Annotated in this window: 47 protein-coding genes, 1 tRNA gene and 1 riboswitch; of the genes, 17 read left to right on the top strand and 31 right to left on the bottom strand. The window is 73.7% G+C overall.

Annotation, left to right across the window (positions count from 1 at the left end):
* Positions 1–77 precede the first annotated feature (77 nt).
* Positions 78–151 (bottom strand) — tRNA-Met (locus tag AOM02_RS08025).
* Positions 152–219: 68 nt separating this feature from the next.
* Between AOM02_RS08025 and AOM02_RS08020 the strand changes: the two genes are divergently transcribed.
* On the top strand, positions 220–1,002 hold the full coding sequence (locus tag AOM02_RS08020; protein WP_156156143.1) for a hypothetical protein: 783 nt from the start codon (positions 220–222) through the stop codon (positions 1,000–1,002).
* 72 nt (positions 1,003–1,074) lie between these two features.
* Here AOM02_RS08020 and AOM02_RS08015 read toward each other — a convergent pair whose 3' ends face one another.
* Positions 1,075–4,119, bottom strand: coding sequence for a UPF0182 family membrane protein (locus AOM02_RS08015; RefSeq protein WP_082104965.1), 3,045 nt, complete (start codon positions 4,117–4,119; stop codon positions 1,075–1,077).
* Positions 4,120–4,160: 41 nt separating this feature from the next.
* Entirely contained in the window at positions 4,161–5,249 is a 1,089-nt protein-coding gene (locus tag AOM02_RS08010) for a YlbL family protein (RefSeq protein WP_228373800.1), read from the bottom strand.
* Positions 5,250–5,378: 129 nt separating this feature from the next.
* On the opposite strand from AOM02_RS08010, the gene AOM02_RS08005 reads away from it, so the two are divergent.
* The 3 genes from AOM02_RS08005 (at position 5,379) to AOM02_RS08000 (ending at position 7,792) form a co-directional block, all read left to right on the top strand.
* Positions 5,379–6,716, top strand: a complete 1,338-nt coding sequence (locus AOM02_RS08005) for a zinc-dependent metalloprotease (RefSeq protein WP_228373046.1) — start codon at positions 5,379–5,381, stop codon at positions 6,714–6,716.
* 145 nt (positions 6,717–6,861) lie between these two features.
* Positions 6,862–7,020, top strand: coding sequence for a DUF5679 domain-containing protein (locus AOM02_RS14490; protein ID WP_169746536.1), 159 nt, complete (start codon positions 6,862–6,864; stop codon positions 7,018–7,020).
* 109 nt (positions 7,021–7,129) lie between these two features.
* Positions 7,130–7,792, top strand: a complete 663-nt coding sequence (locus AOM02_RS08000) for a hypothetical protein (RefSeq protein WP_062298573.1) — start codon at positions 7,130–7,132, stop codon at positions 7,790–7,792.
* A 1-nt stretch (position 7,793) separates the two neighbouring features.
* On the opposite strand, the gene AOM02_RS07995 is transcribed toward AOM02_RS08000, so the two are convergent.
* From AOM02_RS07995 to nudC, 3 genes are all read right to left on the bottom strand, one after another.
* Positions 7,794–9,776, bottom strand: coding sequence for an ATP-dependent DNA helicase UvrD2 (locus AOM02_RS07995; protein ID WP_062298679.1), 1,983 nt, complete (start codon positions 9,774–9,776; stop codon positions 7,794–7,796).
* A 57-nt stretch (positions 9,777–9,833) separates the two neighbouring features.
* Positions 9,834–10,232: a hypothetical protein gene (locus AOM02_RS07990; protein ID WP_062298571.1), complete on the bottom strand. Its 399-nt coding sequence runs from the start codon at positions 10,230–10,232 to the stop codon at positions 9,834–9,836.
* Between the two features lie 117 nt (positions 10,233–10,349).
* On the bottom strand, positions 10,350–11,276 hold the full coding sequence (gene nudC, locus AOM02_RS07985) for an NAD(+) diphosphatase (RefSeq protein ID WP_062298569.1): 927 nt from the start codon (positions 11,274–11,276) through the stop codon (positions 10,350–10,352).
* Between the two features lie 368 nt (positions 11,277–11,644).
* Here nudC and AOM02_RS07980 point away from each other — a divergent pair, with 368 nt between their 5' ends.
* Positions 11,645–12,565, top strand: a complete 921-nt coding sequence (locus tag AOM02_RS07980; RefSeq protein WP_062298567.1) for a phosphotransferase — start codon at positions 11,645–11,647, stop codon at positions 12,563–12,565.
* Between the two features lie 6 nt (positions 12,566–12,571).
* Here the strand turns inward: AOM02_RS07980 and AOM02_RS07975 are convergent, their stop codons facing one another.
* Genes AOM02_RS07975 through AOM02_RS07965 form a run of 3 tightly spaced genes read right to left on the bottom strand, consistent with a single transcriptional unit; the run spans position 12,572 to position 19,876 of the window.
* Complete coding sequence (locus AOM02_RS07975; protein WP_082104974.1) at positions 12,572–15,829, bottom strand: ATP-dependent helicase; 3,258 nt, start codon at positions 15,827–15,829, stop codon at positions 12,572–12,574.
* Positions 15,826–18,993, bottom strand: coding sequence for a UrvD/REP family ATP-dependent DNA helicase (locus AOM02_RS07970; RefSeq protein WP_062298562.1), 3,168 nt, complete (start codon positions 18,991–18,993; stop codon positions 15,826–15,828). The genes AOM02_RS07975 and AOM02_RS07970 overlap by 4 nt, the downstream gene beginning before the upstream one ends.
* Positions 18,994–19,042: 49 nt before the next feature.
* Positions 19,043–19,876 carry a DUF3152 domain-containing protein gene (locus tag AOM02_RS07965; protein ID WP_156156142.1) on the bottom strand — a complete coding sequence of 278 codons (834 nt, stop codon included), beginning with the start codon at positions 19,874–19,876 and terminating at the stop codon, positions 19,043–19,045.
* Between the two features lie 50 nt (positions 19,877–19,926).
* On the opposite strand from AOM02_RS07965, the gene AOM02_RS07960 reads away from it, so the two are divergent.
* Positions 19,927–20,145, top strand: a complete 219-nt coding sequence (locus AOM02_RS07960) for a DUF3107 domain-containing protein (protein ID WP_062298558.1) — start codon at positions 19,927–19,929, stop codon at positions 20,143–20,145.
* 56 nt (positions 20,146–20,201) lie between these two features.
* On the opposite strand, the gene AOM02_RS07955 is transcribed toward AOM02_RS07960, so the two are convergent.
* The 6 genes from AOM02_RS07955 to AOM02_RS07930 form a co-directional block, all read right to left on the bottom strand.
* Positions 20,202–21,260, bottom strand: a complete 1,059-nt coding sequence (locus AOM02_RS07955) for an ABC transporter permease (protein ID WP_062298555.1) — start codon at positions 21,258–21,260, stop codon at positions 20,202–20,204.
* Between the two features lies 1 nt (position 21,261).
* On the bottom strand, positions 21,262–22,245 hold the full coding sequence (locus tag AOM02_RS07950; RefSeq protein ID WP_062298553.1) for an ABC transporter permease: 984 nt from the start codon (positions 22,243–22,245) through the stop codon (positions 21,262–21,264).
* 1 nt (position 22,246) lies between these two features.
* Positions 22,247–23,056 carry an ABC transporter ATP-binding protein gene (locus AOM02_RS07945; protein ID WP_062298550.1) on the bottom strand — a complete coding sequence of 270 codons (810 nt, stop codon included), beginning with the start codon at positions 23,054–23,056 and terminating at the stop codon, positions 22,247–22,249.
* Positions 23,053–23,907 carry an ABC transporter ATP-binding protein gene (locus AOM02_RS07940; protein WP_062298548.1) on the bottom strand — a complete coding sequence of 285 codons (855 nt, stop codon included), beginning with the start codon at positions 23,905–23,907 and terminating at the stop codon, positions 23,053–23,055. Before AOM02_RS07940 ends, AOM02_RS07945 begins: the two co-directional genes overlap by 4 nt.
* Positions 23,908–23,986: 79 nt before the next feature.
* Positions 23,987–25,666 (bottom strand): ABC transporter substrate-binding protein, encoded by a 1,680-nt coding sequence (locus AOM02_RS07935; protein ID WP_369344556.1) that lies wholly within the window; start codon positions 25,664–25,666, stop codon positions 23,987–23,989.
* Between the two features lie 94 nt (positions 25,667–25,760).
* Positions 25,761–28,244 (bottom strand): beta-glucosidase family protein, encoded by a 2,484-nt coding sequence (locus AOM02_RS07930; protein ID WP_228373799.1) that lies wholly within the window; start codon positions 28,242–28,244, stop codon positions 25,761–25,763.
* A gap of 261 nt (positions 28,245–28,505) precedes the next feature.
* Here AOM02_RS07930 and AOM02_RS07925 point away from each other — a divergent pair, with 261 nt between their 5' ends.
* Both AOM02_RS07925 and AOM02_RS07920 read left to right on the top strand, forming a co-directional pair.
* The gene (locus tag AOM02_RS07925) at positions 28,506–29,150 is read left to right on the top strand and encodes a TetR/AcrR family transcriptional regulator (protein ID WP_062298545.1); all 645 of its coding nucleotides are present in this window, start codon (positions 28,506–28,508) and stop codon (positions 29,148–29,150) included.
* Between the two features lie 191 nt (positions 29,151–29,341).
* Positions 29,342–30,976 (top strand): DEAD/DEAH box helicase, encoded by a 1,635-nt coding sequence (locus tag AOM02_RS07920; RefSeq protein WP_082104963.1) that lies wholly within the window; start codon positions 29,342–29,344, stop codon positions 30,974–30,976.
* A gap of 62 nt (positions 30,977–31,038) precedes the next feature.
* Here AOM02_RS07920 and AOM02_RS07915 read toward each other — a convergent pair whose 3' ends face one another.
* Positions 31,039–31,266, bottom strand: a complete 228-nt coding sequence (locus AOM02_RS07915; RefSeq protein WP_062298540.1) for an RNA-binding S4 domain-containing protein — start codon at positions 31,264–31,266, stop codon at positions 31,039–31,041.
* A gap of 43 nt (positions 31,267–31,309) precedes the next feature.
* Positions 31,310–32,134: a PHP domain-containing protein gene (locus AOM02_RS07910; protein ID WP_062298538.1), complete on the bottom strand. Its 825-nt coding sequence runs from the start codon at positions 32,132–32,134 to the stop codon at positions 31,310–31,312.
* 92 nt (positions 32,135–32,226) lie between these two features.
* Here AOM02_RS07910 and AOM02_RS07905 point away from each other — a divergent pair, with 92 nt between their 5' ends.
* The 3 genes from AOM02_RS07905 to AOM02_RS07895 all read left to right on the top strand — a co-directional run bounded on the left by AOM02_RS07905 (position 32,227) and on the right by AOM02_RS07895 (position 35,312).
* Positions 32,227–32,616, top strand: coding sequence for a hypothetical protein (locus tag AOM02_RS07905; protein WP_062298535.1), 390 nt, complete (start codon positions 32,227–32,229; stop codon positions 32,614–32,616).
* 75 nt (positions 32,617–32,691) lie between these two features.
* A complete protein-coding gene (locus AOM02_RS07900; RefSeq protein ID WP_062298533.1) occupies positions 32,692–34,062 on the top strand; it encodes an aminopeptidase P family protein in 1,371 nt (456 codons plus the stop codon).
* A gap of 272 nt (positions 34,063–34,334) precedes the next feature.
* Positions 34,335–35,312: an LLM class flavin-dependent oxidoreductase gene (locus AOM02_RS07895; protein WP_062298531.1), complete on the top strand. Its 978-nt coding sequence runs from the start codon at positions 34,335–34,337 to the stop codon at positions 35,310–35,312.
* 118 nt (positions 35,313–35,430) lie between these two features.
* Here AOM02_RS07895 and AOM02_RS07890 read toward each other — a convergent pair whose 3' ends face one another.
* Positions 35,431–36,831, bottom strand: a complete 1,401-nt coding sequence (locus tag AOM02_RS07890; protein WP_062298528.1) for an aminotransferase-like domain-containing protein — start codon at positions 36,829–36,831, stop codon at positions 35,431–35,433.
* Positions 36,832–36,927: 96 nt separating this feature from the next.
* Between AOM02_RS07890 and AOM02_RS07885 the strand changes: the two genes are divergently transcribed.
* The 4 genes from AOM02_RS07885 to AOM02_RS07870 all read left to right on the top strand — a co-directional run bounded on the left by AOM02_RS07885 (position 36,928) and on the right by AOM02_RS07870 (position 41,489).
* Positions 36,928–38,367, top strand: coding sequence for a pyridoxal phosphate-dependent decarboxylase family protein (locus AOM02_RS07885; RefSeq protein ID WP_082104961.1), 1,440 nt, complete (start codon positions 36,928–36,930; stop codon positions 38,365–38,367).
* A gap of 89 nt (positions 38,368–38,456) precedes the next feature.
* Positions 38,457–39,764: a magnesium transporter MgtE N-terminal domain-containing protein gene (locus tag AOM02_RS07880; RefSeq protein ID WP_062298526.1), complete on the top strand. Its 1,308-nt coding sequence runs from the start codon at positions 38,457–38,459 to the stop codon at positions 39,762–39,764.
* The gene (locus AOM02_RS07875; protein ID WP_062298524.1) at positions 39,757–40,284 is read left to right on the top strand and encodes a DUF1003 domain-containing protein; all 528 of its coding nucleotides are present in this window, start codon (positions 39,757–39,759) and stop codon (positions 40,282–40,284) included. The genes AOM02_RS07880 and AOM02_RS07875 overlap by 8 nt, the downstream gene beginning before the upstream one ends.
* 80 nt (positions 40,285–40,364) lie before the next feature.
* Positions 40,365–41,489 (top strand): Mrp/NBP35 family ATP-binding protein, encoded by a 1,125-nt coding sequence (locus tag AOM02_RS07870; RefSeq protein WP_082099559.1) that lies wholly within the window; start codon positions 40,365–40,367, stop codon positions 41,487–41,489.
* 96 nt (positions 41,490–41,585) lie between these two features.
* On the opposite strand, the gene AOM02_RS07865 is transcribed toward AOM02_RS07870, so the two are convergent.
* Positions 41,586–42,179, bottom strand: a complete 594-nt coding sequence (locus tag AOM02_RS07865; protein WP_062298520.1) for a hypothetical protein — start codon at positions 42,177–42,179, stop codon at positions 41,586–41,588.
* 78 nt (positions 42,180–42,257) lie between these two features.
* On the opposite strand from AOM02_RS07865, the gene AOM02_RS07860 reads away from it, so the two are divergent.
* Positions 42,258–43,484: a galactokinase gene (locus tag AOM02_RS07860; RefSeq protein ID WP_062298518.1), complete on the top strand. Its 1,227-nt coding sequence runs from the start codon at positions 42,258–42,260 to the stop codon at positions 43,482–43,484.
* A 42-nt stretch (positions 43,485–43,526) separates the two neighbouring features.
* Here AOM02_RS07860 and AOM02_RS07855 read toward each other — a convergent pair whose 3' ends face one another.
* The 6 genes from AOM02_RS07855 to AOM02_RS07830 all read right to left on the bottom strand — a co-directional run bounded on the left by AOM02_RS07855 (position 43,527) and on the right by AOM02_RS07830 (position 49,649).
* A complete protein-coding gene (locus AOM02_RS07855; protein WP_062298515.1) occupies positions 43,527–44,327 on the bottom strand; it encodes an exodeoxyribonuclease III in 801 nt (266 codons plus the stop codon).
* Positions 44,328–44,459: 132 nt separating this feature from the next.
* Entirely contained in the window at positions 44,460–45,338 is an 879-nt protein-coding gene (locus tag AOM02_RS07850; protein WP_062298512.1) for a bifunctional methylenetetrahydrofolate dehydrogenase/methenyltetrahydrofolate cyclohydrolase, read from the bottom strand.
* Positions 45,338–46,630 carry a serine hydroxymethyltransferase gene (gene glyA, locus AOM02_RS07845; protein WP_062298510.1) on the bottom strand — a complete coding sequence of 431 codons (1,293 nt, stop codon included), beginning with the start codon at positions 46,628–46,630 and terminating at the stop codon, positions 45,338–45,340. The genes AOM02_RS07850 and glyA overlap by 1 nt, the downstream gene beginning before the upstream one ends.
* Positions 46,631–46,682: 52 nt before the next feature.
* A riboswitch (ZMP/ZTP riboswitch) is annotated at positions 46,683–46,772 on the bottom strand.
* Between the two features lie 32 nt (positions 46,773–46,804).
* The gene (locus AOM02_RS07840) at positions 46,805–47,674 is read right to left on the bottom strand and encodes a hypothetical protein (protein WP_062298508.1); all 870 of its coding nucleotides are present in this window, start codon (positions 47,672–47,674) and stop codon (positions 46,805–46,807) included.
* Positions 47,675–47,697: 23 nt separating this feature from the next.
* Complete coding sequence (locus AOM02_RS07835; protein ID WP_062298505.1) at positions 47,698–48,237, bottom strand: GNAT family N-acetyltransferase; 540 nt, start codon at positions 48,235–48,237, stop codon at positions 47,698–47,700.
* A gap of 65 nt (positions 48,238–48,302) precedes the next feature.
* Complete coding sequence (locus AOM02_RS07830) at positions 48,303–49,649, bottom strand: SpoIID/LytB domain-containing protein (RefSeq protein WP_062298502.1); 1,347 nt, start codon at positions 49,647–49,649, stop codon at positions 48,303–48,305.
* Between the two features lie 178 nt (positions 49,650–49,827).
* Between AOM02_RS07830 and purU the strand changes: the two genes are divergently transcribed.
* On the top strand, positions 49,828–50,679 hold the full coding sequence (gene purU, locus AOM02_RS07825) for a formyltetrahydrofolate deformylase (protein ID WP_062298499.1): 852 nt from the start codon (positions 49,828–49,830) through the stop codon (positions 50,677–50,679).
* Between the two features lie 199 nt (positions 50,680–50,878).
* On the opposite strand, the gene AOM02_RS07820 is transcribed toward purU, so the two are convergent.
* From AOM02_RS07820 to AOM02_RS07795, 6 genes are read right to left on the bottom strand one after another with little or no spacing between them, the layout of a single operon-like run.
* Entirely contained in the window at positions 50,879–51,757 is an 879-nt protein-coding gene (locus tag AOM02_RS07820; protein WP_062298496.1) for an N-acetylglucosamine-6-phosphate deacetylase, read from the bottom strand.
* Positions 51,758–51,762: 5 nt separating this feature from the next.
* Complete coding sequence (locus AOM02_RS07815; protein WP_062298493.1) at positions 51,763–52,545, bottom strand: glucosamine-6-phosphate deaminase; 783 nt, start codon at positions 52,543–52,545, stop codon at positions 51,763–51,765.
* Positions 52,538–53,434 carry an ROK family protein gene (locus tag AOM02_RS07810; RefSeq protein ID WP_062298491.1) on the bottom strand — a complete coding sequence of 299 codons (897 nt, stop codon included), beginning with the start codon at positions 53,432–53,434 and terminating at the stop codon, positions 52,538–52,540. Before AOM02_RS07810 ends, AOM02_RS07815 begins: the two co-directional genes overlap by 8 nt.
* 1 nt (position 53,435) lies before the next feature.
* On the bottom strand, positions 53,436–54,854 hold the full coding sequence (locus tag AOM02_RS07805) for a glycoside hydrolase family 3 N-terminal domain-containing protein (RefSeq protein WP_062298488.1): 1,419 nt from the start codon (positions 54,852–54,854) through the stop codon (positions 53,436–53,438).
* An 8-nt stretch (positions 54,855–54,862) separates the two neighbouring features.
* Positions 54,863–55,699 (bottom strand): carbohydrate ABC transporter permease, encoded by an 837-nt coding sequence (locus AOM02_RS07800; RefSeq protein WP_062298486.1) that lies wholly within the window; start codon positions 55,697–55,699, stop codon positions 54,863–54,865.
* Positions 55,696–56,652 carry a carbohydrate ABC transporter permease gene (locus tag AOM02_RS07795; protein ID WP_062298484.1) on the bottom strand — a complete coding sequence of 319 codons (957 nt, stop codon included), beginning with the start codon at positions 56,650–56,652 and terminating at the stop codon, positions 55,696–55,698. Before AOM02_RS07795 ends, AOM02_RS07800 begins: the two co-directional genes overlap by 4 nt.
* Positions 56,653–56,697: the final 45 nt, after the last annotated feature.

Here is a 56,697-nt window from a genome sequence, read left to right as displayed (position 1 = left end):
CGTCGGGACGATGTGCGCCGGGGCCGCCGGGGAACGACGAAGGCCCGGACCAGATGGTCCGGGCCTTCGTTCTCTCGTAGCGGGGACAGGATTTGAACCTGCGACCTCCGGGTTATGAGCCCGGCGAGCTACCGAACTGCTCCACCCCGCGTCGGCCTGATAACTCTAGCGGACGCGTGGCGCAGATCCAAATCCGCCCCCGCTCGCTAGGGTCGGGGGATGACCAACGACGATCCCTTCGCCGCCCGCCCGGGCGACCAGACGCCTCCGCCGCCGCCCGCATCGTTCCCGCCTCCGCCCCCGGCCTTCCCGGCCACGCCGGGCATCATCCCAGGTGCGGCCCCTCCCCCGCCCCCCACCTACGGGGAAGGGATGCAGGTGCAGTTCGACCGCTCGGGCGTGCCGCTCGAGAAGCCCGAGGGGCTCGCCAAGGGGCTCATCGGCGTCGCCGCCGGATTCACCGTGGTGTCCGTGCTCATCGCGGTGTCCGCGCAGGGCAGCGTCGACTCGATCCGACGGATGGCCGAGTCCAACGAGCTCGAGTTCAGCGCCGGAGACCTGCTGTCGCTGCTCACCACGCCGCTGCTGGTGACCTCCTACATCCTCTACGGCCTCTGGATGTCGCGCATGCGCCGCAACCGCGAGGCGCTGGGCGCGAGGCCCGGCATGGGCGCCGTCGAGTGGTGGGGCTGGTTCATCCCGCTCGCCTCCGCGGTGCTGATCCCGATCGGCGCCCGCAAGGTGGCCGGGCGCACCGTGGGCCTGGGCCTGCTCCTCGGCTGGTGGATCCCGTGGATCCTCGCCGGGTTGGTGCAGGGCGTCGGGTCGGCCGCGCTCCAGCTCTCGCTCGACCTGCAGACGGGCGATCTCGCCTACCCCGAGCGCCTCGACGTGTACCCCGCGCTCATGTGGGCGGCCGCGGCGCTGATCGTCGTCTCGTTCGTGTTCTTCATGCGCTTCATCCGCGCGGCCACCGACCGTCACCTCGACCCGGGGGCCTGAGCCGGGCGATCATCGTCCGCGCACGACGAAGGGGGCCGGTCCTGTCGGACCGGCCCCCTTCGTCATGTCCCGCTACGGGGCCGAGAGGTCGCCCTCGAGCGACGTGGTCGGCTCGGCGGCCGGCTCGGCGCTGGCCGAGGCGCTCGGCTCGGCCGTGGAGCCCGACGTCGAGCCCGACTCCGAGCCCGAGGCCGCGCCGGTGAGCTCCGCCTCCGCGGCGATCGCGTCCTCGATGGCCGAGGCGAGCGCGTCCTGCGCCTCGCCGTACGCCGTGAAGTCGCCCGCGGCGAGCGCGGCCTGGCTGTCCTGAAGCGCCTGGTTCGCGCGGTCCAGGGCGTCCTGCAGCGCCGCCTCGGCGGTCGGGTCGACCGCGTCGCCCGAGCCGCCGTCGGTGGTGCCCGAGTCCCCGGAGCCGTCGGTGCTGCCCGAGCCGGAGCCGGTGCCGCTGTCGGTGCCGGCCGCGCCCTCGCCCGCGCCCTCGCCGAAGACCTGGTCGAGCGCCTCCGGGAGCGTGTCCGCGAAGCCGACCGAGTCGCCGAAAGCCACGAACACCTTGCGCAGCAGCGGCACCTGCGTGCCCTGGCTGGACTGGACGTACACGGGCTGCACGTAGAGCAGGCCGCCGCCCACGGGGAGCGTGAGCAGGTTGCCGTTGACCACGTCGGTCTCGCCCTGGCGCAGCAGGTTCAGCGTCTCCTGCGCGTCGGGGTCGGAGTTGAAGTTGTTCTGCACCTGGCCGGGGCCGGGGATGGTGGTGTCGCGCGGCAGCTCGAGCAGCCGGAGCGTGCCGTAGTCCTCCGCGACCTCGCCCGGCGTGGACCCCGTCTCCGAGTTCACGGCGAGGTAGCCCGTGAGGATGTTGCGCGGGTTGTCACCGCCCTGGATGTAGTTGCTCGTGAGCGAGAACGTGGGCTCGTCCTGGTCCGGCATCTGCAGCGTGAGGTAGTACGGCGGCTGCAGGCGCGTGTCGTCGGTCGGGTCGGCCGGGTTCCGCCAGAAGTCCTGGCCGGAGTAGAACGACGCCGCGTCGGTCACGTGGTACTGCGTGAGCTGGTAGCGCTGGATCGCGAAGAGGTCCTCGGGGTAGCGCAGGTGGCTCATGAGCTCGCCGCTGATCTCGCTGATCGGCTCGATCGACGTCGGGAACACGTGCTGCCAGGTCTGCAGGATCGGGTCGTCCTCGTCCCAGGCGTACAGCGTCACGGAGCCGTCGTACGCGTCCACGGTCGCCTTGACCGAGTTGCGCAGGTAGTTGAGGACCGTGGTCGCGGTGGTCGTGCCCGACTGCTGGGCGAACAGCGTGTCGGAGGCGACGGGCGCCGAGTACGGGTACTGGTCCGTGGTGGTGTAGCCGTCGACCACCCACACGACGCGCCCGTCGACGACCGCCGGGTACGCGGTCTGGTCGAGCTCGAGGTACGGCGCGACGCGGGCGACGCGCTCGAGCGGGTCGCGGTAGTAGAGGATCTGCGACTCGGTGGTGACGCGGTCGGAGAACAGGATCTGCTCCTCGCCCATGCGGATCGCGAACATCAGCTTCTCGAAGAGGTTGCCGATCGCGGGGCCGCCGTCGCCCGTGTACGTGGTGTTGACCTGGCCGGTGTCGGAGTTGTCGTCGGGGTAGTCCAGCTCCCACGGGTTGGTGCCCTCGGGTGCGCCGACGATCGAGTAGTCGGGGACGGTCGAGCCGAAGTAGATGCGCGGCTCGTACTCGCCGAGCAGGCCCACCGACGGGATGCCGCGCTCGAAGAAGCTGGGCTGGCCGTCGATCTGCGTCTTGTTGCCGTACGCCGCCACGACGCCGAAGCCGTGCGTGTAGACCGTGTGGTCGTTGACCCAGTTGCGGCTCTCCGAGCCGAGGCCGTCGAGGTTGAGCTCGCGCACCGCGATCACGGTGTCCTGGAGCTCGTCCTCGAGCGCGTAGCGGTCGACGTTCAGCACGTCCGCGAAGTTGTAGTACTGCTTGTTCTGCTGCAGCTGCTGGAACGCCGGCGACACGATGTTCGGGTCGAGCAGGCGGATCTGCGCGGTGGTCTCGGCGTCCTGGCGCAGCGCGTCCGCCTCCGCCTCCGTGGTGGCCCGGTACTGGGTCTCCTCGATGTCGGCGATGCCGTACGCGTAGCGGGTGGCGTCGATGTTGTTCTGGATGAACGGCGTCTCGAGCTCCTGCTCGTTCGGCGACACCTGGAAGCGCTGCACGATCGACGGGTAGATGCCGCCGATCACGACCGCGGACAGCAGCATGAGGCCGATGCCGACGGCGGGGATACGCCAGTCGCCGCGCCAGATCACCACGAGGAACACGAGCGCCACCACGACGGCGATCCCCGCGAGGATCGACCGCGACGGCAGGATCGCGTTGACGTCCGTGTACGACGCGCCGTAGAACTTCTCGCCGGACTTGGTCAGCAGGCCGTAGCGGTCGAGCCAGTAGTTCGCGGCGATCGCGAGCATCACGATGGCGCCGAGCACGGCGAGCTGGATGCGCGCGCCCTTCGACGCGACGAATGAGCGGCCGGTGCCCGCGATGCCGCCGTACAGCAGGTGCACGAACGCCGCGATCAGCGTCGACAGCACGCCGAGCGCGAGCACGAGCGTGACCGCGAGGTTGAGCATCGGCAGCGTGAACACGTAGAAGGACGCGTCGAGCCCGAACTGCGGGTCCTTCGTGCCGAAGCTCTCGTGGTTGAGCCACGCCACGACGGTCTCCCACTGCGAGGACACCGCGAGGCCGACGACGAGGCCGATCACGGACGGCAGCACGATCATGGCGAGTCGCTCGATGGGCTCGATCTGCTCGCGCACCTGGTCGAGCTGGCTGCGGCCGCCGGTGCGGGCCGGGCGGACGCGCTTAGCGATCCACAGGTTGAGCCAGATGACGAACGCGGCGACGCCGCCCGCGATGACGAAGAGCACGATGCGCGCCAGCCATTGGGTGCGCCACACCTCGGAGTAGCCGAGCTGGTCGTACCAGACCACCTCGGTCCAGATGTTGGCCGTCGCGATCGCCGCCAGCACCAGCGCGCCCAGCACCACGGCGGTGATCGCGAGGGGCGATCGTCGCTGCGGCACGGGCGCGGGCCTGACCGGTCGGGCGGGGCGGTCGTCGAAACTCACGTCGTTGTCCTTCGGGTCGGGATGGCTCTAGCCTGCCACGCTCAGCAGCCGGGCAGGTCGGCGGTGTCGTCCTGGCCGATGCGGCTGATCGCTTCGTATGCGTCGTCGAGGGTGTCCACTGCGACAACGTGGAGACCATCAGGGATGTTGCCGCGGACGTCGGCGCAGTTCTCGACCGGCGCGAGGAACCACTCCGAGCCCGCGTCCTGCGCGCCGAAGAGCTTCATGCGGATGCCGCCGATGGGGCCCACGTCGCCGGTCGCGTCGATCGTGCCCGTGCCCGCGACGCGCGCGCCGTCGAGCTCGTCGACCTCGGTGAGGCGGTCCATGATGCCGAGCGAGAACATGAGCCCCGCGGACGGGCCGCCGACGGAGTCGATCTGCACCGTGACGTCGATCGGCAGGTCGAAGGTCGGGTCGATCCACACGCCGATCGCGGCGTCGCCGGTGCCGTCGTCGACGGTCGCGAACGTCTCGGTGCGGTCCTTGCCGTCCCGCATCACCGTCACGGTGATGTCGTCGCCGGGCTCGTGCACGGCGATCGCGTCGGCCAGCGCGGAGAACGTCGCGACGGGCTCCCCGTCGACGCCGGTGATGATGTCCGTCTTCTTGAGCAGGCCCTTGGCGTTCGAGCCCTGGGCGAAGCCGGCGATCTCGAGCACCGCGGGCACGGGGTGCCCGAGCGCCTCGAGCGCGGACACGGTGGCGCTCTCCTGCGAGCTGATCCACTCCTGCTGCGCCTGCTTCTCGGCGGCGTCCTCCTCGTCGGCGGTGCCGAAGACGTCCTCCTGCGGCACCACGTACTGGCGCGGCGACGCCCAGCCTGCGAGCACGCGGCCGAGCGTGAACGGCTGCGAGCCGGCGCGGGACACCGACACCGTGGTGAGCCGCAGCTCGCCCGAGGACATGTAGGTGGGGGCGCCGGAGATCTCGACGAGCGGCACGTCGTCGATGTCGCCGAGCGTGTCGAACGTGGGCCCGGCGGATCCGACCGCGTACGGCGACGGCACGATCGTGAGCAGCGCGATCAGCGCGCTCGTCGCGAGGCCCGTCACGGACATCACGGTGCTGCGGCGGGTGGAGGTCGCGCGCTCCACGGGCGCGGGGGTGCTGGCCTCGGTCGTCGTCACGCCCCCATTGTTGCCGATGCGCGCGGCGGCTCGGCACGGCATTGCTGGTAGCGAACGTCGCCGCGCATCCGGGCGGTCCTTCGTTACCGTGGTGGAGGCACGCATGCGGCGTGCGCGGACGGAGTGAGCGTGAGCGACGAGTCGACGCCGTGGATGCGGCTGCTGCGAGAGCTGTTCGGGGACGATGCGGAGGCCGCCCTGGAGGAGCTGCAGCGCATGGGCATGGACCCGGAGGCGCTCGCCGCGCAGTCCGGGCTCGCCGCCAGCCCCGCGATGATGGAGCATGTGCTCGGCCAGATCCGGGCCCTCGTCTCGCAGTCGGAGGGCGAGGACGTCAACTGGAAGCTGGCGCACGACGTCGCGCGCGGCGTCGCGGCCCAGGGCGGTGATCCCAGCGTCTCGGCGGCCACGGCGTCGCTGCACCGTCAGGCGATCTCGCGCGCCGAGCTGTGGCTGGACGCCGTCACGGACTTCGACCCGACGCGGCTCGAGCCGCGCGTGTGGAGCCGCGCGGAGTGGGTCGAGGCGACCCTGCCGACGTGGCGCACCCTCGCCGGCCCCGTCGCCGTGAGCGTGTCGCACGCCCTCGGCGGCCTCCTCGAGGGCGCCGCCGACATCGACGAGGACGCGGGCGGCATCGACCCGAGCGCCCTGCTGCGCTCCGTCGCCCCCACCGTGTGCGGCATGCACATGGGTCAGGCGGCCGGCGAGATGGCCCGCGAGGCCTTCGGCGCCACGGACCTGGGCATCCCGCTGCTCGCCGAGCCCCGCGTCGTGCTGGTGCCCAAGGCGATCACCGAGTTCGCCGAGGGCCTCGACATCGACGAGGAGGCGGTGCGCACGTTCCTCGCCCTGCGCGAGGCGGCCCACATCCGCCTGTTCGCGGCGGCGCCGTGGCTGCCCGGGCAGCTCCACACGCTCGTCGAGCGCTACTCGCAGGGCATCACGATCGACCTCGACGCGCTCGAGGAGGCCGTGCGCGACGCCGGCATGGGCGACCCCGCGCGCCTGCAGCAGGCGCTCAACCGCGGCATCTTCGCGTCCCAGCACACCGACGAGCAGAAGGCGACGCTCGAGTCGATCGAGACGCTGCTCGCGCTGGTCGAGGGCTGGGTCGACGACGTGACGATGCGCGCCGCCGCACCGCACCTGCCCGACGTGGGCGCGCTGCGCGAGATGATGCGCCGGCGCCGCGCCGCGGGCGGTCCCGCGGAGGACACGTTCGCCAACCTGCTCGACCTCGAGCTGCGCCCGCGGCGCATGCGCGACGCCTCGGCGATGTGGGCCTCGCTGCACTCGCGGCTGGGGCCCGAGGGCCGCGACGGCGTGTGGTCGCACCCCGACCTGCTGCCCGACTCGGAGGAGCTCGGCCGCTGGCAGGCGTGGGTCGACGCGTACGTCGCGCGCGGCGAGGGGGACGAGGTCGATCGCGAGCTCGAGCGCCTGCTCGGGGGTGAAGACGAGTAGGGTGCACACGGACCGCGTGGCGACACCCGCCCGCCGATGGGTGGATTTCCGGCACGCGCGTCTACGCTGGGGGACCAAGGGCCCTCATCGGCCTGCAGAGACGTGCGGCGTGTACCGCCGCGCCACAGAGAAGAAGGAGAGCCGAATGGCTGACAAGTACTCGGGCGAGTTCTACTGCGTGAAGTGCAAGGAGAAGCGCGAGACCGAGGGCGACGTCGTCGTCTCGGAGAACGGCCGCCGCATGGCGAAGGCCACCTGCCCGGTGTGCGGCACGAAGCTGAACCGCATCCTCGGCAAGGCGTAAAGCCAGCAGAGCTCCACGAAGGGCCGGCCCCCACGGGGACCGGCCCTTCGCGCGTCTCCGGCCTGTGGACAGCGCCGGAGCGGGCGGCCCGCCGTGCGACCGTGAGGCCATGGACGATGCGACCGCAGCGCCGCTCCTGTGGCGCGGCGACGGCACGGAGCAGCCCGGGCTGGCCCGCCGCGTGCTTGTGCCGAGCCTCGCCGGCCGCGACGTCCGGGTGAGGGGCCTGGGGCCCGTGGGCACCGCGGCGGCCGAGGCGGCGGCACGCGCCGGTGCGGCGTCGCTCAGCCTCGTCGGCGATCCGGCCGCGCCCGCCGCGCCGGTCGCGCGCCTCGCGGCCGCCGTCCGTCCCGGGCTGCGCCTCCATCTCGATGCCGAGCGGTCCGTCGACGGCGAGATCGCGACCGCGTACGGCGCGGTGGGCGCGGCGGTGCACCACCGGCTGCTGCTCGATGGCCCGCACGTCGCGGCGCTGGCCGACGAGGCGGGCGTGACGGTGCTGCCCGTCCGTCCCGGGGCGACGGCGTGCCTGCGGTGCGTCGGGCTGGAGCGCACGGATCGCGATGCGGCGTGGCCGGTGCTCGCGCTGCAGTGCGAGGGGCTGCCCGAGCGCACCGACGCGCTGTCCGCGGCCGTGGCGGGCGCGCTCGCCGCGACGGCGCTCGCGGCGCTGCTCGCCGGCGCGGACCCGACCGCCTGGCGGGTCGAGCGCGGGCTGCCGCGGCGGCGCCGCATCGTCCCTCACCCCGACTGCGGGTGCGGCGCGGCGTGAGTCAGTGCGCGGCCACGATCTCCAGGATCGCGAGGCCGTACTTGTCGAGCTTCGAGGCCCCCACCCCGCTCACGCGGGCGAGCTCGCCCAGGTTGGCCGGGCGGTCGCGCGCGATCTCGACGAGCGAGGCGTCGACCAGCACCGTGAAGGCGGGCTTGGACGACTCCTGCGCGATCGCGAGCCGCCACTGCTTGAGCGTGTCGAACAGGCGCAGCTGCTCGGGGTCGAGGTCCGCGAGCTTCGCGGACGTCGACTGCCGCGCGACCCGCGCGGGACGCGCGTCGGGCCACTGCTGCTCGAGGAAGCGCGTGCGCTTGCGGGTCCCCTTGCCGCCCGCCTTGCGGGAGCGCGCGAAGCTGAGCGCGAGGTGCTCGCGGGCGCGCGTGATCGACACGTAGAGGAGGCGGCGCTCCTCCTCGAGCTGCTCGTCGGTCTCGGCGTGCGTGATCGGCAGCAGGCCCTCGGAGCAGCCGACGATGAACACCGCGTCCCACTCGAGGCCCTTGGCGGCGTGCATCGAGGTGAGGGTGACGCCCTCGACGGCGGGTGCGTGCTGCGCGCGCGCCCGCTCCGCGAGGTGCTCGACCAGGTCGCGCATGGTCGCGGCGCCGCCGGTGTCGGCGGCGAGGTCGTCGGCGAGGTTGACGAGCGCCTGGAGCGCGTCCCAGCGCTCGCGCACGGCGCCGCGCGCCGCCGGCGGCTCCTCGGACCACCCGGCCCCGCCGAGCGCGTCGCGCACCCGCTCCCCGAGCGGCCGGTCGTCCTCGGCGACCGCCGCGCCGCGCAGCAGCACGATCCCCTTGCGGACCTCCTCGCGATCGAAGAACCGCTGCCCGCCGCGGACGAGGTAGCCGATGCCGCGCTCGGCCAGCGCCTCCTCCATCGCCTCCGACTGGCTGTTGATGCGGTACAGCACGGCGATCTCCGACGGCTTCACCCCGGTCCCGATCAGCCGCTCGATCTGCGCGGCGACGCCCTGCGCCTCGGACGCGTCGTCGTCGTACGCGCGGTAGTCGGGCGCGGGGCCCGAGGGCCGCTGCGCGATGAGCTCGACGCCCGTGCCGGCGGACCCGCGGCGGCGCATGAGCTCGTTGGCGAGGCGCACCACCTGCGGCGTGGAGCGGTAGTCGCGCACCAGGCGCACCTGCGTGGCATCGGGATACGTGCGGGTGAAGCCGAGCAGGTGCTGCGGGCTCGCGCCGGCGAACGAGTAGATGGTCTGCGCGGGGTCGCCCACGACGCACAGCTCGCGCCGGCCGCCGAGCCACTGCTCGAGCAGGAACTGCTGGAGCGGGGAGACGTCCTGGTACTCGTCCACGACGAAGTGGCGGTACTGGCGGCGGATCTGGTCGCCCACCTCCGGGTGACGGCCGATGATGTCGGCGAGCAGCAGCAGGATGTCCTCGAAGTCGAGCACCACCGCGTCCGTCTTCGCGTCCTCGTAGGCGCGCATCACATCCGCGACCTGCGCCGGCGGCAGGTCCGCGGGCGACGGCCGGCCGAGGCGCGCGATCTTCGCGGCGTAGTCGTCGGCGCTCACGAGCGACACCTTCGCCCACTCGATCTCGGACGCCAGGTCGCGCACCGTGAGGCGGTCGGGGCTGAGGCCCGCGTCGCGCGCCGCCCGGCCCACGAGCGGCGCCTTGTGCTCGACGAGCCCCGGGATCTGGCCGCCGACCACCTCGGGCCAGAAGTAGCTGAGCTGGCGCAGCGCGGCGGCGTGGAAGGTGCGGGCCTGGACGCCCGTGACCCCCAGGCCGCGCAGGCGCTGGCGCATCTCCCCCGCCGCGCGCGCGGTGAAGGTGACGGCGAGCACGGACTGCGGGTTGTACGCGTTGACGCGCACCCCGTAGGCGATGCGGTGGGTGATCGCGCGGGTCTTGCCCGTGCCGGCTCCCGCGAGCACGACGACAGGGCCGTGGAGCGCGGTGGCCACCTCCCGCTGCTCCGGGTCGAGGGCGTCGAGGATCTGGTCGGCTGACATCGCGGCCATTGTGTCAGGGACCGCCGACACCACGGGCGCGCCTGGGGACGATGCGGCTCAGCGCGGCAGGCGGCCGCGGCGCACGTCCTGCCAGCGGCCGTGGTCGCGCGCGAGCGCCTCGAGCTCCCCGATGCGGGCGAGCAGCAGCCCGACGGCCTCCGCGGAGCCCTCGTGCGCGGGCAGCGGCTCGCCGCGCCAGTGCGCGAGGCACGACGGGCCGATCGCCCACCGCCACCACTCGGCGCGCATCGGCGCGGGGTACGCCGCGCATCGTGCCTCCGACCAATCCCACGTGACGCAGAACCCGAGCACGTCGTTCTCGACGAACACGTGGAGGATGTGGCTGGACGCGCCGTTGGTGACCGCCGCCACCCGGTAGTCCCGGCCCGCGAGGCTCTCCTGGAGCGGACCCGTGACGAGGCCCACCGTGGTGGAGAACGAGCCGAGCTCGATCATGGGGCCTCCCGGAGGGTGCGCGCCGCGCGGATGAGAGGGGCGTCGCGGCCGATGCGCGCGGGCCTTGGCGCGAGAGTAGTCCTGCCGGGCCCGGCGGCGGTAGAGGCGGCGACCGTCCTAGACGTCGACGGGGCCCGAGCGGCGCGGCTCGGGCAGCGCTCCCCCGAACCAGTCCTCGAGCATCCGGCGGGCGACCGAGCCCTTGGGCGCGAGGACGACCTCGCCGCTCGCGATGAGCTCGGCGATCTCGTCGCGCGCGACGAAGCGCGCCTCGGAGATCTCATCCATGTCGAGGCGCAGGTCCTCCGGGCGCGCCGTGCGGGCCCGGAAGGCGACCATGACGGAGGCGGGGAAGGGCCACGGCTGCGAGCCGAGGTACTCGAGCCCGGTGAGCGCGAGGCCCGACTCCTCCTCGACCTCGCGGTGGACCGCCTGCTCGAAGGTCTCGCCCGGCTCGACGTAGCCCGCGAGGTGCGAGAAGCGCCGCGGCGACCAGTGCGAGGCATGCGCCAGCAGGAGCCGGTCCTCGGGGTCGGTGATCGCGACGATGATCGCGGGATCGGTGCGCGGGTAGTGGTCGCGGCCGTCCTCGGGGCAGCGGCGCACCCAGCCGCCGAGCGTCGGCTCGGTGGGCTCGCCGCACAGCGCGCAGCGCGGGTGGGTGGCGTGCCAGTTGGCGATCGCGACGGCCGTGGTGGCCAGCTCGTGCTCGCGCTCCCCCTCGGCGCCGCGGTCCCAGAAGCCCGCGAGCAGGTCGCGCAGGCCGCGCATGCGGTCGCCGCCGATGCCGTCCTCGTCCGCCCCGAAGCCCGGGTCCGCGGGCACGAGCGCGACGAGGTCCCTCTCGCCGTCGCGTCCCAAGTAGATCCGGAGGGCCGCCGGGGGCTGGGCGGCGGGGGCGAGCTCGACGACGCGCCCGTCGGCGGCGAGCACGCGCCCGTCGCGCACGACGATCGCGTCGCAGGCCTCCAGGTCGACGGTGTCGCGGCGCACGGCGGCGCGGTCGACACGGCTGGCAAGGTCGAGCGGCCAGGGGTTCCTCACCTGGTCACCGTACCGCCCTCCCTGGCTCCCGCTTCCGCATGGGTAGACCTTGGTCGTTTTCCGGAGGTTCGCGCTCGTGAGGGGTAGATGGTGGTCGGTCACGGCTGCCGGACGACACTCACCTACCCCTGGCGTGCGGACATCTCCCGGAAGCGACACTGGTCTACCCATTCGCGGTGGGTAGGGGCAAGGAACGTCGCTCAGCTCCCCGCAGGAGGCGAAGATCTCCCCAGACCGTCGGTGAGTTCCCCGGAAGCCGGTGTCGGTGGGCGCGCGGGGGTGGGGGTCGGGGCGCACCGGGTGCATCGTGCCTGGCCCGTGCGGCGTGGAGCGTGGCGCGACCGCCCCGTTCGCTCTACCGTGAGCCTGTGCCCCGTTCACCGCTCGCGCTCGCAGCCCTGGCGTCCGTCGCCGTGCCCGGGCTCGACGTCTACGACGTGCTGCGCAGCCCGCACACGGATGCGGACTTCGAGGTCGTCGTGGTCAAGGACTCGACCGGCAAGAGGTGGATCGTGCGCGCGCCCAAGCGGGCCGCCGCGGGCGCCGCGCTCGAGGCCGAGAAGGGCCTGCTGAGCGCCCTCGCCCGCGCCAAGGAGGCCGGGCTCGTGTCGTTCGAGGTGCCGCACCCGGTGGGCGCCGCCGAGCTGTCCGACGACACCGGCCGCGCGATCGTCTACACCGAGGTGCCCGGCGCGCCGCTCATGCTCGCGGCGCTCCAGCCCGGGCCGGGGCTGGCGGCGACGGTGGGCCGCGCGCTCGCCGAGATCCACGAGCTGCCCGTCACCGTGATCGAGGACCAGGGCCTGCCCGGCTACACCGCCGAGGAGTACCGCGAGCGGCGCCTGGCCGAGCTCGACGCCGGCATCCAGACCGGCAAGGTCCCGCCGCGCCTCGCGGACCGCTGGGAGCACCAGCTCGAGAACGTGTCCTGGTGGCGCTTCGACCCGACCGTGGTCCACGGCGACATGGGCGAGCACCAGGTCTACGTGGCCGACGGCTCGGTCTCCGGGATCGTCGACTGGATGGACGCGCGCGTCGCGGACCCCGCCGACGACCTCGCGTGGCTGGTCGCCGCGGCCCCCGACGACGTGCTCGACTCGGTGGTCGAGGCGTATCACGGCCGCCGCCGCGAGATGCGCGACCCGCACCTGCTCGACCGCGCGCGCCTCGCCTCCGAGATGGCGCTCATGCGCTGGCTGATGTACGGCGTCCGGACGGACAACCCGGACGTGATCGCGGACGGCGAGGGCATGCTCGCCGACCTCGAGGCGATGCTGTTCGAGGACTGACCCTCCTCAGCCGGCCGACGGCGCGAGCAGCGCCTCGATCTCCTCTCGCGTGAGCAGCCGCTCCGGCCGCACCGTCGCGTCGTCGCGGACGTAGTGGAACGCCGCGTCGACGTCCTCGAGCGGCACCCCCGTCCACTCCGACCACGCGAGCCGGTAGACCGCGAGCTGCACCTCGCGCGCCGCGCGCTCGTGCGCGTCGCGGGGAGCGGAGCCGGACTTCCAGTCCACCACCGTGACCCTGTCGAGCCCGGCGCCGGCCGGGAACACCGCGTCGATGCGCGAGCGGATCGTCACGCCCCCGATGGGCACCTCCACGTCGACCTCGATGTGGCTCGGCGCGCGGCCGGCCCACTCGGACCGCGCGAATGCGTCCTTGAGCGCGTCGAGGTCGGCCTCGTCCTCGCCGGGCCCGAGGTCGTCCAGGGACAGCAGCGGCACGTGGCCGTACTGGGCCTCGATCCACGCGTGCAGCAGGCTGCCGCGACGCGCGGCCGGCGTCGGCTCGGCGGGCAGCGGTCGTCTCAGCTGCGCGGTGAACGCCTCGCGGTCCCGGCGCAGCGACACGAGGCCCGAGGTCGACAGGTGCGCCGGCAGCGCGACGTCCCCGACGCCGCGCTCACGCTCGCGCCGCTCCTCGAGCATCGCCGCGATCTCGCGGCCCAGCGGCAGCCGCGCCCAGTCGGCGTCGGCGGGGTCCTGCCCCGCCTCGGAGCCCGCCGCCAGCGCGCCGCGTACCTCGCAGGCGAGGGCGCGCCTCCCGAGCTGCGCGGGGGTGGGCGCGGGCGGCCAGTCCGCACGGACCTGCTCGACCGGGGCCGGCGCATCGTCGTCGGGGCGGGGCGCCCAGCCGTCGTCGGACAGCATGCCCAGCTCGACGAGCTCGCGCAGGTAGCACGACGGCGTCCGCACGGTCGCGCCGCCCACCCGCCAGGAGGCGGACAGCAGCACGTGCGAGCGGGCCCGCGTCACGGCGACGTAGAAGAGGCGCCGCTCCTCCGCGACGCGGTGCGCGCCGCACGCCTTCTCGAAGTCCTCGAGCGACTCGGCGAGGGTGCCGTGGTCGGCCGCCGAGCGCCAGTCCCAGTGCGGCAGGTCCGCGCGGTCGAGCCGCAGCTCGTACGGCAGCTCGACGCCGCGCCCGCGCCAGCCGGCGTCCGTGTAGTACGGGCGCCGCGAGGACGGCTCCCCCACCGACGGGAAGTGCCCGTCCACCAGGCCGGGCACCGCCACCACGTCCCACTCGAGCCCCTTGGCCGCGTGCACCGTGAGCACCTGCACGGCGCCGGGCTCGGGCTCCTTGACCGGCAGCTCGAGGCCGCCCTCCTCGCTGCGCGCGGCCTCGAGCCACGCGAGGAAGGCACCCAGCGTGGCGCGCTCGGCGCCCGCGGCGAACTGGCGCGCGGCGTCGACGAACGCGTCGACGTTGCGCGCGGCGCGGCCGTCGGGGCGCGCGACCGCGGCCTCGATGTCCAGGCCCCACGCGCGCTCGGCGGCGAGGATGAGCTCGGGCAGGGACAGGTAGGTGCGGGTCCGGATCGCGTCGACCGCGCGCTGCAGCCGGACGATGCGCCCGTGGGCGACGGCGCTCAGGGAGCGGCCCTCGCGCGAGGCCCAACCGGGGGCCGGGGGCGTGGCGAGCGCGTCGACGAGGCTCGACTCGCTGTCGCGGGACTCCCGCGGTCCCGCGAGCTCGCGCGCCCAGTCCTGCAGCGCGGCGAGGTCGCGGATGCCGAGGGCGATGCGCTCGGACGTGAGCAGGCGCATCGCGGAGTCGCCGCGCGAGGGGTCGTGCGCGATCTCGAGCAGCGCGACCAGGTCCGAGACCTCGGGGGTGTCGACGAGGCCGCCGAGACCCACCACCTCGTAGTCGACGCCCGCCCGCACGAGCGCCTCGACCATCGCGGCGAACTGCGCGCGGCGGCGGCACAGGATCGCGGCCGTGGGGAGCTCGGGGCCGGTGCGCAGCTCGGCGCGACGGTCCTGGACGAAGGCCACCACCGCATCGGCCTCCTGCACGTGGTCCTCGGTGACGAGGCCGGCGACGCCGGGTGCGCGTCGGGCGGGCTCCCGCTGCTCAAGGTAGGTGGCGCGGGAGCGCAGCGGGAGCACCTCGACGCGCGAGGCCTCGCGCAGCGGCGCGGCCGCCGCGTTGGCCACCGCGAGGACCGCGCCCTCGTTGCGCCACGACACCGACAGGCTCGCCTGGCGCACCTCGCGCCCGTGCGCGAACTCGTCGACGAACATGGGCAGCGCGCTCTCCGAGGCGCCGCGGAAGCCGTAGATCGCCTGGTTCGGGTCGCCGACCGCCATGACGTGGTGGTCGGCGCCGAACAGCCGCGCGAACAGCCGCAGCTGTCCCGGCGAGGTGTCCTGGAACTCGTCGAGGAGGATCGCGCGGTAGCGGCCGCGCTCGACCGCCTGAACCGCCTCGAGGCGCGACAGCTCGGCGGCGAACGCCACCTGGTCCGCGAAGTCGAGCTGCGACGCCTCGCGCTTGCGCCGCTGGAACTCGTCGACGAGCTCGGACACCGCCGCGAGGGTGCGCAGCTTCGCGACGCGCTTGGCGTGGTCGTTGGGGCTCCCGGTCCGGGTCGTGAGCGGTCCTGGAGCGCGGTCGCCCGCGTTCTTGGGCAGCTCCTCGAGCGTCGCGAGGGCGCCCAGGGCCCACGCGCGCAGCGCCTCCGGGGTGACGTCGTGGTCGCGCAGCTGGCCCGCGAGCCGCGAGATCGCCGCGGTCACGGTGCTGACCGCCGCGTCCGCGTCGAGGGGCGCGGTCCACGACGTCACGACGTCGGACGCCAGCTGCCACAGCGCGGCGGCGGTCAGCGTGGTCGCGTCGGGGTCGATGCCGAGCCGCAGGCCGTGCTCGGCGACCAGCTGCGCAGAGTACGCGTTGTACGTCGACACCGAGGCGGGCGGGCGGGACGGGTCCTCGCCGAAGGCGGTCGCGATGCGGTGCTCGGCGCGCTCGGCGATCTCGGCGGCGGCCTTGCGCGTGAAGGTGAGGCACAGGATCTCGTCGGGGCTGATGGGCGTGCCGAACAGCTCCTCCGCGTGATCGAGCAGGTGGACGATGCGCAGCGACAGGGTCTCGGTCTTGCCCGACCCGGCGCCCGCGACCACCAGCATCGGGTCGAGCCCGGCGCCGATGACGCCGGCCTGCTCGGGCGTGGGCGGGCGTCCGGTGACGAGCACCGCGAGCTCCTCCGCGGAGCGGCGCGCGCCCCGGACGAGGCCCTCGTCCGCGAGGTCCGCCTCGGTCATCCGTCCGTCACCTGCCTTCCGCTCGGCCACGCCGGGCACGAGCGCCGCACCGGGCACGCCGCGCAGCGGTCGTTCGTGATCGCCGTGAACGTGCCGCGCGCCATGGTGTCGACCGCCTCGGTGAGGCGCGCCTTCTCCTTCTCCACGTCGATCGCGGGCTGGGCGCGCTCGCTCGCGCCCTGGGTCGCGCCGCCGACGAACACGAGCGCCGCGCCGTCGGCCTCGGCGACGCCGTCGAAGCCGCCGTGGTCCGCGGCGAGCTGGTACATCGCGAGCTGCGCGTGCTGCTCGGCGTCCTTCTTCGACACCGCCTGGCCGGTCTTGAGGTCGACGATGCGCGCCTTGCCGTCCGTCACCTCGACACGGTCGGCGCTGCCGGCAACGACCGCGCGCCCGATCTGGACGCTGAACGGCTGCTCGACGCGGACCTCGCCCGCGCGCACGCCCGCGACGTAGCCCGCGAGGCGGCGGATCATCGCGTCGGCACGGTCCTTGAGGACGCGGTCGGGCCAGGTCTCGGTGCCGGCGATCTCGGGCCACCGCTCCTCGAGCGCGGCCGCGAGCTCCGCGTGGGTGCCGTGCGGCAGGGCCGCCGCGACCTCGTGCACGAGCGTGCCGAGGCTCTGCTTCTCGGAGGCGGCGGCGCTGCCGCCGGCCGTCTCCAGCGCCCACCGCAGGGGGCAGGTCTCGAGCGCCTCGAGCCGCGACGGGGACACCCGCACCGGCTGGTCGTCGTCCCACATGCCGACCTCCGTCGACGCGGCGGGGACCCCGTGCCACTCGTCGGGGTCCGCGCCCGCGACGCCCATGGCCGCCAGGCGTGCGAGCACCTCGACGTGAGCACGCCGGGCGTCGTCGGCCGCCTCGGCGGCGCCGGCCCGGACCGCGGCGACGGCGGAGCGCAGGTCCGTGACGCGCGGGGTCGCGTCGGCCCGCACCGGCTCGACTCCTGCCGCCGCGCCCGCCCACGCGAGGTAGCGCGAGGGGCGCTCGTCCTCGCCGTCGACGCACGTGAGCATCAGCCGGCGGCGCGCACGCGACACGGCCACCGCGAAGGCGCGGGTCTCGTCGTCCACGACGGCGCGGCGCGCGGCCCGGGCCCATGCGGCACGGGCCTGCGGCGCGAGCGGGGCGGCCTCGGCGCGGCCCGCGACGATCTCCGCGAGCTGCTGGGCGCCCAGGACCGCGTCCCGGAGGCGCGTGTCGGGCCACGCCCCCTCCTCGAGCCCGGCCACGACGACGGTGTCCCACTCGCGCCCGGCCGCGGACGCGGGCGTGCAGAACGCCACGGCGTCCTCGACGCGCGCCCGCGCGCCGAGCGTGTCGGGCGCGAAGTCCTGGCCCTCGAGGTGGTCGACGAACGACTCCGCGGAGGCGGACGGCATCCGCTCGACGTAGATCGCGGCGGCGCGCATGAGCGCGATCACGGCGTCGAGGTCCGCGTCGTCGCGCGCGGAGCCGGCGAGCGCGGCGGCGCGCCAGTCGTCGGCGACGCCGAGGGCGTCCCAGACCGCCCACGCCACCGTGGCCGGGGTGCCGCCCGCGGCCGCCGCGGCGCCCGCGTGGAGCGCGCGCGAGGCCCGCTCCGCGAGCCGTGCCTCGGGGGTGCCGAGGCTCGCCCAGCGCTCGGGGGCGGCGACCGCCTCGACGAGCAGCTCCGCGGACGGGCGGGAGCCGCCGCCGCGCCGCTCCTCCCGGACGAGCGCGCGGCGCAGCCGGCGCATCGCGACGGGGTCGATGCCGACGATGCGCGAACCGAGCAGCTCGACCGCCTCGGCCTCCTCCCACGCGGGCGTCTCGCCGCGCGCGAGCTCCGCGGCGCGGCGCATGAGGGTGAGGATCGGGGCTACCGCTGGCTCGGCGTGCAGCGCGGTGCCGTCGCCGAGAGTCTCGCACGGGATGTCCGCGGCCGCGAGGTCCGCGCGGATCTCCCGCAGCCGCGCGCTCGAGCGTGCGACCACGACCATCTCGCCCCACGGCGTCTCCGGGCCGTCGAGGCCGTGGCGCGCGCGGCGCAGCGCCTGCGCGATCGCGCGCGAGTGCGCGTGACGATGCGCGGCCACCAGGATCTCGACGCCCTCGGAGGTGTCGGGCGCGGGCACGGCGACGCGGGCCGACCCGGCCCCCGCCGTGCCGATGCGCCCGACCGCGGAGGCGGTCACGGCCGCGAGCGCGCCCGCCTGGCGATGCCCCGGGCCGAGCCGCAGGAGCGCGGCGCCGAAGCCGCCGGGACCGTCCGTGCCGGTCGCGGCGGCGAGCACCGCGGGGACCGCGCCGCGGTAGCCCTGCACCGCCTCGTCCGCGTTGCCCAGCAGCACGAGCCGCGCCCCTCCGGCGGCCAGGGCGCGGAGGAGGCGGATGCCGGCGCGGGTGAGGTCCTGGGCGTCGTCCACCACCACGAGGTCCCACGATGGCCGCTCGCCCGGCGCGTCCCAGCTCTCGAGGACGTGCGCGGCCTGCGCGACCACCACGGCGGGGTCGAATCGGGAGCCCTGGTCCGGCGTGAGCGAGCGCCAGCCGAGGACCGCGTCGTACTCGTCCATCACCGAGGCGGCCGCGCGCCACTCGGGGCGCCCCGTGGCGTCGCCGAGACCCGCGAGGCCGTCCGGGTCGAGCCCCGCCTCGCTCGCGCGCATCAGCAGGTCGCGCAGCTCGGCGCGGAAGCCCGCGAGCCCGGTCGCCTCGACGGGGACGGCGCCGCCCCAGTCGGGGACGCGCCCGAGCCCCGCACGATGGCCGTCGAGGAGCTCGCGGAGGATCTGGTCCTGCTCCGCGCCGGTCACGAGGACCGGCGGCGGGTCGCCGAGCGCGGTCGCCTGCGCGGAAAGGATCCCGTGCGCGGCCGACGCGGCGGTGCGCACCACCGGCGCCCCCACCGGCCGTTCGAGGGCGAGCGACACGCGGTCGCGCAGCCGCGCGGCGCCCGCGCGGGTCGCCGACAGGACGAGCAGTCGGCCCGGGTCGGTCCCGCGGTGCGCGGCCTCGAGCGCGAGCGCGCCGGCGAGCGTCGTCTTCCCGGCCCCGGGCGGACCCACCACGACGAGGTGGCCGGGCTCCCCGGGTCGCGACGGCGCGAGCGCGGCGTCGACGGCGGCCCGCTGCGCCTCGTCGAGCGCGGGCGGGGCCGGCACCGACGCGGCGGGCAGCAGGCGGAGCGCGGTCATGCGCCGATCCCACCAGAGGGGTCTGACACCGTCCGCGTCACCGCGCCGCTCAGCCGGACTTCTTGGCGTCGGGGAACGGCCAGGCGTTGGTGGTGCAGGCCTTGGGCATGCGGGTCTGGTCAGCCATCACGGAGGCCTGGCCGGACGTGCACTTCACCTGCTCCTCGCCGAGCACGAGGCCGGTCCCGTGGTTGAGGAGGTACGCGCGGGCACCCTTGCGGTTGTCGCCGTAGCGGCCGATCCCGGCCGTCCAGTCGTAGATCGACACCGGCACGATGCCCTGCTCGGCGCAGGTGGGGTCCTCGCCCGCAGGCTCGTCGGGGCATCGGGTGGCGATCGTGTACGGCGTCGCGATGACCACCTGCACGTCCGCGGCGCCGTCGGTCACGACGAACTGCAGCCGGCCTGCGGATCCCCACCCGCGCTGGTCCTGCAGGGTCGTCATGACCGAGGAGACGAGGGCCTCCTCGTCGACCGTGACACCGTCCTCGACGTCGATGCGGACATAGCGCGTGGGCCCGTCGGTCTCGTCGGGCGAGGCGGAGGGCCCCGTGGTGCGGCTGACGGTGGTGAAGGTGCCCTCGCCCTGCTCGGGCACGGTGGTGGTGACGACGCCCGCGGCGGCGTCCTGCTCGTCGAGCGCGCGGGTGATCGGTTCCATCGCGGGCAGGCTCACCTCGGGCTCGGGGCTCTCGGAGGGGCTGGCGGAGACGCTGGGCTCCGGCTCGGCGCTCCACGCCCGGTACCAGCTCGGTACCTGGCCGGTCACCCAGCCCGCGCCAAGACCGGCGGCGAAGCAGACGACCACGGTCACGAGGGTCACGAGGATGCCGGGGAGGGCGATTCCCCTGCCCGCGAACAGGCCTCCGGACCGCCGAGTCATCGCCCTAGGATAAGGGCAGACCTACGGCATCACGAGCATTGGAGGCGGCTGTGGAGATCAGGATCGGCGTGCAGAACGTGTCGCGCGAGATCGCTATCGACACCGACATGTCGGCGGACGCGGTCGCGGCGGCGGTGGCCGCGGCGACCAAGGGCGGCACGCTCGACCTCACGGACGCCAAGGGCCGTCGCGTGGTGGTCCCGGGCGCCGCGCTCGGCTATGTCGACATCGGCGAGGAGACAAAGCGGCGCGTCGGCTTCGGCGCGTAGCCGCACGCAGACGCTCACGAGGGCCCGGGGACGATGCTCCCCGGGCCCTCGTGCCGTCAGCGGCGGAGCGCCGCCTCGCGCTCCTCGGGCTCGGGCGCGGCGTCCGGCGGGGCCGCCGCATCGTCCGCCGTCCTGACCTCGGTGACGCCGCCGGTCAGGCTCATCCCCTTCTTGCGCATCGCGCGGGCGCGCTCGCCTGCGGACCGCAGGCGCGGGTTGACGTACTCGTCGATGCCGAAGTTCACCAGCGACAGCGCCATCCCGAGGATCGCGATGCAGAGGCCGGCGGGCACGTACCACCACCAGAAGTCGGGGAATGCGCCGTTCTGCTGCGCCCAGAACAGGATGGTGCCCCAGTTGAGGTTGGTGATCGGGATGACGCCGATGAACGCCAGCGTGGTGAGGCCGAGCACGGCCGCGGTGACGGTGCCGACGAAGCTGGACGCGATGATCGCGGTGAGGTTCGGCAGCATCTCGACGGCGATGATGCGCCACAGGCGCTCGCCGTTCGCCTTGGCCGCCTGCACGAAGTCGCGGTTGCGCAGCGACATCGTCTGCGCGCGCAGCACGCGCGCGCCCCACGCCCAGCCGGTGATCGCGATCACGGCGGAGATGAGCACGATGCTCGGGTTGTCGTACTGCGACGCCACGATGATGATGAGCGGCAGGCCCGGGATCACCAGGAACACGTTGGTGAGCGCGGACAGCGACTCGGAGCGCCAGCCGGACAGGTACCCGGCGGCGACGCCCACGAGCACCGCGACGAACGTCGCGAGCACGCCCGCGACGAGGCCCACGACGAGGACGCCGCGTGTGCCGTAGACGATCTGGCTGAACACGTCCTCGCCGAGGTGCGTGGTGCCCAGCCAGTGCTCGGCGGAGGGCGGCTGCTTCAGCGCGTAGAAGTCCTTGTCCAGGGGCCCGTACGGCGCGATGACGTCGCCGAGGATCGCGACGAGCGCGAAGATCCCGAGGATGACCAGGCCGGTGATCGACTTGGGGTTGCGGAACATCGCGAACGACTTGCCGAGCCGGCTCAGGCGCGTGGGCCGCTGCGGCTCGGTCGTGCGGTTCTCCTCCGTCTCGGAGGTGGTGGGGAAGGTCGACAGCGACATGTCAGGACTCCATCATCCGGGTGCGCGGGTCGAGGATCGCGTGGGCGACGTCGGCGAGGATGTTCGCGACGAGCACCGCGAGCGTGATCACCAGGAACAGGCCCTGCATGAGCGGCCAGTCCTTGGCGTTGGTCGCGTCGAGCAGGAGCTTGCCGACGCCGGGGTACGAGAACACGAGCTCCATCACGAGCGTGCCGCCCACGATGAAGCCGAGCGCGAGCGCGAAGCTCGACAGCTGGGGCAGGACCGCGTTGCGCGCGGCGTAGCGGGTCATGACGCGCTGGGGCGCGAGCCCCTTCGCCTCGGCGACCGTGACGTAGTCCTCGTCGAGCACCGTGATCATCATGTTGCGCATGCCCAGGATCCAGCCGCCGAGGGACGCGACGACGATGGTGACGGCGGGCAGCGTCCCGTGGGCGATCACCTGGCCGATGAAGTCCCACGACCACTCGGGCGACGAGCCCTTGTCGTACGCGTGCGAGGCCGGGAACCAGCCGAGAGTGGTCGAGAACACGGCGATGACGATGAGGCCCATCCAGAAGTACGGCACCGTCGAGAAGAACGTGGCGAACGGCACGACGTAGTCGGCCCGGCTGCCGCGTCGCCACCCGATGAGCGAGCCGATGCCGGTGCCGATGAAGAAGCTGAGGATCGTCGCGATGCCCACGAGCCCGAGCGTCCACGGCAGGGCCGAGGCGATGACGTCCGACACCGGCGCGAGGCCGCGGCTGAAGGACCGGCCGAGGTCGCCGTGCAGCAGCAGCCCCCAGTAGTCGATGTACTGCTGGAGCAGCGACCTGTCGGACTCCAGCCCGAACAGCGTCCGCAGCGAGTCGATCGCCTCGGGGTTGAACTCGCTCTGGTGCTTCTGCAGGTACGCGGTGATGGGGTCGCCCTTCATGAACCGCGGCAGGAAGAAGTTGATGGTGATCGCGGCCCACGCGGTGAAGGCGTAGAACGCGAGGCGGCGCAGCAGGAATCGCACGTCAGCTCCTCGTGACGGCGCGGCCCGAGGGGTCCGCGAAGTGCTTGTCGGGGTCGGGCGAGGCGCCGCGCAGCGCACGCGTGTACTCGTGCTGCGCGCGCAGGATGACGTCGTCGGCGGCGCCGCGCTCGACGACCACGCCGTGGTGCAGGACCATGATCTCGTCGGAGAAGTGGCGCGCGGTCGCGAGGTCGTGAGTGATGTACAGGACGCCCAGGTTCGACTCGCGCTGCAGGTCCGCGAGCAGGTTGAGCACCCCCAGCCGGATCGACACGTCGAGCATCGACACCGGCTCGTCGGCGATGAGCAGCTCGGGCCGCGACGCGAGCGCGCGGGCGATCGCGACGCGCTGGCGCTGACCGCCCGACAGCTCGTGGGGGCGGCGGTCGATGGTCGCGTCGGGGTCGAGCCGGACGCGCGCGAGCAGGCTCCGCACCTCGTCCTCGACCTGGTCCTGGGGCACGACGGCGTCGAGGCGCAGCGGACGCTCCAGGTGGTGGCGGATGGTGTGGTACGGGTTCAACGAGGCGAACGGGTCCTGGAAGACCATGCGCACCCGCTGGCGGTAGCGGCGCAGCCCGGGGCCGCGATGCGGGATCGGCTGCCCGTCGAGGAGCACGTGGCCGGAGCTCGCGCGCTCGAGCTGGGTGAGGATCTTCGCGATGGTGGACTTGCCCGAGCCGGACTGCCCGACGAGGGCGATGGTCTGGCCGGACGTCAGCGTGAAGCTCACGTCGTCGAGCGCGAGCATGTCGCCCGCGCCGCGCACGCGGTACCGCTTGCTCACGTTCCGGAGCTCGAGGGTGGTCATCGGGCGGCCTCCTGGGTCTCGGAGCCGCGCACGAAGTCGCCGCGCTCGCCGGTGAGGCTCGGGAACGACGACAGCAGGCGGCGGGTGTACTCGTGCTGCGGGTCCGAGTAGATGTTGAGCGCGGTGTCGAGCTCGACGATCGCGCCATCCTTCATCACGGCGATGCGGTCGGAGATCTCGAGCAGCAGCGGCAGGTCGTGCGTGATGAAGATGACGGAGAAGCCCAGCTTGGTGCGGAGGTCGGAGATCTGCTCGAGGATCTCGCGCTGGACCAGCACGTCGAGCGCGGTCGTGGGCTCGTCCATGATCATGAGCTGCGGCCGCAGGGCCATCGCCATCGCGATCATGACGCGCTGGCGCATGCCGCCCGACAGCTCGTGGGGGTAGCTGCGCAGGCGGTCGCGGCCGACGCCGACGATGTCGAGCAGCCGCGCGCACTCCTCCCTGCGCTCGCCCTTGGGCATGCGGGGACGATGCGTGGTGAAGACGTCCTCAAGCTGGCGGCCGATCGTGGCGACCGGGTTGAGCGCGTTCATCGCGCCCTGGAAGACCATCGAGACCTTGTCCCAGCGGAAGGCCCGCATCTGGGCCGCGTCGAGCGCGTTGATGTCGATGTCCTCGCCGGACTCGTCGTGGAAGACGGCGTGCCCGGAGGTGATGACGGCCGGCGGCTTGAGCAGGCGCTGGATGCCGTAGGCGAGGGTGGTCTTGCCGCAGCCGGACTCGCCGGCGAGCCCGAGGATCTCGCCGCGCTCGAGAGCCAGTGAGACGTGGCGGACCGCCTCGACGGGTGGGTCGACGTCGTAGACGACGCTGAAGTCCGAGACGGTCAGCAGGGTTTCCGTGGTCACGGGGGGCCTTCCGGATCGAGGGGGGTGCGGCACGGGTGGGACCGGCGAGGGGACGCCGGCCCCACCCGGGCGAGGGGGGTCAGCTCGCGGGCTCGAGGCTCGTGAGGATGAGGACGGCGGAGGCGATGGTCGGGTTCGGGTCCGCGTACGGGTCCTCGTCCGACGGCCAGCCGACGTAGTTGCGCGTGTTCCACTCGCCGATCGACGGGCGGGTGCCGACGGGGATGGTCACGACCTGGTCGACGAAGATCTGCTCGACCGTGTCGAGCGCCGCCTGGCGGGTCGCATCGTCCGCCGCCTTGGCGAACGCGTCGAGCGCCTGGGTGGCCTCGTCGCTGTCGAACCGGCCGAAGTTGTTGTTGGCCGGCTCGCCCATGGGCACGAGCCACTCCTTGCTCATCATCGACTTGTACATGTCGTACGGGGTCGCGCCGCCGTCGGTCCAGTGCAGGATGGCCTGGAAGTCGCCGATGGACTTGTCATTCCACCAGGTGTCGACGTCGGGGGTCTGAACCGTGGCCTCGACGCCGAGCGCCTTGACCGAGTCCGCGATGAGCGAGATGCCCGTCACGTAGTCGTTCCAGCCCTGCGGCACCTGGAGCTCGAACGTGACGTCGCCGCCGTCGGGGTCGACGAGGGTGTCGCCCGACCAGGTGTAGCCGGCGTCCTCGAGCAGCGCACGCGCGCCGTCGACGTCGACCGTGTAGCTCTGGCCCTGGAACTCGGACGAGATGTACGAGTCGCCCACCGGGGTCGGCATGCCGGTCACCGAGGTGAGCTCGGGGACGCCGCCCTCGCGCGCGATCTCCGCGTGCTTGGCGCGGTCGACGACCATGTTGACGGCCTTGCGGAACGCCACGTCGTCGAACGGCTTCTCGTGCAGGTTCATGTACATCGTGTCGATGGCCAGGCCCGGCGGCGCCCAGTAGATGTTGTGGTCGGCGTCCTTGTCGAGGTACGCGCTCTGGACGTTCGGGATGAACGCCTGCGCCCAGTCCGCGTCGCCGGTCGCGAGCGCGGTGGTGAGGGCGGTGTTGTCGTTGTACGACACGTAGTAGAGCGTCGGCACGGCGAGGTCGCCGCCCCAGTAGTCGTCGCGCGCGGTGAGCTCGACGGACTGCGTCGTGAAGCTGCTCAGCACGTACGGGCCGGTGCCCACGGGCTCGAGGTTGTCGGCCGTGGCGGGGTCGTCGACGCTCTCCCACACGTGCTTCGGGACGATGTACTTGTGCAGCACCTTGTCCTGCTTGACGAACATGGGCCCGTCGAACGTGAGCGTCACGGAGTCGCCGTCCTGGGTGACGCCGTTGAGGCCGAGGGCCGCGGTGTCGAGCTCCGGGTGGTCGAGGAACATCTGGAACGTGAAGGCGATGTCGTCCGCGGTGAACGGCTCGCCGTCGTTCCACGTCACGCCCTCGCGCGCGGTCACCGTGACCGACGTGCCGTCCTCGGACCAGGTGACGTCCTGGGCGAGCCACGGCTTGACCTCGGCGGTGGGGTCGATCGTGTTGACGAAGGCGAGCGGCTCGAGGATCGCGTTGATGTAGCCGAGCTTGAGGCCGGAGGAGTCTCCGACCCACGGGTTGTTGGACTCGGTCGCGATCGCGCCGTCGGGCTTGGCGATCGTGAGCGGGGCGCCGGCCTGCGGGGTCGAGCCGCCGGTCTCCGAGGGGTTGTCGGTGGCCTCGCCTCCGCCGGCGCAAGCGGCGAGCGCGAGGGTGGTGGCGACGGACATGGCCACGAGCGAGGACTTCCTCATCCTCATCTCCTTCTCCTGTGATGGGGCGTCCGGCGGTGCCGGAGCCGTTGACGTCGTTGTCAGTGATCCGCCCGGGCGGGCGGCGAGCCGCGTGCTAGCCGTCCCTCCTCACCGGTTCGGGCGCCTCGAGCCGGACCGCGGTGTCCAGCCGGAGGTCGCGCACGGAGCGCCCGACGCGCAGACGGTACCCGCCCTGGGGAAGCACCCAGGACGACGCCTCCGCGTCCCACACCTCGAGACGTCGGCGGGCGATGGTGACGCCCGCCTCGACCGTCTCGCCGGGCCGTGCGTGCACGGCCACGAATCCGCCGAGCCAGCGGGCGGGGCGCTCGTGCGCGCCCTCCGGGGCCTCGACGTACACCTGGATCACCTCGCGACCGTCGCGGTCGCCGGTGTTGGTCACGGTCACGTCCAGCGCGAGGTCGCCGTCGGCGCCGACCGTCACGGACGAGACGGCGTCGTAGCGCCAGTCCGTCCACCCGAGCCCGTGCCCGAACGGGGCGGCGGGCGACGCTCCCGACCGCTCCCAGCCGCGGTAGCCCACGTGGACGCCCTCGTCGTAGCGCAGGCTCCCCGCGTCCGGGACCGCGTGGGGCACAGGCACGTCGGCCTCGGACGCGGGGAGGGTCCAGGGGAGGCGGCCGGACGGCTCGACGGCCCCGGAGAGGACATCGGCGATCGCGTGCCCGGCCTCCTGGCCGGGGAACCACGCCCACAGCACGGTGCGCGCCCGCGCGAGCCAGGGCAGCAGGACCGGCGCGCCCGCGTTGACGAGCACGACCGCGTCGGGGGCGACGTCGAGCACCCGCTCGACGAGCTCGTCCTGGCGGCCCGGCAGCGCGAGGGTGGTGCGGTCCCAGCCCTCGGACTCCGACTCCTCGTTGGTGCCGACCACCACGACGGCCAGCTCGGCGTCGCGGGCGGCGGCCACGGCCGCCTCGATCTCCTGGTCCGCGGTGGGGCCGGGGAGCGCGTGGCGGGGCTCGGCGCGCAGGAACCGGCCGTAGCCGCCCGCGTCGATCACGGCCAGCGTCGCCAGGATCTCGACCTCGCGCGGCTCCGTGACCGCGACCTCGACCTCGACGCCCGCGGGGTTGTTGACCGACGAGTCGAGCACGCACTCGACACCGACCGGGACGTCGCTCGCCGAGGCCTCGACGCCGTCGATGACGACGCGGTGCGCGCCGACCGTGCCCACCGACAGGCGGTGGACGCCGGGCTCGTGCAGCCGCACGCGGACGATCAGGTCGGCCTCGCGGGCGTCGGGGTCGAGCGCGTCGGCCCAGCCGCGCCAGTCGGCGACCGCCGTGCGCGCGACCTCGGCACCCGCATCGTCCCGCTGCACGAGGATCGCGGTGCCGCGGCCGGGGATGTGGAGGCGCGGCGCGAGCGCGCGCGGGTCGCCGCCGCGCTCGAGGACGATGCGGGCCGCGGGCCAGCGCGCGGCGAGGCCCTCGGCGGGGGTCGCGACGTGCGCGGGGTGCACGGTCGACGAGCCGCCGCCGAGCACGTGCGGGCGGACGGCGTTCGGGCCGATGAGCGCGATCGTGGACGGCGCGGGCCGCTCCCACGGCGCGCGTCCCTCGCGGCGCAGCACGACCATCGACGCGGCGGCGGCGCGGCGGACGAGCGCCCGCAGGTCCTCCGCCGCGGTGATCGCGGCCGGCTCCGAGCCGAGCGCGCCGACGCGGTGCGCGAGCAGCAGGATGCGCGCGACCTTGTCGTCGAGCTCGCGCTCGTCGACGCGGCCGTCGGCCACGGCCGCGAGCAGGCGCTCGCCCCAGGGCCCGCCGGGGCCCGGCATGACGAGGTCGAGGCCGCCGGCCGCGGACGCCTCGGTGGTGCGGGTGGCCTCCCAGTCGGAGACGACGACGCCGTCGAAGCCCAGCTCGTCCTTGAGGACGTCCACGAGGAGGTGGCGGTGCGCGGTCATCGGGCCGGCCTCGACGCCGTCGTCGGCGCCGTTGTAGGCGGCCATGAGCGACCACACGCCGGCGTTGACGGCCTCCTCGAACGGCGCGAGGTAGACCTCGCGCAGCGCCTGCATCCCGACGTGGGACACGTAGGTGGTGCGCTCGGTCTCGGAGTCGTTGGCGATGTAGTGCTTCATGCACGCGGCGACGCCCTGGTCCTGGATGCCGCGCACGACGGGGACGCCGATCGCGGACGTGAGGAACGGGTCCTCGGAGAAGCACTCGAAGTGGCGCCCGCCCACCGGCGTGCGCTGGAGGTTGACCTGCGGCGCGAGCACCACGTCGACGCCGTGGGCGCGCGCCTCGCGGGCGAAGGCCTGGCCGACCTCGAAGGCGAGCGCGACGTCCCACGTGGCGGCCACGGCGCTCGGGGTCGGGAACAGGATCGACGTCTCGCCGTCGACCTCCCCCAGCCCGCGCACGCCCACCGGGCCGTCGGAGAAGGTCACCGGGCGCAGGCCCAGCTCGGGCAGCGCCTGGAGGTGCCACATGGCGCGGCCGGTGAGGAGGAGGACCTTGCGCTCGAGCGGCAGGGCGCGCGCCGCGGCGCGGCAGTCGTCGAGCGTGGCGTACGCCTCGGGGGCGGTCAGCGACGGCGTTGTCACCGGTGGGGCTCCTCATCATCGAGCGGTCCGTGGCCCCGCTTGGGGCCTCTGGCGTTAGAACTTACAATGCAGTCAGTAACAATTCCAAACCGGGGCGGCGAAGTGTTGCCGTTCCGTGACCTGCGGCGGTGCGCGATACCCTCCACACCACCTGCGTAGAGTGGGGCGTGACCGTCACGGCGGACCGGCCCCGCGGCCGCCGCGGGTCTCCGGCACGGGCATCCGCGCCGGTACGAGCGATGACGCGGAGCGAGGAACAGCATGCCGACCACGAGACGACGGTCCAGCCCGCGACCCGAGACGGCGGCACGGCGGCGCGAGATCCTCCAGGCGGCGCTCGAGATCTTCGGCCAGAAGGGCTACAACAACGGCCCCCTCGCGGAGATCGCCGACCAGGTCGAGATGACCCACGCGGGGATCCTTCACCACTTCGGCTCCAAGGACCGGCTGCTCGTCGAGGTGCTCCGCTACCGCGACGAGTCCGACGTCGAGGGCCTGGACGAGCAGCACATCCCGGGTGGGATCGAGCTGTTCCGCCACCTCGTGCGCACGGCCTTCACGAACGAGAGCCGGCCCGGCATCGTCCAGGCATACGCGGTGCTGTCCGCGGAGTCCGTCACGGACGGCAACCCGGGCCGCTCCTACTTCGAGGAGCGCTACACCGTGCTGCGCGGCGAGGTCGCGGACGCGCTGCGGGAGATGTGCCGCGACCGGGGCGTCGACGAGCCCGCGAACGTGGCACGCGCCTCCGCGTCCGTGCTCGCGGTCATGGACGGGCTCCAGGTGCAGTGGCTGCTCGACCGCGACAACGTCGAGCTCGCCGAGGCCTCGAGGTTCGCGATCGAGGCGATCGTGACCGCCGTGCTCGACCCGCGGCCCTCGCCGCTGGGCGACGACCTGCCCTGACGCGACGCGCGCATCGTCCCTCCCTACCGCCGGGTGAGGGGTGCCCGGTACACTATGTCCTGACCCGGGGCTGACCGGTCGTCATGTGAAACGCGGTACCGCTGAAGACAGCGACGAGCCGCTCTGAGGATGATTCGCGATCGGCTGCCCGCCATCGGCGCCCCGCGCGCCCCCGAATTCATCGGAGCACCATGACAGAGACGCACGCCAGCGTGCAGACGCCCGACAAGACGTTCGCCGACTTCGATGTGGACCACCGCATCGTCGAGGCGCTCGCCGACAAGGGCATCACCACCCCGTTCCCCATCCAGGCGATGACCCTCCCGGTCGCGCTGTCCGGCCACGACATCATCGGCCAGGCGAAGACCGGAACCGGCAAGACGCTCGGCTTCGGCATCCCCGCGCTGCAGCGCACCGCCGCCCCCGGCGAGGAGGCCTACGAGGGCCTCGGCGACGCCCAGGGCAAGCCCCAGGCGCTCATCGTCGCGCCCACCCGCGAGCTCGCGGTGCAGGTCGCGAACGACCTCGAGACCGCGTCGCGCAAGCGCGCCGTCCGCATCGTCCAGATCTACGGCGGCCGCGCGTACGAGCCCCAGATCGAGGCGCTGCAGAAGGGCGCCGACGTGATCGTCGGCACCCCCGGCCGCATGATCGACCTGCTCAACCAGGGCCACCTGGACCTGCGCTTCATCCGCACCGTCGTCCTCGACGAGGCCGACGAGATGCTCGACCTGGGCTTCCTGCCCGACGTCGAGAAGCTGCTCGCCGCCACCCCGGCGTCGCGCCACACCATGCTGTTCTCCGCGACGATGCCGGGCGCCGTGGTCGCGCTCGCGCGCCGCTACATGACGCAGCCCACGCACATCCGCGCGGCCGACCCGGACGACGACGGCGCCACCGTCAAGGCCATCAAGCAGGTCGTCTACCGTGCGCACGCGCTCGACAAGGTCGAGGTGCTCGCGCGCATGCTGCAGGCCAACGGCCGCGGCCTCACGGTCGTGTTCGCGCGCACCAAGCGCACCGCGGCGAAGGTCTCGGACGAGCTCCGCGAGCGCGGCTTCGCGGCCGGCGCGATCCACGGCGACCTGGGCCAGGGCGCCCGCGAGCAGGCGCTGCGCGCGTTCCGCTCGGGCAAGATCGACATCCTCGTCGCGACCGACGTCGCGGCGCGCGGCATCGACGTCGACGACGTCACGCACGTGGTCAACTACCAGTGCCCCGAGGACGAGAAGACCTACCTGCACCGCATCGGCCGCACCGGCCGCGCGGGCAAGACCGGCACCGCCGTGACGTTCGTCGACTGGGACGACATCCCGCGCTGGTCGCTCATCGACAAGGCGCTCGACCTGGGCTACCCGGAGCCGCAGGAGACGTACTCGACGTCGCCGCACCTGTTCGAGGACCTCGACATCCCCGAGGGCACCAAGGGCCGCCTGCCGCGCGACAAGCGCACGCGCGAGGGCCTCGAGGCGGAGACGCTCGAGGACCTGGGCGAGACCGGCAAGCACGCCGGCGGCGCCGGCCGCGGCCAGGGCGGTCGCGGTCAGGGCGGTCGCGGCGGCCAGGGTGGCCGTGGCGGCTCGGGCTCGGGCGAGCGCTCGGGTGAGGGCGGCGGCCGCAACCGCAACCGTCGCCGTGGCGGCTCGGGCTCCGGCCAGGGCGGCTCGACCGAGGGCGCGCCGCGCGAGCCGCGCGCCGAGGGCGGCCAGGGCGGCTCCGAGGGCGGCGAGTCCAAGCCGCGCCGCAGCCGCAACCGTCGTCGCCGCCGTTCGGGCGGCGGCGGCTCCGGCGAGGGCGCGCCCCAGGCGCAGCCGGCCGGCGAGTAATCGGCTTCATCCAGGAGGGGCGGGATCCGCGAGGGTCCCGCCCCTTCTGCCGTCCGGCCCCGTCAGGGGCAGACGCGGGCGGCGCGGCCGGCGAAGCTGACGATGTCGCCGTGGTGGAGCTGACGCCCGCGGCGGCGGTCCACCTCGCCGTTGACGGACACGTCGCCGTCGACGATGGCCGCCTTGGCGTCGCCGCCGGAGTCGAGGAGCCCGGCGAGCTTCACGAACTGGCCGAGACGGATCATCTCGTCGCCGATCGCGACGTCGTCCACGTGGGTCGGGTTGCTCATGCCCGCATCGTAGGCCCGGACGCGGGAGGCCCGCCCGGCCCCGTCACGCCCGCTGGGCCCGCAGCGCCTCGAACGCCTCGACCGACGTGAGGTTCTCGCCCAGCCGGTTGAGCTTCCCCGTCCCGTGATAGTCCGACGACCCGGTGCGGATGAGGCCGTGCCGCTCGACCAGGCCCGCGAGCCGCTCGCGCGTCTCCTCGTCATGGTCGCGGTGGTCCACCTCGAGGCCGGCCAGGCCCGCCTTCGCGAGCGACGCGATCACCCGGTCCGGCACCACGCGGCCGCGCGCGTGCGCGCCGGGATGCGCGAACACCGGCACTCCCCCCGCGGACCGGATCGCACGGACCGCGTCGTGCACCTCGGGCGCGTAGTGGTGCACGTAGTAGCGCGAGCGGTTGTGCAGCACCTCGGCGAACACTTCGTCACGATGCGCGAAGTGCCCGCGCGCCACGAGCGCGTCCGCGATGTGCGGCCGGCCCACCGTGGCGGCGTCCCCCGCCTGCGCCACCACGTCGTCCCACTCGATCAAGTAGTCCACCGAGATCCGGTCGACGATGGTCTGCGCCCGGCCCACGCGCGCCTCCCGGGTGAACGCGAGGATCTCGGCGAGCGCCGCATCGTCCGGCCGCGGCCACAGCGCGAGCATGTGGATGGACACCCGGCCGTCGCGCGCCGACACCTCGATGCCCGGCACGAAGCCCAGCCCCAGCCGCGCGGCCTCCGCCTCGGCCTCCTCCCAGCCGCCCACCGAGTCGTGGTCGGTGAGCGCGACCACGTCGAGGCCGGCCGCGGCGGCCTCGCGCATCACCTGCGCGGGCGTGCCCGTGCCGTCGGAGACGTTCGAATGGGTGTGGAGGTCGATGCGCACACGGTCAGTATCGCGCGCCGGTGCGACACGGGCGCCGCGAGGCCGCCTGCGCCAGGATGGGAGGGACACCGGCACATCCGAGGGGGATCGTCATGACGGCTGTCGAGTGGGTGGCATGTGCGACGGCGGCGCTGTTCGGCCTGGTGGCCGTCTTCCAGGTGGCGCTGGCCGCCGGCGCGCCGTGGGGGCGGGCGGCATGGGGCGGGGCGAGCCCGGGGAGGCTCGCCGCGCGGCTGCGGGCGGGCAGCGCGGTCTCGGCGGTGCTGCTGCTCGGCATGGCGGCCGTGGTGCTGGCGCGCGCCGGGCTGCTGGGGTCGGGCGAGGGCACGCTGATCACGGTGCTGATGTGGGTCGTCGTCGCGTTCGCCGCGCTGTCGACGCTCGCGAACCTCGCGTCGCGCAGCCCGCTCGAGCGCGCGATCTTCGGCCCCACGAGCCTCGCGCTGCTGGCCGGGACTCTCACGGTCGCGCTCGCCGCCTGAGGCGGCCGCGGGGACGATGCGCGGGCGGGACCAGCGGCGACGCCCGGCCCCCGCGCACCGTGCGACCATTGCCGGGTGAACGACAAGGACGAGACCAACAAGGCCCGCACCACCCGCCCGACCACCCAGGAGTTCAAGGACTTCATGGGCGAGCACTGGGCGCCGCACGAGGACGTCGAGGTGACGCGCATCGCGGCCGCCCCGTACGCGGCCGAGCGCCGCGCGCGCCTGAGCGCGCAGTTCGCCGGCACCCGCATCTCGGTCCCGGCGGGCGAGCTCAAGACGCGCGCGAACGACACCGACTACCGGTTCCGGCCGTCGTCCGACTTCACCTACCTCACGGGCCTCGGCATCGACCACGAGCCGGGCGCGGTCCTCGTGTTCGAGCCGCGCGAGGGCGCCGAGGGCCACGACGTCGTCCTCTACCTCGTGCCGCCGGCGCAGCCCGGCGACGAGGGCTTCTACTCCGACCCCGCCGCGGGCGAGTTCTGGATCGGCCGCCGCCCCGGCCTGCCCGAGTTCGAGGCCATGACCGGCATCGCGACCAAGGCGCTGGCGGACCTGCCCGAGAGCGTCGACGCGACCGCCGAGCCCGCCGAGGACGTGCGCGCCGCGCTCGCCGAGATGCGCTTCGTCAAGGACGAGTACGAGATCCAGCAGCTGCGCGACGCGGTGAACGCGACCATCGCGGGCTTCGAGCGCGTGGTGCCCGAGCTGCCCCGCGCGATCGCTCACAAGCGCGGCGAGCGCGTGATCGAGGCGACCTTCGACGGCCACGCGCGCGAGGAGGGCAACGCGGTCGGCTACGAGACCATCGCCGCCGCCGGCGCCCACGCGACCACGCTGCACTGGATCTCCAACACCGGCCAGGTGCGCGAGGGCGACCTCCTTCTCCTGGACGCCGGCGTCGAGGTCGAGAGCCTCTACACCGCGGACATCACCCGCACCCTGCCGATCGACGGCGCCTTCACGCCCACCCAGCGCCGCGTCTACGAGATCGTCCTCGAGGCCGCCGACGCCGCGCTCGCGATCGTGCGGCCCGGCATCCGCTTCCTCGACGTGCACCTCGCCGCGATGGAGGTCATCGAGCAGCGGCTCACCGAATGGGGCATCGCGCCCGCGCAGGAGGACCCCGAATCCAAGCTCTACCGCCGCTGGATGGTCCACGGCACCTCGCACCACCTTGGCCTCGACGTCCACGACTGCGCGGAGGCCAAGCGCGAGCTCTACCTCGAGGGCGTGCTCGAGCCCGGCATGGTCTTCACCATCGAGCCCGGGCTGTACTTCCAGGAGGGCGACCTCGTGGCGCCCGAGGAGCTGCGCGGCATCGGCGTGCGCATCGAGGACGACATCGTCGTCACCGAGGACGGCGCCGAGAACCTCTCGGCGGCGCTCCCCCGCGACCCCGACGAGGTCGAGGCGTGGATGAAGCGCCTCGCGCGCTGATCGCGCCTTCCTGCTGACGAGAGCGGCGCATCGTCCCTCCGGGGGCGGTGCGCCGCTGTCGTACGCCGGGGCTGTCGCCCCGCCGACCGCGCCCCGCGCCCGAACCGGCGTACATCGCCGGGCCCGCGCGCATCGTCCCTGGTGCTGGCGCGCGAACATGGATCCGTACGCCGGTTGCGTGGACTTGCTCGCCTCACCGGGCGTGCGCGGGCATAGGGTGCCGTTTCCCGGCGTTGCACCCCCGGACCCGCACCACCCCGAAAGAGATCCGCATGCCCCTCACGCTGTCCCTGCTCGACCTCGCCTTCATCCGTCCCGGCGGCAGCGCCGCGGAGAGCCTCGCCCACTCGGTCGAGCTCGCGCGCGCCGCCGAGCGGTCCGGCTACGAGCGCGTCTGGTACGCCGAGCACCACGGCATGGCGACCATCGCATCGTCCGCGCCCGCCGTCGTGATCGCGCACGTCGCCGCGCACACGTCGACGATCCGCCTGGGCGCGGGCGGGGTCATGCTCCCGCACCACTCCCCGCTCGTCGTGGCCGAGCAGTTCGGCACGCTCGCCGAGCTCCACCCCGGCCGCATCGACCTCGGCCTGGGACGCGCGCCCGGCGGCGATCGCGGCATCTTCGCCGCCCTGCGCCGCACCCCCGAGGCCTCCGACCGGTTCCCGCAGGACGTCGTCGAGCTCCAGGGCCTGCTCGCGGGCGCGGACCGCCCCGACGGCCTCCGCGCGACGCCCGGCGCCGGCACCGATGTGCCGCTGTACGTGCTCGGCTCGTCCCTGTTCGGCGCGCAGCTCGCCGCGCAGCTGGGCCTGCCCTACGCGTTCGCCTCGCACTTCGCGCCGCAGGCGCTCGAGGAGGCCGTCGCGCTCTACCGCGGCACCTACCGGCCCTCCGAGGCCCACCCCGAGCCGTACGTCATCGCCGGCGTCAACGTGGTCGCGGCCGAGGACGGGGACGATGCGCGGGCCCAGCTCGCCGACGCGCGCCGCCACCGCGTGCGGGCCATGATCAGCCGCGGACCGGCCGCGCGCAGCTACACGGACGAGGAGATCGACGCGTTCCTCACGACCCCGCAGGGCGCGCAGATCGCGGCGATGATGGCGAAGGCGGCCGTCGGCACCCCGGACGAGGTCCGCGCGGGGCTGGAGGCCTTCGCCGCGGAGGCCCGCGCCGACGAGCTCATCACGGTCCACCCGTCGCTCGACCCGGCCGCGCGGATCCGCTCCGTGGAGCTCGCCGGCACCTGACCCGCCCCGCCCCACGCCGCGCGCCAACCGGCGTATGGGACGAGGCTCGCACGCATCGTCCCTGGTGCCGGAGCGCGAAGGCGGATCCGTACGCCGGTTGCGGAAGGCGCGGGAGGGGTCAGGCCGCGCGCTCGGCAAGCGTCTTGATCCCCAGGCGCATCTCCTCGGGCGACAGGTAGAACGGCAGCCGGAAGCGGTCCGCGCCCTCCCCCGGCACCACCGAGAACGCGGCGCCGGCGACCACCGGGACGCCGGCGCGCTCGGCCCGCTCGGCGAACCGCTCGGACGAGACGCCCGGCATGCGCACCCATAGCGACGGCCCGCCGGAGGGCTCGACCGCCTCCCAGTCGAGGCCCGCGTCCGCGATGGCCGCGCGCGTCGCGTCGAGCGACTCGCGCAGGGTCTCGAGGCGCCACGCGCGCGTGTCCTCGAAGCGCTCGCGCAGCAGGCGCGCGCCGAGCCGCTGGAGCAGCGCGGGGCTGCCCAGGTCCATCGCCGCGCGGCGGTGGCGCAGCTGCGCCGCGAGCGTCGCGTTGGTGTGCAGCCAGCCGATGCGCAGCCCGCCCCAGAACACCTTCGACATCCCGCCGACGGTCACCACCGAGGCGCGGGTGCCGAGCGACGCGAGGGGGCGCGGCGGGAGTCCCGAGAGGACAAGGTCGGCGAGCGTGCGGTCATCGATGACGGTGGTGCCGGACGATGCGGCGGCGTCGAGCAGCCGCACGGCGTCGGCGTCCGCGAGCGGGGTGCCGGTGGGGTTGTTGTAGGTCGTGAGGTAGGCGAGGTCGGGGCGCGCGGCGCGCAGCAGCTTGGCGGCGCCGTCGACCTCGAGGCCGAGGTCGCCCATGGGCAGAGCGAACGGGCGCGAGCCCGCCGCCGCGATCGCGTCGAACACCCCGGGGTAGGTCACCGCCTCGAGCGCGACCGGGGTCGACGGCGTCGCGAGCGCCGTCACCGCGAGCCACAGCGCCTGCTGCGCGCCCGAGGTGACCACGACCTCGTCCGGGCGCGCGGGCACGCCCTGCGCGCGCAGGTGGTCGGTGATCGCGAGCGTGAGGTCGCGGTCGCCGAGCGCCGCGTAGCCGTTGCCCAGCGCGGCACGCCCCTCGAGGAGGGCCTCGGGCCGCGCGAGGGCCTCGGACACGGCCGGGGCGGGCGGTGGCGACGCCGTGTTGAGGGCCACGAGCGGGGGCTCCTGGCCCACGAGGATCCGCGAGAACCGGTCCTGCGCCGTCAGCGCCGCGACGCCCCGCGAGCGCATGCCCAGCCGCGGGGCGGAGCCGGGCGACGCCTCGAGCCACCCCTGGTCGCGCAGCCGCTGGTACGCCGCGGTGACGGTGTTGCGCGACAGGTGCAGGCGCGTCGCGAGCGCGCGCTCCGACGGCATGCGCGCGCCGTGCTCGAGCGTGCCGGACTCCGCGAGCGCCACGATCCCGTCCGCGAGCTGCTGGTAGAGCGGCCCGGTGCCGGACCTCCAGTGGTCGAGGACCTCGCTGAGCTGATCGGCCGTGGTGCGCATGGAGCCATCGAACCCTGCTCTGGCACCCTCCTGCAAGTGCCAGTGGTGCCCGATGCGGCCCTTCACCCGGGGTGCCAGTCGGCGCAGGCTGTCGGCATGACCACCACCGACCTCACCCCGGCCCTCACCAGCCCCCGCGCGCTCGCCGCGACGCGGGAACGCATCGCGCTCGTCACCGAGGCCGCGCGCCGCGCGGGCTCGTACCTGGCCGGCGCCGCGCATCGTCCGGTCGCGCCCCCGCCCGAGGCCGTCGCCGCGCTCGACGTGTTCCGCCGCCCGCTCCAGGCGCACCGGATCGACCCGCGCGAGATCCTCGCCGAGCTCGACGCGTACGGCTCCCCCGCGACCATGGCGCAGGCGCAGGGCCGCTTCTTCGGCTTCGTCAACGGCGGCGTCGACAACGCCGCCGCGGCCGCCGCGGTCCTCGCGGGCCAGTGGGACCAGAACGCCGCGCTGCCCGCCATGTCGCCCGTCGCCGCCGCGCTCGACGAGGTCGCGGCGGGCTGGGTGGTCGATCTGCTGGGCCTGCCCGCGGGCTCCACGGCGACCTTCACGCCGGGCGCGACGCTCGCGAACCTCACCGGCATCCTGGCCGCGCGCGACGCGCTCCTCGCCCGCGCGGGCTGGGACGTGCACGAGCGCGGCCTGTTCGGGGCACCGGCGATCCGCGTCGTGGTCGGCGAGGAGGCGCACGTGTCCGTCCTCAAGGCGCTGCGCCTCGCGGGGCTCGGCGCGGGGCGCGTGGAGACGGTCCCGACCGACGCGACGGGCGCCGTGCGCGCGGACGCCTTCCCCCGCGACACCGACGCCCTCACCCTCGTGATCCTCCAGGCGGGCAACGTCAACACGGGCGCCTCGGACCCGTTCGCCGCGATCATCCCCGGGGTGCGGGAGCGCGGCGGCTGGGTCCACGTCGACGGCGCCTTCGGGCTGTGGGCGGCGGCCTCCCCGGCGCTGCGCCGCCAGGTCGCGGGCGTCGAGCTCGCCGACTCGTGGGGCACCGACGCGCACAAGTGGCTCAACGTGCCGTACGACTCCGGTATCGCGATCGTCCGCGAGCGCGCCGACCTCGAGCGCGCCACCGCGATGCACGCCGCGTACGTCGCGTCGGACGACGCGCGCCCGCTCATGCAGCTCGGCCTGCAGATGTCGCAGCGCGCCCGCGGGATCGAGACGTGGGCGATGCTCGCCTCGAACGGCCGGGACGGCGTCGCGGCGCTCGTCGAGCGGACCTGCGCGCACGCGCGCCTGTTCGCGGACCTGCTCGCGGAGGCGGGGGTCGAGATCCTCGCGCCCGTCGCGCTCAACCAGGTGCTGGTGGCCTTCGGGCCCGCGCCGGGCGCCCCGGGCGACGACGCGGTGACCGACGCCGTCGTCGCCGCCGTCCAGCGCGAGGGCACGATGTGGGCGGGCGGCTCCGCGTGGAAGTGCAGGCGAGCGATGCGCCTGTCGGTCTCCGACCAGGCCACCACCAGCGACGACGTCCGCGTGAGCGCGGCGGCGCTGGTCGCCTGCTGGGAGGCCGCGCGGGCGTGACGGACGCGGGGACGATGCGCGAGCGTCGTCCCCGCCCGGACCGCACCACCTCCCAGGCGCGACGGCAAGCCGGGGCTACGCTTGGCCCCATGAGCACCGCAGTCGACCGCGTCTACATCGCGCGCCTCGCGGGCACCCCGGTCTTCGATCCCATCGGCGACGCGGTGGGCCGTGTCCGCGACGTCGTCGTCGTGATCCGGCGCACCGGCGGCAACCCGCCGACCGCGGTGGGGCTGGTCGTCGAGGTGCCGGGGCGCAGGCGCGTCTTCATGCCCCTCACCCGCGTGACGTCGATCTCGCCCGGGCAGGTCATCTGCACCGGCGTGGTCAACCTGCGCCGCTTCAAGGCCCGGCCCGGCGAGACCCTCGCGATCGCGGAGCTCTTCGAGCGCTCGGTCAAGCTCAAGGAGGACCGCTCCACCGGCTACATCGAGGACATCGCCATCGAGCAGGACCGCACCAAGACGTGGCGGCTCACCAAGCTGTACGTGCGCAAGGGCGAGCGCCGGAAGGGCGTGCTCGGCTTCTCCCGCCGCGGCGAGGCGGTCGTGGTCGGCGTCGACGAGGTCACCGGCCTGTCGACCCGCGACAAGAACCAGGGCGCGTCGCTCGTCATCGAGGCCTTCGAGGACCACAAGCCCGCGGACCTCGCCGCCGCGCTCATGGAGATGTCCCCGTCGCGCTCGGCCGAGATCGCCGCCGCGCTGGACGACGAGCGCCTCGCCGACGTGCTCGAGGAGATGCCCGAGGAGGACCAGATCGTCCTTCTCTCGACGCTGCGCTCGGAGCGCGCCGCCGACGTCCTCGAGGCGATGGAGCCGGACGACGCGGCCGACCTCCTGGGCGACCTGCCCGCCCCGCAGGCCGCCGCGCTGCTCGAGCTGATGGAGCCCGAGGACGCCCGCAACGTCGAGCAGCTGCTGGGTTACGAGGACGACTCCGCGGGCGGCCTCATGACCACCGAGCCCGTGATCGTGGGCCCCGAGACCTCGGTCGCGACGTGCCTCGCGCTCGTGCGCAAGCAGGAGCTCCCGCCGGCGCTCGCCTCGATGGTCTTCGTGGTGCGCCCGCCGCTCGAGACCCCCACCGGCCGGTACATCGGCCTCGTCCACATCCAGCGGCTGCTGCGCGAGCCCCCGCACGACTCGATCGGCAACTTCGTGGACCCCGCGATCGCGCCGCTGCACCCCGGCGACCACCTGTCCGTCGTCGCGCGCCGCATGGCGGCCTACGACATCCTCGCGCTGCCCGTCGTCAACGACGACCACCGCCTCGTGGGCGCGATCTCGATCGACGACGTCCTCGACCACCTGCTCCCCAGCGACTGGCGCGAGCACATGGACGAGGACGACGAGGCCGAGGTCCAGGCGCCGGCGAAGGGGGGCGCCCGTGGCTGACCGTCTCGACCGCCCTAAGGGCGCGGAGCGCGGCCTGTTCCGCCGCCGCTCCTCGAACCCGGACCGCGCGGGCGTGCTCGTCGAGGGCATCGCGCGCTTCCTCGGCACCCCGCGCTTCCTCGTCTACCTCACGGTGTTCTGCCTCGTGTGGCTCGCGTGGAACATCTGGGCGCCCGCGGACCTGCGCTTCGACTCCGCCGCGAACGGCTTCACCGCGCTCACGCTGATGCTGTCGCTGCAGGCCTCCTACGCCGCGCCCCTGATCCTGCTCGCGCAGAACCGCCAGGACGACCGCGACCGCGTGGCCGCCGAGCAGGACCGCCAGCAGGCCGCCCGCTCGCTCGCCGACACCGAGTACCTCGCCCGCGAGATGGCGTCGCTACGCCAGGCGCTCGGCGAGACCGCGACCCGCGACTTCGTGCGCTCCGAGCTGCGTGCGCTGCTCGAGGAGCTGCGCGCCGAGGAGAACGACGACGAGCAGGGCGACGAGCCCCGCAAGCCCGCCCGCCGCACGCGCTGACCCCGGACGATGCGGTGGTCGCCGCATCGTCCCTCCCCACCCGCGCGGGAGGCCCCGGGCGAGCGCCTACGATGGACGCCATGCCTACCGTCGAGCTCATCCGCGACGCCCTTGCGAAGGTCATCGACCCCGAGATCCGCCGCCCCATCACCGAGATCGGCATGGTCCGCTCGGTGGACCTCGAGGGCGATCTCGCGGTGGTCGGCATCGACCTCACCACCCAGGGCTGTCCGATGCGCGAGCGCATCACCACCGACGTGGACGCCGCGGCCCGCTCGGTCGACGGCGTGGCCGACGTGCGCATCGAGCTCGGCGTCATGTCCGAGGAGCAGCGCCTCGAGCTGCGCTCCAAGCTGCGCGGCGGCAAGCCCGAGCCCGTCATCCAGTTCACGCAGCCCGGCAACATGACGCGCATCTACGCGATCGCGTCCGGCAAGGGCGGCGTCGGCAAGTCGACCGTCACCGCGAACCTCGCGGCCGCGATGGCGCAGGACGGCCTCAAGGTGGGCGTGCTCGACGCGGACATCTTCGGCTTCTCGATCCCCGGCATGCTGGGAGTGCAGGGCCAGCCGACCCGCCTCGACGACATGCTGCTGCCGCCCATCGCGCACGAGGTCAAGGCCGTGTCGATCGGCATGTTCGTGCCCGAGGGCCAGCCGGTCGTGTGGCGCGGGCCCATGCTGCACCGCGCGATCGAGCAGTTCCTCGCGGACGTGTTCTGGGGCGACCTCGACGTGCTCCTCCTCGACCTGCCGCCCGGGACCGGCGACATCGCGATCTCCGTCGCGCAGCTGCTCCCCCACGCCGAGATCCTCGTGGTGACCACCCCGCAGGCGGCCGCCGCTGGCGTCGCCGAGCGCGCGGGCGCCATCGCGACCCAGACCTCGCAGTCCGTGGTCGGCGTCGTCGAGAACATGGCGTGGCTCGAGCAGGCCGACGGGTCGCGTCTCCACGTGTTCGGCGAGGGCGGCGGCCAGACCGTCGCGGACCGGCTCACCAAGGTGCTCGGCACCGACGTGCCGGTGCTCGGCCAGGTACCGCTCGACATCACCGCCCGCGAGGCCGGCGACAACGGCACGCCCGTCGTGGTGTCGGACCCGGAGTCTCCCGCGGCGGAGGCGATGCGCGCGGTGGCCCGCCGGCTCACCGCACGTCAGCGTGGCCTCGCCGGGCGCTCGCTCGGCGTCACGCCCGTCCGGAAGTAGCGGTCGGCCCCGCACGCTGAGCGGTACCGGGAGCCTCCGCGCGCGGCGGTTCCGCACCGTCAGCGGTACGGCTGGGTGATGGGGACGTGCGGCCTGTCAGTCCCGGTCGCGCGGGCCCCAGCCGGCGATGATCGCGGCCACCAGGCCCGCGATGATGCCGCCCGTGGTGATCGCGGGCGTCGCGAGGGCCGTCAGCAGGGCGTCGTCGAAGCCCGGCCCGCTCGCGCCGATGAGCTCGAGCAGCTGGCCCGCGCCGCCCGAAGCCACGCCGTCGATCGAGCCCGTGACCGCCATGAGGTGCACGCCGATGACGGTCGCGACGAACGCCGTGAGCTGGGTGAGCAGCCCGTGCTCGCGGGACAGGTAGCGGGTGGTGAAGCCCACCGCCGCGGTGAGCAGCAGCCCCAGCAGGACGGACGCGTACAGGTTGGGCTCGCTCGGCACCAGGATCGCGAGCAGCAGCGCGACCACGACGGCCACCGTGAGCGCCGCGGCGAGCGGCCCCACGCGGTTGGCCCGGACGCGCTCGAGCACGGACGGCGGGACGGACGATGCGGCGGGCGCCGGGGCGGGCGGCGCCGCCTCGGGCGCGGGCTGGCCGGCGGGCATCTCCGCGGTGGGCGCGGCCTCCGGGGCCGGCGCCTCCTCGACTGCGCCCTCCTCGGGCTCGGGCGCGGGCGTGCGGGCCATGGGAACCTCCTCGGCTGACCCTCGCATTGTGGCACGCCCGGCCCGGCGCGGGACCGCTCCCGCTGGCACAATGAGCGCGTGACCGCGTCCGCGTCGGACGATGCGCCTCGCTGGCTCGAGCCGTGGAGCCTCGACGAGGGGGCCGACCGCGCCCGGGACCTCTTCGCGGAGTCGTTCGAGGGCGAGCCGGACGCGATCGTCTCGGCCCCGGGCCGCCTCACCATCGTCGGCGACCACACCGACTACAGCGAGGGCCTCACCCTCGCCACCGTCACCACCCACCGCACGTTCGTGGCCGCGCGCCGCCGCGAGGACCAGGCGCTGCGGGTGGTGACCGCGCAGGGGGATGCGGTGCGCGGTCCGGGTCCCCGGTGGGAGGGCGCGCTCGACGCGCTGGGCCCGTCGGACGACGGCTGGCCGTCGCGCGTCGCCGGCGTGGTGTGGGCCCTCGCGGAGCGCGGCTACCCGGTGACCGGCCTCGACCTCGCCATCGACTCGTGCCTGCCCACCAGCGCAGGCCTCGGCTCGTCGGCCGCGCTGTCGGCCGGCGTCGCGCGCGCGGCCGACACGGTGTGGGGGCTCGCGCTCGACACCGAGGCCGGCGCGACCGAGCTCGCCGAGGCCTGCTGGGAGGCGGAGAACATCTACGTCGGCTTCCCGTGCGGGCGGCTCGACACGCACACGGTGCTGCGGTGCGCGGACGGGGAGGCGGTGCTGCTCGACTTCTCCGAGGTCCCGCCGGACATCACCCGCTACCCCCTGTACTTCCCGGACTACGGGATGCGGCTGCTGCTGATCGACACCGGCGCCCGCAACCCCGGCTGGCGCGAGTCCTACAGCCGCCGCAGCCGCGACGCCGCCCTCGCCGCGGCCACCCTGGGGGTGCGCTCCCTGCGCGCGCTCGCCGACTCCCCCGGCGCGATCGCCCAGGTACGGGCCATCTCCGACCCGATCGTGCATCGTCGCGCGCGGCACATCGTCACCGAGGACCTGCGGGTGCGCGAGACCGTCGCGGAGCTCGCGGGGCTGGGCCCCGCGCACGACCGCTTCACGGAGATCGGCGCGCTCATGCTCACCTCGCACCGCTCGCTACGCTCGGACTACGGCGCGAGCACGCCCGAGCTGGACATCGCCGTCGAGGGCGCGGTCGAGGCGGGCGCGCTCGGCGCAAGACTCGCGGGAGCGGGCTTCGGCGGCTGCGCGGTCGCGCTCGTGCGGGCGACGCAGATCGACGTGGTCGCGCGCCGCGTGGACGAGCTGTTCGACATGTACGCGATCCCCCGCCCGCGCTACCTGCTCGTCTGAGCCCGTGCATCGTCCCGGGCGACGGGACGATGCACGCGGCGGCTACAGCGCGTAGTCGACGACGAGCGGGGCGTGGTCCGTCCAGCGGGCGTCCCACGACGCCTGGCGGTCGACGCGCACCGCGGTCGCCTTCGCCGCGAGCAGCGGGCTCGCGTACTGGTAGTCGATGCGCCAGCCGGCGTCGTTGTCGAAGGCCTGGCCGCGCATGGACCACCACGTGTACGGGCCGGGCTTGGGCCCCTCGAGCGCGCGGTGGACGTCGACCCAGCCGGCCTCGACCCAGCGGTCCTGGTAGGCGCGCTCCTCGGGCAGGAAGCCCGCGGACTTGAGGTTGCCCTTCCAGTTCTTGATGTCGTTCTCGCTGTGCGCGATGTTGATGTCGCCCATCACCACGACGCGGTCGAACTCCTGGCGCAGCGCCGCGAGGCGCTCCGTCATCGCGTCGAGCATCGCGTACTTGTCGTCCATCTTCGGCGTGCCGGCGGTGCCGGAGTGCATGTAGACGGAGACGACGCGGACGGGGCCCGACGGGGACTCGACGGTGGCCTCGATCCAGCGGCCGGTGTGCACCGGCTCGCCCATCGCGCCGCCGAGCGCGTCGACGCCCGCGAGCACGTCCGTCAGCGGCGCGCGGGAGGCGATCGCGACGCCCGCGCGGCCCTTGATCTCGCAGGCCTGCTCGACCACGTTCCAGTCGTCACCGATGAGCCCCGCGGTGATCTCGAGCGGGGCGCGGACCTCCTGGAGGCAGATGACGTCGCACGCGGAGGCGGCGATCCAGTCATGCATGCCCTTCTTGGCGGCGGCGCGCACGCCGTTGACGTTGACGGAAGCGATTCTCATGGCGTCAACGGTACCGGCGCCCGCCGACGCCCGGACGCACGCAACCGGCGTACGGAACGGGTTCCGACGGGCTGGGAGGGCCCCTCGCGGTGATCCGTACGCCGGTTGCGACGTGAAGGTGGACGCGCGCGGTCAGGCGAGCGCGCGCTCCGCGCTCTCGACCACGTTGCTCAGCAGCATCGCGCGGGTCATCGGGCCCACGCCGCCGGGGTTGGGCGAGTACCAGGAGGCCTTCTCGCGTGCGTCGAGGGCGATGTCCCCGGCCACGCGCGACTTGCCGGTCTCGGGGTCCGTGACCCGGGAGACGCCGACGTCGACGAGCACCGCGCCGTCCTTGACCATGTCCGCGGTGACGATGCCGGGCACGCCCGCCGCGGCGATGACCACGTCCGCGCCGCGGGTGTGAGCGGCGAGGTCCTGCGTGCCGGTGTGGCACAGCGTCACGGTCGCGTTGACGGCCTTGCGGGTGAGGAGCAGCCCGATCGAGCGGCCCACGGTGGTGCCGCGGCCGACGACCACGACCTCCTTGCCGCGCAGGTCGATGCCGTGGCGCGTCATGAGCTCGATGATGCCCTTAGGCGTGCACGGCAGGCTCGAGTCGATGTCCTCCGCGATGCGCAGCACGAGGCGCCCGAGGTTGGTCGGGTGCAGGCCGTCGGCGTCCTTGTCGGGGTCGACGAGCTCGAGCACGCGGTTGGTGTCGATGCCCCGCGGCAGCGGGAGCTGCACGATGAAGCCGGTGCAGTCGGGGTTGGCGTTGAGCCGCGCGACCGCCGCCTCGATCTCCTCCTGCGTCGCGGTGCCGGGCAGGTCCTCACGGATGGAGGCGATGCCCACCTCGGCGCAGTCGGCGTGCTTGCCGTTGACGTACCAGGTCGAGCCCGGGTCGTCGCCGACGAGCAGCGTCCCGAGGCCGGGGACGACGCCGCGCTCGCGCAGCGCCGTCACCCGCTCCGCGAGCTCGGCCTTGATGGCGGCCGCGGTGGCCTTGCCGTCGAGGATCTGCGCCATTACTGGGCGAGGCCCTCGTACAGCGGGAAGTCGTCCGCGAGGCGCGCGACGCGGGCGCGCAGCGCCTGGACATCCGCGCCGCCCTTGAGCGCCGTGGCGATGACGTCGGCGACCTCGGTGAACTCCTCGGCCCCGAAGCCGCGGCTCGCGAGGGCAGCGGTGCCGATGCGCACGCCGGAGGTGACCATCGGCGGGCGGGGGTCGAACGGGACGGCGTTGCGGTTGACGGTGATGCCGACCTCGTGGAGGAGGTCCTCCGCCTGCTGGCCGTCGAGCGGCGAGTGGCGCAGGTCCGCGAGGACCAGGTGGACGTCGGTGCCGCCGGTGACGACGTTGACGCCCGCCTCGATGGCGTCGGGCGAGGTGAGGCGCTCGGCGATGATGCGCGCGCCCTCGAGGACGCGCTCCTGGCGCTCCTTGAACTCCTCGCCGGCCGCGGCCTTGAGCGCGACCGCCTTCGCGGCGATCACGTGCATGAGCGGGCCGCCCTGCTGGCCCGGGAACACGGCCGAGTTGAGCTTCTTCGCGAGCACGGTGTCGCGCGCGACGATCATGCCGGAGCGGGGGCCGCCGATGGTCTTGTGGATGGTGGTCGAGACCACGTCCGAGTGCGGCACGGGGCTGGGGTGCAGGCCCGCGGCCACGAGGCCCGCGAAGTGCGCCATGTCGGTCCACAGCTTGGCGCCGACCTCGTCCGCGATCGAGCGGAAGGCGGCGAAGTCGAGGTGGCGGGGGTACGCCGACCAGCCGGCGATGATGACGTCGGGACGCTCGGCGAGGGCCTGCTCGCGCACCTGCTCCATCTCGATGCGGTGCGTCTGCTCGTCGAGGCCGTACGCGGCGACGTCGTAGAGCTTGCCCGAGAAGTTGAGCTTCATGCCGTGCGTGAGGTGGCCGCCGTGCGCGAGCGAGAGGCCCATGATCTTGTCGCCGGCGTTGATGAGCGCGTGCAGCACCGCGGCGTTGGCGGTGGCGCCAGAGTGGGGCTGGACGTTCGCGTACTCGGCGCCGAACAGCGACTTGGCGCGCTCGATCGCGATGGTCTCCGCGACGTCGACCTCCTCGCAGCCGCCGTAGTAGCGGCGGCCGGGGTAGCCCTCGGCGTACTTGTTGGTGAGCACGGAGCCCTGCGCCTGGAGCACGGAGCGCGGCACGAAGTTCTCGGACGCGATCATCTCGAGGTAGGTGCGCTGGCGGTCGAGCTCGCGGTCGAGGACCTGGGCGATCTCGGGGTCGAAGTCCTGCAGCGTGGCGTTCATCACCGCAGCGGTGGCGCTGGAGTCGGTCGTCATGACTGTCCTTGTCTGTCCGCCGGCGGGGTCGCCGGCATGCGTGATTCCGGTGACCAGTGGCCCAGGCGTGCGACCAGCAGTCGTCTCTGTACTCCTTGCCGCTCCCTGTGGGTGACCCACTGCGCCAGTTGCGGCAGGCCCGAGTCTAGCAACGGGCTCGGGGCCCGCGCGGACCTAGGCCCCCGTCTCCCGCCCGACCGCGTCGGGGCCGTGGTCGGGGGACGTGACCGGCGCATCGTCCCGCGTCGCGTGGACGAACCCCTCGTTGACCCGGCGCTCCACGGCGGCCCCCAGCCGGGTGCCGTGGCGGCCGCCGATGCGGTCGCGGAGGCGGTCCCAGCGCGCCTGGTACTCCTCGGAGTAGCGGCGGCGCGCGCGCGCCATCCTCTCCTCGCCGTAGCGGCGGTGCGCCCAGAACGACGTGGGCTTGGCGAGGCGGATCGCCGCGATCAGGGCGACCGTCGGCACGACGACACCGATGAGCGCCGTGATCCGCTTGCCCTTGAGCGCGCTGAGGATCACGAAGGCGAAGTGGAGCGCGAGCGTGATCGCGAACGCCCACCACGACCCGGCGTCCTCCGGGCTCACGCCGATGGGCGACGTGCCGAGCAGCAGGGCGAGCGCCAGCACCGACGCGACGAGGATCGCGTCGATCGACTTGCGCCCCTCCGCGGACCAGTACACGTCCTCGAGGTGGAGCCATAGCGCGAACTCGTCGAGCGCGAGCGCCGCGCCCGCTCCGAACAGCGCCGCGAGGATCTCGACCCACGGCGAGGAGGGCGCGTAGCGGAACTGGAGCACGCCGGTGACGAGCACGAGGAGGATGCCCCACACCTGGTGGTGGACGTGGACGCCGCCGAGGTGGATGTTCGAGATCATGCCGCCCTCGGACGGCTCGGCCTCCCCGATCGCGACGGCGTGCTCACGCGCGCGGATCCGCCGCGTCACCCCGCGGGTGATCGCGAAGGTCAGCACGAAGCCGATGAGCAACCACAGCGTGGGCGCCCGCCCGGGCTCGACGATGACCGTGTCGTACCAGGTCATCGCCCCTCCTCAGCTCGCGCGGTTCAGCTCTCCGAGGGCGCCGGGGCGTCCTCCGCATCGTCCTCGTCGTCGATGATCGCGCCCGCCTCGAGCACCTTGCGCAGGTACGCGTACGTCAGGTCGCCCGCGACCTGGTCGAACTGGTGCTCGTATCCGGCCTTGTTGTACATCGCGATGTTGTGCTTGGAGTTCTGGCCGGTGAAGACCCAGACCTCCTTGGTGTCCTCGGGCAGGTACGCGAGCACCGCGAACAGCAGCTGCGTGCCGATGCCGTGGCCCTGCTGGTCGGGCGCGACGGCGAGGCGGCCGATGGTGGCCTTGCCGTTCTCGAGGCCCACGCGGATCGAGCCGACGAGCCGGTGGCCCATCCACCCGCCGAGCGTGATGACGTTGCCGTCCTGCAGGTCGACGACGAGCTCCTCGAGCGTCTGCGTGAGCGCGGGGATGTTCGGGTCGTTGAAGACCTGCGCCTCGGAGACGAACGCCGCACGGCGCACCGTCAGGAGCTCGCCCGCGTCGGCGGTGCTCACCACGTCGATCCGGATCTCGTCGCCCTCGCTCATGGCACCATCCTGGCATGACGTCGCCACGCGCGGCGCACGACGCGACGCCCGGCGGCGCCGATCCGTCAGGAGTTCGCGATGACCCGGCGGATCCAGGGCGACGTGCCCGCCGCGAGCCTGGTCCGGATCGTCTCGGCGCCGGTGAGGATGGCCGTCGCACCCGTGGATGAGGTCGCCCTCACCCGCGTGACGGCCGCGTCCGACCCGCCGGCGGTGCGCGCGGTGATCTTGATCGCCACGACGTCGGGCAGCCCGAACGCCGCGCTCGCCTGCTCCTGCGTCAGGGTCCGCGACCAGGCGCGCCAGGGGTTCGAGACGGTCGTCTTCAGCGACCACGGGTCGTCGACCGAACGCAGGTAGGGCACCTCCGCCGACCAGATGTCCTCGCTGTTCTCGGTCTGGCCGCCGGACGACGAGAAGTAGAACGTCTGCGCGATCGTGCCGTGGTACCGGACGACGCGGCCGCTCGCGCCGCTGCGCGTGCGGTTGACCGCGGCCACCCAGCGCTTGCCGTAGTACGCGTTCGTGCCCTCGCTCTCCTTGCGCCAGCCGGTGAAGTTCTGGGAGCGGGTGTCGTCGTAGAGGTGGCAGTCGCAGGACGCCTTGATCCCCGCGTCGACGGCGCGTAACGCGTAACCGCGCGCGACGATGGCTTGGGCGCGGAGGGCGGAGGTGTGCCATGACGACGGCATCTCGGCGATGCCGTACAGGTACTCGGAGTTCAGCCTCAGCTGGTTGACCACGGTGAGGCGCTGCGGGGATCCGGCTGCCGGCACCGAGATCACGAGGCGGCCGTGACGGTAGGTGCCGTGGGTCGCCGAGGCCGTCTTGCCCGCCTTGCGGAGGGAGACCGTCGTGGCGGCGGAGGAGCCCGGTCGGTAGTAGCGGGTGCCCGCCCAGTCGACCCTCACCCGGCCGGTCGCGACCGCGCTCACGCCGCCCTTCCGCGTGACCTTGACGGAGGTGCCCGTGCGGGTCACATGGAGGACCTCGCCGGCGGTGCCGGTCCACGTGGTGTGCGCGGTGGCGCCCGAGCCGTTGACGAATCTCAGGCGCCACGGGCCGGTCGCCACCACGTCGACGGATCCGCGGGCGTCCGATCCCGACCCGAAGATCCCGACCCTCAGGTCCTTGCCCGCATCGACCCAGGCGACGTTGGTGCCCGGGTAGTACGTGCGGAGGATCGAGACGGCGCCGCGGCCCGCGACCGCCATCGCCTGCGCGCCGTACTGAGGCATGCCCACGCCGTGCCCGTAGCCCGCGCCCTTCACGGTGAAGGTGGCCGGGACGTCGGGAGAGGCGGTCGCGGCGCCGGCGGGGCTCGCCGTGAGGGCGAGCACCAGCGAGGCGAGCGCCGCGACCTTCACCGCGGCACCGCGACGGAGGACCTGGAGGACCGTGGATGACAGCATGCTGAGGGCCTCCCGCGGCCGTGACCGGAACACAGGGGCGGCGACGCCCGGCGAGGGGTGCCGCGCCCGCGGCCACCGTATGTCCCCGGCGCGCGGTTGTCCACGCCGTCGCGCCGCGCGACGGCGAGCGCGCACGCGCCGGACCCGACCGATGTCGTTCCCGCTAATCTTGGGCGTCATGACCGACGCATCGTCCTGGGTCCTCAGCCTGTCCTGCCCCGACCGCCCCGGCATCGTCCACGCGGTGTCCGGCGTGCTCGCGGACCACGACGGCAACATCACCGAGTCGCAGCAGTTCGGCGACCCCGACACCGGACTGTTCTTCATGCGCGTCGAGTTCGCGTCCGCGGCGCCGCTCGCGGAGCTCGAGGCGGCCGTGGGCGGCATCGCCGAGCGGTTCGAGATGACCTGGAACCTCGACGTCGCCGGCCGCCGGATGCGCACCATCGTGATGGTGTCGAAGGCGGCGCACTGCGTGAACGACCTGCTGTTCCGCGAGCGCGCGAAGACGCTCCCCGTCGACATCGTGGGCGTCGTGGGCAACCACGCGACCCTCAAGGACCTAGCCGAGTTCTACGGCAAGCCGTTCCACCACATCCCCGTGACGCCGGACACCAAGGCCAACGCGGAGGCCGCGCTGCTCGCGCTGGTCGAGGAGCTCGACGCGGAGGTGGTGGTGCTCGCGCGGTACATGCAGATCCTCTCCCCCGAGCTGTCGGACGCGCTGCGCGGGCGGATCATCAACATCCACCACTCGTTCCTGCCGAGCTTCAAGGGCGCGCGCCCGTACTTCCAGGCGCACGACCGCGGCGTCAAGCTCATCGGCGCCACCGCGCACTACGTCACGTCGGATCTCGACGAGGGCCCGATCATCGAGCAGGACGTCGAGCGCGTCGACCACACGTTCACGCCCGAGGCGCTGACGGCGATCGGCGCGGACGTCGAGCGTCGCGCGCTGGCGAGGGCGGTTCGTTGGCACGCGGAGCACCGGGTGCTGCTGGACGGCCACCGGACGATCGTCTTCAAGTAGCCCGCAAGCAGCACCGACACGCGCCCTTGAGCCGCTCACGCGGCGCGCACGCAGCACCCGGATCTGATGTCACGGGCCCCTCTCGGCGCGAGCAAGCGACGATCACCCCTGGTAGACCAGTCGCCCTGAGATCGCGTGTCACCCGTGTAGGTGCTAGCTGCCCGCGCCGGCACAACCGTGTAGGTGCTGGCTGCGCGCGTCAGGCGAGGCCCAGCGCCCGCTCCGGCACCGTCGTCGCGGCGGCGACCGCCTCCTCGCGGGGCACGCCCGCCTCGACGCAGACCTCGACGGCGCGGTCCATGGTGAGCGTCGAGCCCGCCAGCGTGTCCGTGCCGGCGAGCACCGCGCGGCCGTCCGGCGTGACATCCACGTCCAGCCCGCCCAGCACGTACCGCCCGGGGACGGCCGCCGCGGCGCTCATCGCGTCGGTGACGAGCACGACGCGCCCGGGCGCCGCCCGGAACAGCATCGCGATGTTGTCGGGGTGGACGTGGATGCCGTCGGCGATCACCTCGATGAAGACCCGCGGGTCCGCGAGCGCCGCGCCCAGCGGCCCCGGCTCGCGGCCCACGATGCCCCGCATCGCGTTGAAGCCATGCGTGATGAGCGTGGCGCCGCGGTCGAAGGCCGCGCGCGCCTTGTCGGCGGTGCACTCGCTGTGGCCGACCGCCACCACCACGCAGTGATCGACCAGGGTCCCGATCGCGTCGAGCGCGCCGGGGAGCTCGGGCGCCATGGTGATCTGGCGCATCGTCCCGTCGCAGGCCTCGAGCAGCGCCGCGACGGCGTCGGGCGTGGGCAGCGCGAGCGCGTGCGGGTCGTGCGCACCCTTGCGGGCGGGCGCGAGGAACGGGCCCTCGAGGTGCACGCCGAGCAGCCCGGCGTCGTCGGCCATGACCTCGCGGATCACGCCGACCGCGCGCGCCACCTCGGCGACGGGCGAGGACACGAGCGATGCGACCACCCGGTCGCTGCCGTGGGCACGATGCGCCGCGAGCGCGGCCCGGGTCCCGGCCACGGTGCTGCCGTAGTCGTGCCCGCCGCCGCCGTGCGAGTGGATGTCGACGTACCCGCCCATGACGCTCAGATCCCCTGCCACTCCGGCTTGTGGTCCTGCGCCCACCGGTAGTAGTCGGCGAAGCGCAGCTGCGAGGCGGCCGCCTCGTCCACCACCACGGTGACACGCGGGTGGAGCTGGATGGCGGAGCCGGGCATCGACGCGGACACGGGGCCCTCGACGGCCGCGGCGAGCGCCTCGGCCTTGCCCTCGCCGAACGCGAGGAGCACGAGGTGGCGCGCGCGCAGGATGGTGCCGAGGCCCTGCGTGACGCAGTGGATCGGCACCTCGTCGAGCGAGTCGAAGAAGCGCGCGTTGTCGAGGCGGGTGCGCTCGGTGAGCGTCTTCACGCGCGTGAGCGAGCCGAACGACGAGCCCGGCTCGTTGAAGCCCAGGTGGCCCGTACGGCCGATGCCGAGCAGCTGCAGGTCGACGCCGCCATGCGCCTCGAGCGCGGCCTCGTAGCGCTCGCCCGCCGTCTCGATGCCCGCGGCCGAGCCGTCGGGCACGTGGACGCGCGCGGGGTCGAGCCCGAGCGGCGCGGTGACCTCGCGGTCCACCACCGCCCGGTAGTTCTCGGGGTGACCCGCCGGCAGGCCGACGTACTCGTCGAGCGCGAAGGCGGACATCGCCGAGAAGTCCGTGCCGGCCTCGCGCTCGGCGCGCAGGCCCTCGTAGACGGGCAGCGGGGTCGAGCCGGTCGCCACCCCCAGCGTGAACAGCGGGTCCTCGCGGACGCATGCCGCGATGTGCGCCGCGACGAACGCGCCCGCGTCGGCGGGCGTCTCCAGAACGATGACCTCAGCCACGTCCACCTCCCAGCATCGCGGCGCCGATCGCGGCCACCGGAACGTCCATGTCGAGCCGGCGCATGCGCTGCGCCAGCTGCAGCGACGCGAGGAACGGGCTCGTGGCCGCCCACGCGTCGAGGATGCGGGTCGCGCCCGCCATGAGGTCCTCGCCCCAGGCCGTCATGCCGCCGCCGACGACGACCTCGTCGACGTCGAGCGTGAGGACCAGCACGCGCACGCACGAGGCGAGCCCGTAGTAGGCGCGGTCGCAGATCTCGCGCGCCCGCGCGTCGCCCGCCTCGGCCGCCGCGACCACGTCGCTCCCGGTCGCGCCCTCGACGCCCCACTGGAGCATGAGACCCGAGCCGGAGGCGTACGTCTCGAGCCCGCCGGGCAGCCCGTCCGAGCCGATCGGCCCGGCCGGATCCACGGAGATGTGGCCGATCTCGCCGGCCGCGCCGCGCCTGCCGCGCCACACCTTGCCGCCGAGCACGAGGCCCGCCGCGAGGCCCGTGCCGAGATTGAGGTACGCCATCGAGCGGTGCGCGCCGTCGCCGGCGAGCACCCACGCGCCGAGCGCGGCCACGTTGACGTCGTTGTCGACCTCGGGGCGCGCGCCCCAGCCGGCGGCGAACTCCGCCGCGAGGTCGAGCCGGTCGACGCCGAGGTTGAGCGCGTGGCACACCACCCCGTCGACCACGGTGCCCGGCGTGCCGATGCCGACGGTCACGTCCTCCGGCCGCACGCCTGCCTGCTCGCACACCACCCGCGACGCCTCGAGCGCCGCCGCCACGACGGCGTCGCCGCCGTGGCCCGACGGGAGGCGGTGGCGGGACCGCACGACGCCGGCCGCGTCGACGACCACGGCATCGGTCTTGGTGCCACCGATGTCGATTCCCAGATGCATGTCAGTGTCCGATCAGCTCGAGGAGCGCGTCGCCTACCAGGCGGGACGCCCCATACGTGGCGACGTCGGCGGCCACGTCACCGGGCCAGCCCATGTCTACCACCACGGTGTCCCCGCGTCCGCGCACCGCGTCGATCGCGGCCAGCGCCCACGGGTGGCGGTGATTGTCCTTGCCCACGACCACCGCGAGCGCGCCCGCGGGCACGGCGGCGGCGAACGATGCGGGGTCGCCGTCCGGCCCGAGCGTCGCCGCGGCGTCCACGCCGGCGGCGAACGGGCCCCACGGCGCGTTGCCCACCGCCACGTTGAAGGCGGGCTCGAGGCGCAGCCACGCGCGCGGCCGGTCAGCCGCAAGCGCGGCGGCGGCCTCGTCCGAGACGTCGAAGGTGCCGCGCACCTCGGCGGCCCCCACGATCTCCGGCACGGCGGACGATGCGGCGGTCCGGCGCTCCGCGTGGGCCCGGCCCAGCGCGGCGCACCGCTCGGCGGCGTCGGCCACACGGGCCCCGTCCAGCGAGCCGTCGGCGACCGCGGCCGCGATGGCGTCGGCGACCGCGCCGATCTCCTCGTCGGGGTTGACCGAGCCGAGGCACAGCAGGTCGGCGCCGCCCGCCAGGGCGAGCACCGCGGCGGCGGGGATGCCCCGCCCCTCGCTCGCGCCCTTCATGTCGAGCGCGTCGGTGACGATGACGCCCTCGAAGCCGAGGCCCGCGCGCAGCAGGCCCCGGAGGATGGGTCGCGAGAACGTGGCGGGGAGCTCGGGGTCGAGCGCGGGCACCATGATGTGCGACGTCATGACCGTGGCGACGCCGGCGTCGAGCGAGGCGACGAACGGCGGCAGGTCGCGGGCGTGGAGCGTCTCGGCGTCCGCGTCGACGGTCGGCAGCGCGTGATGCGAGTCCTGAGCGGTGTCGCCGTGACCGGGGAAGTGCTTCGCGCAGGCGGACACGCCCTGCGCCTGCACGCCGGCGACCCACGCGGCCGAGTGGCGCGCCACCCGAGCGGGGTCCGTGCCGAAGCTGCGGACCCCGATGACCGGGTTGCGGGGGTCCGCGTTGACGTCGACGTCCGGGGCGAGCGTGAGGTCCACGCCCGCCGCGGCGAGCTCGGCGCCCACCCGGGCGGCGACCGCCTCGGTGGCCGCCGCATCGTCCAGCCGTCCGAGGACCGCGTTGCCGGGGAACGGCGAGCCGACGGCCTGGTAGAGGCGCGACACGTCGCCGCCCTCCTCGTCGATCGAGACGACCGCGAGGGGGTTGGCCGCGTGGATCGCGTCGGTGAGGGCGCGCAGCTGCGCGGGCGACTCGACGTTGGCGGCGAACAGGCACACGCCGCCGAGCCCGTCGCGCAGCCGCTGCTCGAGCCATGCGGGCAGCGTGTACCCGACGAAGCCGGGCATGAGGACGGCGAGGGGGTTCATGGGGGCGCTCATCCCTTGACCGCGCCGCCGACGAGGCCCTGAGCCATGCGGCCCTGGACGATCATGAAGAACACGATCACCGGGATCGCGACGAGCACGGAGCCGGCCATGACCTGGCCCCACTCGGTGACGCCCAGGTTGGAGGTCTGCGCGAAGTCGCGCAGCCACAGCGGCAGCGTGGCCTTCTGGTTCTCGGTGAGGATGATCGACGCGAGCGCGAACTCGTTCCATACCTGCACGAAGGCGAACACGCCCGACGCGACCAGGCCCGGCGCGAGCAGCGGGAAGGTGACCCGGCGGAACGCCCCCATGCGGGTGCAGCCGTCGATCATCGCGGCCTCCTCGAGGTCGATCGGCACGCCCGCGACGAAGCCGCGCAGCATCCACGTGGTGAACGGCACGACCATCGCGAGGTAGATGACCGTGACGCCGATGACCGAGTTGAGCAGGTTGGCGGAGGCGAGCATCTTGTACTGCGCGATGAACATCGCCTCGGCCGGCAGCATCTGCACCACGATGATCGCGAGCACGAACGTCTTGCGGCCGCGGAAGCGGAAGCGGGCGATCGCGAGCGCGGCGAGCACGGCGTACAGCACGCACAGCACGAGCGCGATGGCGGTGACGGTGAGCGACATGCCGAGCGCGGCGGTGAAGCTGTTGTCCGCGAGCACCTCGCGGTAGTTCTTCAGCGTGCCGTCCAGCGGCACGAACGTCGGGGTGAGCTTGTTGATCGTGGCGGGCGTCTGGAAGGACGTGTTGATCATCCAGTAGACGGGGAAGGCCCAGATCGCGGCGAGGACGACGGCGAGGGTGGCGCCGCCGGCGCGCAGGATGGTGCGGTTCATGATTCCGAGTCCTCCTTGAGCATGCTGCGCACGTAGCCCCAGCTGACCGCGAGGGTGAGCGCCATCACGACCATCGCGGCCGCGGCGGCCATGCCGAACTGGCTCTGGCCGATGCCGAGCCCGTAGATGTAGGTGCCGAGCAGGTCGTAGCGCTCGCCGCCAGCGCCGAAGTCCTGCAGCAGCTGGATCTGGGCGAAGACGCGCAGGTCCCAGATGAGCTGGAGGAGGAGCAGGATGACGAGGACCGGGCGGATGATCGGCATGATCACCATGCGGAGCGTCTGCGACCTGCTGGCACCGTCGAGCGACGCGGCCTCGAGGACCTCGTCGGAGACCTGGGTGAGCCCCGCGTAGACGGAGAACGCGACGAACGGCACCGAGGCCCACGTGATGATCGTCATGGCGACGAGGAAGAAGCTGAGGGGCTGCTCGAGCCAGTTGTGGCCCACGAGGTCCACGCCCGGGATGAGGGACAGCACGTAGTTGACCACGCCGTTGCGGTCGTCGATGAGCCAGTTCGCGACGGTCATCTGCGCCACGATGGGCATCGCCCAGGCCAGCAGCATCGCGACCTGGAGGACGATGCGCGACCACGTGGGGATGGCCTTCATGAGGAGCGCGAGGGCGATGCCGATGCCCATCGTGAGCAGCGCGGTGCCGGCCATGAAGGCGACCGAGCGCAGGGCGATCGTCCAGAAGACGGAGTCGGTGAAGAGGTCGAGGTAGTTCTGGATGCCGACGAACTCGGCCGGCTGCCCGAACTGCTGGGCGAGCCCGTACTCCTTGAAGGAGTTGATGATCTGCCAGGTGACCGGGTAGCCGAGGCCGATGAGCAGCGTCGCGATCGCGGGGATCAGCAGCGCGTACGGCAGCTTCGGGCGCCGCTTGCGGGAGGGCGGCGCGTCGGGCGCCTGCGCCCCGGTCGCCTCCGGCGCCGTCACGGTGGTGGTCATGGTGTGCCTCTCGAGGGTGCTGAGGTGGTGCGGAGGGGGTCGGGC

Source organism: Demequina maris (genome assembly GCF_000971155.1).
GTDB lineage: Bacteria > Actinomycetota > Actinomycetes > Actinomycetales > Demequinaceae > Demequina > Demequina maris.
The sequence above is the reverse complement of the archived record's forward strand: the minus strand, read 5'-3'. Positions and strand labels throughout refer to the sequence as shown.

What these genes read in the sequence shown, in the direction of transcription:
- AOM02_RS08020 (WP_156156143.1), top strand. Translation starts at nt 220, where the DNA reads ATGACCAACGACGATCCCTTCGCCGCCCGCCCGGGCGACCAGACGCCT.
- AOM02_RS14490 (WP_169746536.1), top strand. Translation starts at nt 6,862, where the DNA reads ATGGCTGACAAGTACTCGGGCGAGTTCTACTGCGTGAAGTGCAAGGAG.
- AOM02_RS08000 (WP_062298573.1), top strand. Translation starts at nt 7,130, where the DNA reads ATGGACGATGCGACCGCAGCGCCGCTCCTGTGGCGCGGCGACGGCACG.
- AOM02_RS07995 (WP_062298679.1), bottom strand. Translation starts at nt 9,776, where the DNA reads ATGTCAGCCGACCAGATCCTCGACGCCCTCGACCCGGAGCAGCGGGAG.
- AOM02_RS07990 (WP_062298571.1), bottom strand. Translation starts at nt 10,232, where the DNA reads ATGATCGAGCTCGGCTCGTTCTCCACCACGGTGGGCCTCGTCACGGGT.
- AOM02_RS07975 (WP_082104974.1), bottom strand. Translation starts at nt 15,829, where the DNA reads ATGACCGAGGCGGACCTCGCGGACGAGGGCCTCGTCCGGGGCGCGCGC.
- AOM02_RS07970 (WP_062298562.1), bottom strand. Translation starts at nt 18,993, where the DNA reads ATGACCGCGCTCCGCCTGCTGCCCGCCGCGTCGGTGCCGGCCCCGCCC.
- AOM02_RS07965 (WP_156156142.1), bottom strand. Translation starts at nt 19,876, where the DNA reads ATGACTCGGCGGTCCGGAGGCCTGTTCGCGGGCAGGGGAATCGCCCTC.
- AOM02_RS07955 (WP_062298555.1), bottom strand. Translation starts at nt 21,260, where the DNA reads ATGTCGCTGTCGACCTTCCCCACCACCTCCGAGACGGAGGAGAACCGC.
- AOM02_RS07945 (WP_062298550.1), bottom strand. Translation starts at nt 23,056, where the DNA reads ATGACCACCCTCGAGCTCCGGAACGTGAGCAAGCGGTACCGCGTGCGC.
- AOM02_RS07935 (WP_369344556.1), bottom strand. Translation starts at nt 25,666, where the DNA reads ATGAGGAAGTCCTCGCTCGTGGCCATGTCCGTCGCCACCACCCTCGCG.
- AOM02_RS07925 (WP_062298545.1), top strand. Translation starts at nt 28,506, where the DNA reads ATGCCGACCACGAGACGACGGTCCAGCCCGCGACCCGAGACGGCGGCA.
- AOM02_RS07920 (WP_082104963.1), top strand. Translation starts at nt 29,342, where the DNA reads ATGACAGAGACGCACGCCAGCGTGCAGACGCCCGACAAGACGTTCGCC.
- AOM02_RS07915 (WP_062298540.1), bottom strand. Translation starts at nt 31,266, where the DNA reads ATGAGCAACCCGACCCACGTGGACGACGTCGCGATCGGCGACGAGATG.
- AOM02_RS07905 (WP_062298535.1), top strand. Translation starts at nt 32,227, where the DNA reads ATGACGGCTGTCGAGTGGGTGGCATGTGCGACGGCGGCGCTGTTCGGC.
- AOM02_RS07895 (WP_062298531.1), top strand. Translation starts at nt 34,335, where the DNA reads ATGCCCCTCACGCTGTCCCTGCTCGACCTCGCCTTCATCCGTCCCGGC.
- AOM02_RS07890 (WP_062298528.1), bottom strand. Translation starts at nt 36,831, where the DNA reads ATGCGCACCACGGCCGATCAGCTCAGCGAGGTCCTCGACCACTGGAGG.
- AOM02_RS07885 (WP_082104961.1), top strand. Translation starts at nt 36,928, where the DNA reads ATGACCACCACCGACCTCACCCCGGCCCTCACCAGCCCCCGCGCGCTC.
- AOM02_RS07880 (WP_062298526.1), top strand. Translation starts at nt 38,457, where the DNA reads ATGAGCACCGCAGTCGACCGCGTCTACATCGCGCGCCTCGCGGGCACC.
- AOM02_RS07870 (WP_082099559.1), top strand. Translation starts at nt 40,365, where the DNA reads ATGCCTACCGTCGAGCTCATCCGCGACGCCCTTGCGAAGGTCATCGAC.
- AOM02_RS07865 (WP_062298520.1), bottom strand. Translation starts at nt 42,179, where the DNA reads ATGGCCCGCACGCCCGCGCCCGAGCCCGAGGAGGGCGCAGTCGAGGAG.
- AOM02_RS07855 (WP_062298515.1), bottom strand. Translation starts at nt 44,327, where the DNA reads ATGAGAATCGCTTCCGTCAACGTCAACGGCGTGCGCGCCGCCGCCAAG.
- AOM02_RS07850 (WP_062298512.1), bottom strand. Translation starts at nt 45,338, where the DNA reads ATGGCGCAGATCCTCGACGGCAAGGCCACCGCGGCCGCCATCAAGGCC.
- glyA (WP_062298510.1), bottom strand. Translation starts at nt 46,630, where the DNA reads ATGACGACCGACTCCAGCGCCACCGCTGCGGTGATGAACGCCACGCTG.
- AOM02_RS07840 (WP_062298508.1), bottom strand. Translation starts at nt 47,674, where the DNA reads ATGACCTGGTACGACACGGTCATCGTCGAGCCCGGGCGGGCGCCCACG.
- AOM02_RS07835 (WP_062298505.1), bottom strand. Translation starts at nt 48,237, where the DNA reads ATGAGCGAGGGCGACGAGATCCGGATCGACGTGGTGAGCACCGCCGAC.
- AOM02_RS07830 (WP_062298502.1), bottom strand. Translation starts at nt 49,649, where the DNA reads ATGCTGTCATCCACGGTCCTCCAGGTCCTCCGTCGCGGTGCCGCGGTG.
- purU (WP_062298499.1), top strand. Translation starts at nt 49,828, where the DNA reads ATGACCGACGCATCGTCCTGGGTCCTCAGCCTGTCCTGCCCCGACCGC.
- AOM02_RS07820 (WP_062298496.1), bottom strand. Translation starts at nt 51,757, where the DNA reads ATGGGCGGGTACGTCGACATCCACTCGCACGGCGGCGGCGGGCACGAC.
- AOM02_RS07810 (WP_062298491.1), bottom strand. Translation starts at nt 53,434, where the DNA reads ATGCATCTGGGAATCGACATCGGTGGCACCAAGACCGATGCCGTGGTC.
- AOM02_RS07805 (WP_062298488.1), bottom strand. Translation starts at nt 54,854, where the DNA reads ATGAACCCCCTCGCCGTCCTCATGCCCGGCTTCGTCGGGTACACGCTG.
- AOM02_RS07800 (WP_062298486.1), bottom strand. Translation starts at nt 55,699, where the DNA reads ATGAACCGCACCATCCTGCGCGCCGGCGGCGCCACCCTCGCCGTCGTC.
- AOM02_RS07795 (WP_062298484.1), bottom strand. Translation starts at nt 56,652, where the DNA reads ATGACCACCACCGTGACGGCGCCGGAGGCGACCGGGGCGCAGGCGCCC.